The following is a 57,671-nucleotide window of genomic DNA, read 5'->3' on the forward strand; positions in this document are numbered from 1 at the left end:
AACTCGAGGATATGTTTGGACTGAGTCGTGAATGGGTTGGCTTAGAAAATTTTGTAGTACTTTTTGCCGATTCAATTTATCGAGAAGCAATCTACACAACACTCTATTTTTCCTTTTGGGTCACCTTATTGGGTTTAACGATCTCACTCTTTTTAGCCTTTTTTATGCAAAAAATAGCACGTGGTATTACCTTTTATCGTACAGCACTTATTTTGCCATATGCAGTTTCTCCCATTGTTGTCGGCGTACTTTGGACATTTATGTTTGCGCCATCTTTTGGGTTAATTAGCTTTATTATGGGGAAAATTGGTATCGAATGGAATCATCAGATGAATGCCGATCAAGCGATGTGGCTGGTGATTATTGCATCAATCTGGAAGCAGATCTCCTATAACTTCCTATTTTTCTATGCCGGTTTACAGGCGATTCCTAAATCGCTCTCTGAGGCTGCGGCAATCGATGGTGCAGGGCCATGGCGACGATTTTTCACAATTGAATTCCCACTTTTATGGCCAACAACCTTTTTCCTCTGTGTTGTCAATATCGTCTATGTCTTTTTCGACACCTTCGCCATTATTGATGGTTTAACACAAGGTGGTCCGGGGAATGCAACTTCAACGCTTGTATATCGTATCTATTTTGATGGCTTTATGAGTATGAATTACGGAAGTTCAGCCGCACAATCTATTGTTTTAATGGGGTTTGTATTGCTCTTAACGATTATTCAATTCCGTTATATTGATAAAAAGGGAGTCTAAATATGATTGAAAATCGTATTGGCTTACGAATATTGGCTCATTTTATGATTATCATAGCGGTCATAGCAGTCTGTTTTCCCATCTATCTTGCGTTTATTGCCTCAACGCAAACGGCGGAAGAAGTGGTTGACGTGCCAATTTCGTTGCTCCCAGGGAATCAACTTTGGGAAAATTATAAAATCGCACTCTTCGGAACGGAAAATAGCCATTCAGCTCCGGCAGGACGAATGCTCTGGGTCTCTTTAGTGATGACGCTGATTATCGCTATTGGCAAAATTGCTATCTCTATTACCTCTGCTTTTGCGATTGTCTACTTCCGTTTCCCATGCCGCATGCTGCTGTTTTGGATTATCTTTATTACCTTAATGTTACCGGTAGAAGTGCGAATTATTCCCACCTTCGATGTGGTTGCAAATTTACATATGCTCAATAGTTATGCTGGTTTAACAATTCCATTGATCGCATCTGCAACTGCAACGTTTCTTTTTCGACAATTTTATAGCACTGTTCCTGATGAACTTTTAGAAGCGGCTAGAACTGATGGTGCTGGCGCAATGCATTTTTTTAAAGATATTTTATTACCGCTTTCAGTTCCGACGATTGCGGCACTTTTTGTGATTCAATTCATCTATGGCTGGAATCAATATCTTTGGCCACTTTTGATGGCGACTCGTGAAGAGATGTTCCCTATTTCAGTTGGGTTACGTCAAATTATGGGCGCTGGCGATGCGATGGTGGATTGGAACATTGTCATGGCAACGGCCGTTCTGATGTTGATTCCACCGATGATCGTTATTCTCGTGATGCAAAAATGGCTTGTAAAAGGGCTTATCGATAGCGAGAAGTAGATTAATTTGAAGATTTAAATGCAGCAAAAATTTGTTAAAAGTATAGAAAGAATATAAAGGATTGATGATAGTGGCTAAAGTTCAATTAAAAGGAATCACTAAACATTACGGTACAAAACGTAAGCCCGGAGCACTTATTTTAAAAGGGATTGATATTGATATCCTTGATGGCGAATTTATCGTGGTAGTTGGTCCTTCTGGTTGTGGTAAATCGACACTTCTTCGGGTGATTGCCGGTTTAGAGGAATCATCAAGCGGAGTGATTAGAATCGGGGATCGCGATGTTACTGCACTCGAACCATCTCAACGCGATATTGCGATGGTCTTTCAAAATTATGCGCTCTATCCTCACATGACGGTGCGCGAAAATATGGCGTATGGTGTCAAACTCGCGAAAATGCCCAAAGAGGAGATTGATCGTCGAATTCAAGATACTGCCAAAATGCTTGACATTGAGATGCATTTAGACAAAAAACCGAGTGCGCTTTCCGGTGGTCAACGCCAGCGTGTGGCAATGGGACGTGCTATTGTGCGTAAACCAAAACTTTTCCTCTTTGATGAACCGCTCTCCAATTTAGATGCCAAATTACGTACTTCAACGCGATTAGAAATTCGTCGGCGTCATAATGAGATTGGCATTACGTCTCTTTATGTGACGCATGATCAGACAGAAGCAATGACGCTTGCAGATCGAATGATTATCTTAAATGGGGGTGTCATTGAACAGTTCGGCACTCCAGAAGAGATTTTTCATAAACCAGCGTCAACTTTTGTGGCAAATTTTATGGGTTCACCGGCGATGAATCTTCTTGCCGTAAGGCTCGATGAGAATAGTGTTTATTTTAAGGGACAAAAACTCAATGGAGTAATGCCGCCTTCGAAATTGCTTACAAATCATCAAAAAGAGTGGATATTAGGAATTCGCCCCGAGCATATTGTCCTGAATAAAACGGATTCATCACCAGAATCCTCAATCGGAGTCACCCTTTCATTGGCGGAGAATTTAGGTTTAGAAACATTATTGTATAGTGATCTCATGGGGCAGATGATCACTGCGAAAACTTCTCATGCCATTGAAAATATTCAGCAGTTCACATTAGGGGGAGATCTCTCCTTACAATTTCCAAATCAACACTGTTTTTGGTTTGATCCTGCGACGACCAAACGTGTCGAAACAGATTAATATTCATACTTCATCGATATTAATGAAAAAAGCGTTATTCTTAATAGATCGTTGATCACTTGTAAATGGATAATCAATATTACTTTAGAATTTTTCAAAGGATGTGGATCATGATTCAACCGAATAAAAAACTCACCCAGATTTATCCTGCTTTAATTGCGCATCGTGGTGCAGGGAAGGAAGCACCTGAAAACACACTTGCTGCATTTCGTTATGGTGGTGATCAGGGTTTTACAATGTTTGAGTGTGATGTAAAACTTTCACAGGATAAAGAGCTTTTTCTATTGCATGATTCTACATTAATGCGAACAACAAATGGTAAAGGCGATTCTAAAGACCGATCTTGGGCAGAACTCTCTTTACTCGATGCCGGCAGTTGGCATTCAGCGAAATATACCGGCGAGCCGTTAGCGCGCTTTGAGAGTTTAGTGGATTTTATTCTTGATAATGATTATCGCCTTGATGTGGAAATTAAGCCAAATCCCGGTGAAGCCTTTGAAACAGGAAAAGCAGTTGCTCAGTTTTTATTAAAAAAGAGTTATCAACGACTAGAGAAACGTATTGAGGAGTTGCTCCATGACCCAATCGATACTTTTTTTGAACAACTCTATGATGCTTTACTCCCAATGCCGACAGCTAATAGTATTAAGAAGCAGTTCATGTTGAGTTCTTTTGAAGTTGATGCGCTTAAAAGTGCCAAAGAGATTGCTCCACAATTTCCACGGGCGTTACTTCTAGATGATTGGTCAAAAGGAGAGAATGCGATTCTTGAGATTTTAAATGAACTGGAATGTGAAGGTATTATTACAAATTATAAGATTCTCTCACCGGCATTTATTGAACAGTGTCATTACGATGGGCGGTTTGTCATGGTCTATACTGCAAATGATCCTATGGAAATAGAACGGCTCTTTAAGATTGGTGTGGATACAGTCATAACCGATAATATGAGTTTAGATATCGAAACTTATCAAATAATTCGAAAGAATGTGGATATATAACACGTAATCTTTTTTAAAATAAATTATTGTTAGACAGATTCTTGTTTCTCCTTTTGAATTATAAAGGGAGAATTTATTTTTGACGTGAATTTATTCCCATAACCGCTTTATACCTCACTATCCTTAAAAAAAGGAGGTATTTGTGGAGTTTACTATTGAGGAAGTCAAAAGAGAGGATCTTCAAAAATCCACTCATGGAAATTATCAAAAGAATGAACAACGTTTTTCCCACAAAATAAAAGAACGGTTGTTATTTAATTTTGAGATGTTTATCCAGAAAAATTGGTCTTTTTGGAAGCATTTATCACTCAAAAATGAAATAATGATTATTACGCTGTTTTTTCTTTTTATATTATTTCTATCTGTCGGCTTGAGTCAGTGGAATATTGAGCGTTTTAAACAGCAAAATATTGAAATAGAGGGGAAATACTTATCTCTGCATAGCGAACTGCAAGAAAAACTTTTGCAATTTCGTGATAAGGAGGAGATAGTACAAACAGCTCTTACGCTAAATTCCTTTGATTCGATTTCATCTCTTCTATTTCTTTTTAAGATAATTGCAGATGAATGGGATGGCGGACAGTTCCATCGATTGGAAAAAAGTGATTCAAGTATCTCTTTTTTACTCTCTGGGGTAGCTAATGATTATGAGTCGATTTTTAAATTAGAAAAAATCATTAATAATCAGTTTTGGGTGTCGGAAGTGAATATTGATAATAGCTATGGCCAGTTGTTTTTTAATTTTAAATTATCGCCTCCCAATTTCTTATAAAATACTCATGAAGTTAGTCTTACAAGAGCTGATACAATTTTTAAAACGCGACTTAAGTGACTATTCGTTAACTGATTTTAGTAAGCTCTCTAAAGCGGCGAGGTTATTGCTATTATTGTGGATAGGAATTCTGTTTTTTGTAGTTTTTCGAGTGGCTTGGTACTCTTTTTATGAAAAAAAGACTCTTGATTTACTTGAAAAAGAGCAGACGAGTATTACCCAAAAATTATTAAAACAGTCTGAAATTTATCAATCACTTAATTCGTTATTTTCTTTAGAACGTTATCATCAACTGGAAAAATTAGCACCACTGATATCTGCTAAATCTTCTGAAAATCCTTATCAGGTAATGAGTGATATTGTTGAACAAGTTGGATTGTTACTTATCTCGGTTCAACCATTTGAAAGATCTGTGCAATTGATAGAACAGGATGATTTTAAAAATTATTTCAATTCAAGCTCAATGATGACACTCTTTCAAGGGATTGGGGCGGATGATTTTTTAAATAAAATTGAGCAACGATCAGTCCTTCAGCGCACAGAGTTCGATCTATTATTGTGTGGCACTTACCCGAAAATCCTTATACTTTTAGAAACGGTTTCCCAATATTTTAGTGCCGATTTGACAGAGCTCGTCATGTTGGAAGAGACCTCTCTTCAAGAGAGTGATGCACGGTGCGAGAAGGGAAGTTTTCATTTGAAAATTTTTTTATACCCTAAAAGAGATCTATTAAATGCATTAGTAGAGCTTTTTCAAACATCATATTCAGAATTAACACTCATTACACGATTAGAGAATTTATATTATTTTATTCGATCGGCTTATTATCCTCATCTTAAAAAAATGATTAATCAGGCTAACTCTCATTCTTCTAGATTAACGGCATCTGAGACGACTTTAAAGCATCTTTTTGTAAAAATGTCGACATTTAATAATCGGGCTTCTTTCCGAAAAAATGGGGCTGAGAACTTGATTGATGCTAGAGCAACTAATATCCGTGGGAAACTTATGGATGCTCATCAAAATTCTTTTTTCATTACAGAGGATGAGCTTGGTAATCTTTCTTTAAATTTAATGGAAGGTAAAGATGACTAATCAATTATTGGCACGTGTTCGAGCTAAAGCTGATAACGTTAAATTTGTTTATTGGATAGGTTTTTTTGTATTTGTAATCACTATTTTTTCGTTTACGTTTGCTTTTACCGGCGAAAGTGTTGTTAGCGATATAAATTCTGAAGAGCTTCAAGATAAAATGTCGGTAGAGATACAACAAAGTGTTATAGCTCAGCTAGAGAATGATACATATTCGATTAAGGTACAAGATATTTCACTCGTACGTCTTATTGCATTATTAGCAGAAAAAAGCGGTAAAAATATTATTCTTCAGCCAGGGCTTGATCAACAAATTTCTATTGTTCTGAATCAGCTCTCTTTAGAAGAAATTTTAGATACTTTATTGCTCTATGGGGATCTTTATCGCACTGAAGTGAATGGTGTGAACTATATAACCGATGCTAAAACACATTATCGTCTCACAAAAGGAGATATTAAAACTGAAGTGATAACCCTTAATTTTGCAGATGCTGAAGAGATTCTTTCAGCATTAGAAAGTCATTTATTTGATGGTGGTGTTGAGCGTAATAATGTACGTTCCTTAAGTATTGATACGCGTTTAAATCAAATTATTGTGACAGAACAACAAACTGAGATTGATAAGATCCGGCAAGTGATTGCTAAACTCGATCATCCAGCAAAACAGGTTGAAATTTCAGCGTATATTGTTGCAGCTTTTGATGATTTTGCGAAGGAGCTAGGGATTAATTGGGGAGTAGATTATGCGAAAGGCGTTTATAATATTGGGGGTACTATTCCTGATGGTGATGGTACTGGTAACTTTAGTAAAAAGGTTGGAAACCTTACCTCGTTAGGCGCTGTAAAGCCAAATTTTTCTTTAGGCTATATGGTATTAGGTAGAGGAATACATTTAGGTTTAGAGTTATCTGCGATGCAATCTGAAGGTCGTGGAGAAATTATTTCGAACCCCGTTGTATTAACAACAAGCCGAAAAGCAGCATATATCAAACAGGGAACGGAAGTAGCATATTCAACAAGTTCTAATGACGGCACTAATACGCAATTTAAAGAAGCAGTTATGGAATTAAATGTTAAGCCTCACATTACTCCAACCGATCATATTATGATTGACATCTTTATTTCTAAAGATGAAATAGGTGGTTATAGTCAAAAAGGTGAGCCTGTTATTGCCAAAAAAGAGTTGAGAACTCAGGCAAATGTCAAACATGGTGAAACCATTATTATAGGCGGAATTTATGAATATGAAAACTCGACTACTATGGAAGAAGTACCATTTTTGAGCCGATTACCGTTACTAGGTGCACTTTTTAAAAAAGAGAGTAATCGCAGGCGTAAAGCAGAATTATTAATTTTTATAACACCTAAAATAGTTGATACACTGCTGTAATTATTCTTAAAAATAATCGTTTGAAAGAATATAATTTAAGCGATTGTTTTTTAATATTTAAGGGCGTAGCGATTATAATATTGCTAGAGATGGGTTATGGTGCGAAAAAATATTTATTTAGTGGGACCTATGGGGGCGGGGAAATCAACAATTGGGAAATTGTTAGCAAAAGAACTTGAGTATGAGTTTAAGGATAGTGATTATCACGTTGAGCAGATAACAGGAGTGACGATTCCCTATATTTTTGAGGTAGAAGGGGAGGAAGGCTTTAGAAAACGTGAACAAAATGCCATTGAGCATCTTTGTGCTCAAGAGTCGATTGTTCTAGCAACAGGTGGCGGAGTAATTATGCGTAATGAGAATCGACAACAGCTTAAAAATAATAGCCTTGTGTTCTATTTGAATGTCTCTCCTGCGATGCAATATGAGCGAATTCGGTTTGATAATCAGCGGCCTTTGTTACAAAATGAGAATCCTCAGAAAGTTCTTGAAGATCTTTATACGCTTCGAGATCCTCTTTATCGTGAGGTTGCAGATTACATAATTTATTCAGATAATATCCCGCCTAAAACAGTGGTAAGTGGTATTATAGAGAGCATTATTGAAGAAAAAATGCCCTATCCTGAATGGCTAATAGGAAACAAAAAATAGATGAAGACTTTAACGGTTGATTTAGCAGATCGCTCATACAATATTGATATCGCTCCAAATCTGTTGGCTGCTTTTTCATTTAAAGAGCGATTTCCTTATGAACAGCGCCTAGTACTGACTAATAATACAATTTATGCTTTACATTCTGATAGGATTCTCTCATTGGTAGATGGTAATCGTGAACAAGTTGTGATTATTGAAGATGGAGAGTCTTATAAAAATCTCGAGTCTTTTTCGGAAGTGCATACGCGTTTATTGGAGCTAGAATTTAATCGTAAAAGTCTCTTGATTGCTTTTGGTGGGGGGGTTATTGGAGATTTAGGTGGCTTTGTGGCAAGCACCTATCAGCGAGGGATTGATTTTATTCAGATTCCAACGACGCTTTTAGCACAGGTTGATAGTTCAGTGGGAGGAAAAACAGCTGTTAATCATCCACTGGGCAAGAATATGATTGGAACGTTTTATCAGCCAAAACAAGTTTTAATTGATCTCTCATTATTGAAAACTTTACCGCAACGGGAGTATGTTAGCGGACTTGCTGAAGTTTTAAAATATGGGTTTATTCAAGATGATCAGTTTTTAGAATGGATGCGTGAGCATTATCAACAGATTTTAGCGAAAGACTCAGATATTATTGCTGAAATGATTTATCGTTCTTGTGAATATAAAAAAGCGATTGTTAATCAGGATGAGCGTGAATCAGGAATTCGTGCAACGCTTAATCTGGGTCACACATTTGGTCATGCAATCGAAAAATTAATGAAGTATCGTGGAATATTACATGGTGAAGCCGTAGCTATCGGAATTAATATGGCGGGTTATCTTTCATGTCGGATGGGGTTTATTAATAAAAAAGATCAGCTCTATATCACTTCATTGTTACATCTATTTAATTTGCCATGCGAGTCACCTGTTACATTCTCAGCTCAACAGTTTTTTAATGTCATGCGTTTGGATAAGAAGAATGTTTCTCACAAAATTCGCTTTGTGCTTTTAGAAACGATAGGCAAAGCAATCATGATAGATGATATTCCGGAAGAGTTTATTGTTGAAGCAATAGAGTTTGGGATGCCGTAGATGCAAAGTAAAGATCTTTTATATGCTTTGCCATGGCTAGAATTAGGGCCAACTGAAGAAGTTATGCGAAGAATAGAACAGCATATCTATTCAGAAAGAGGAGACTTCTACTCAATTTTTGGTCCTTCTGGATGTGGTAAAACACGATTTATGATTGAGCTTAGTAAGCGAATTGATCAATACGATCACATCGTTGCGCGTCCTATTAGAGCGGGGAAAGAGGCAATTTATACACAAATTGCAACAATTTTAGATTGTGAAGCGGATGAGTTTGAAATTACTGAACGTCTAAAACAAGTTCCTCCAACAGGCCTAAAGATGGTATTGTTAATTGACGACGCTGATCGTCTCACTAACGAAGAGCTTGTTTTCTTGCATCGAATAAAAGAACGTATTAATAAATTATCTCAGTATAAAAGTATTGTCTTAATTCTTTTGATGGATCTTAATAATCAAGATATTTTTTCCAAAGAGATTTTGTTACATTCTAATAGCTATACGTTACCTCCAATAAATTTAACGCAAGTACGTGAACTTCTAAATCATCTTTATCGTTTTTATGGGAAAAATCATAATTTTAGTGCGACAGAGTTAAAGAAGTTGCATGCATTTTCGTATGGATATCCGGGGCGTGTAGTTAGACTCGTTGAACTTGATTTGGCACCTCGAAGAAAGAAAATAGGAACTAAGTTTTTTTTTACAGGACTATTTTTTTTAATTCTTATCGTAATTTTACTGGGTTCTTTGATATTCCGTGATCAATTACAAGAACAATGGCAGCTTATTTCTACCAATCATGTGGAGCAAGACGAGCAAAATAGAGCAATACCAAAGTCACTGATTTCGGCACGCTATTATGATGTTGTTATCGACTTCATTGAGAAAGAAGCTCAAAAACGGGATTTTTTACCGCAAGGAATCATTATTATTCAAGGATCATCGAGTTAAATAATAGTGAAGAATTATGCCAAAGATTAAATTAGGATCTTGAGGATCTTTATTTAAGCATCGGCAAAAATAGAGGATATTACATATGGTGTTATTGCGTTTACAAGATATTTCGCTCTCTTACGGGGCGAGACCGTTACTTAAAGATGTCAATTTTGCAATTTCAAAAGGTGAGCGAGTTTGTCTTGTTGGACGAAATGGAGAGGGAAAATCTTCGCTGTTACGAGTTGTCGCAAAAGAGGTAAATCCCGATGATGGCGAAATTATCCATAATAGTGATTTAAAAATTGCTAAGTTAGACCAAGAGATTCCAGAGAAGCTGGATGAAACAGTTTATGAAGTTGTGACAAGTGGCTTAAGTGCCGTTGGTGAAAAATTGCAACAATATCACCAATTAATTGATGCCGGAGAGTCGGTTGATCTAGAAAAGCTTGGTCGATTACAACAGGAGCTTGATCGGCTAAATGCTTGGACGATTGATCAAAAAGTTTCGGAAGTTTTAACCCGTCTAGAACTTGATGGCACAATAGTGATGTCTAATCTTTCAGGCGGATGGATTCGACGAGTATTATTAGCAAAAGTACTTGTTAGTGATCCTGACTTGATTTTGCTTGATGAACCTACAAATCATCTTGATATTGAGATGATTGAATGGCTTGAAAGAACTTTAATTGAACTTTACCAAGGTGCGTTACTTTTTGTCTCTCATGACCGACATTTTCTCGATAAAATAGCGACTAAAATTATTGAGCTCGATCGCGGGCATCTTACAGAGTATCCCGGCTCATATAGTGACTATCAGAAGTTTAAGGCAATTGAACTTCATAATGAAGCTCAAGAGAATGCGTTGTTTGATAAACGGCTGGCGGAAGAAGAAGTCTGGATTCGTCAGGGAATTAAAGCACGCCGCACGCGTAATGAAGGGCGTGTACGTGCGCTAAAAGCAATGCGTGAAGAGCGAAGCACAAGAATTGATCGACAGGGAAAGGCGACTTTGCATCATGAAGAGGCTAAAAAATCGGGAAAACGGGTTATTTTAGCAGAGCAGGTTTATTTAACGTTGGGTGATAAGCTTCTCATTCAAGACTTTAATTTCACATTAATGCGTGGTGATAAAGTTGGAATTATTGGGCCTAATGGAGCCGGTAAATCGACGTTAGTAAAAGTGCTATTAGGTGATATTATCCCAGATAGCGGTGTTGTAGAGTTAGGAACACAACTTGAAATTGCTTATTTTGATCAACTGCGTAGTAAACTAGATTTAGAAGCAACAGTTATCGATAACGTTGGGGAAGGCAGTGATTTTATTGATATTCAAGGAAAAAAACGCCATGTAATTAGTTGGTTACAAGATTTTATGTTTACCCCTGAACGATCAAGAAGTCCAGTGAAGTCCCTTTCTGGTGGAGAGCGTAATCGTCTCTTATTGGCAAAACTTTTTGCAAAGCCATTCAATTTTTTAGTTATGGATGAGCCGACAAATGATCTTGATGTTGAAACGCTTGAACTATTAGAGGATCTCATAGGCAATTATGAGGGAACTTTATTGTTAATCTCACATGATCGTGCTTTTCTTGATAGCGTGGTCACTTCTGTTTTAGTGTTTGAAGAAGAAGGTCGGATTGAAGAATATATTGGTGGTTATTCTGACTGGCAGAATAAGGTTAAAGAGTTAGGTAAAATTCCGAAGAAAAATTTTAAAAAAGTTAAGCAATCAACGCAGATAGCGTCAACACAAAAAAACCTGGCACATTCAAATACCCAAACAAATGGTAATGCATCTAAACGAAAATTAAGTTATAAAGAGACCCGTGAGCTAGAAGAATTACCAGGTGAGATTGCACAGATAGAATCGGCTATTGAAGATTTAGAGACTCTAGTGCAATCTTCCTCTTTTTATCAGGAGGATCATCAGTTTCAGTCGGAAAAATTAACAGAATTAGCCGATAAAAATCAGTTATTAGAGAAAAAATATGAAAGATGGCTTGATCTTGAAAATAATTCATAGAAATTTATCGAAAAAAAGGTATGATTGAGCTCTGTTCTTCTAGGAGAAAGATAATGAAAAAAATTAAAAGTTTCATATTATTAGGTTTATTTGTAGCGATTACCGGTTGCTCTATGCATCGGGTAGATGTTTATCAAGGGAATTTTATTGAAAAGCAACGGCTTGAAAATTTGTCCCCGGGTATGAGTAAATCCGATGTCCAGCTTTTACTTGGAACTCCGTTAGTGCGAGATGTATATGATACTCGGGTTTGGTATTATGTCTTTTATCACTCAACATCTGAAGGGAAGACTAAAGAGCTTCAACGTTTACGTCTACATTTTGATGAAAATGGTCGTTATCAATATTATGATGGAGATATTACGCCCGAGATTCCCGTGGAAGATATCTCTGTGACAGAAGTCATTTAAATATCTAAATAAATGATATAAATGACGTTATTGTATTACAATAACTCTTTGATATTTTAGTGACTTAACAATGAATAATTTAAAAATTCTATTAGCTTCTAAATCTCCTAGAAGAAAGGAGCTGTTAGAGCAATTAGGTTTGAATTATAAAACGCTTGCAATAGAGGTAGATGAAACGGTTCATCTACCTATTTTGCCTGAAAACTATGTTAAAAACATGGCTGAAGCGAAAGTATTGCAAGCATTATCGCAAGGCAATATAGATTTAGCCGTTGGACAAATTTTATTGTCTGCAGACACTGCATTAAGTTATAACGGTAAAATTTTAGGAAAACCTCGTGATAAATCAGATTTTAATGAGATGATGCGATGTTTATCTAATCACACTCATACGGTTTTTTCTGCTATTACGTTGGCAGGAACCTTTGAAGGTAAGATAAAATTTGTATCGAAGCTTAATGAAAGCCGAGTCTCGTTTTCGGTATTGCCACAAAATTTTATTGACCAATATTGGGAGAGTGGAGAACCTTGCGATAAAGCTGGTGGTTATGCGATACAAGGAAAGATGGCGGGATATATTAGATATATTGAAGGAAGCTATTCTGGTGTGATGGGGCTACCATTATTTGAACTGCGCGAAGCGTTAGAAGAATTTGGCCATTACCTTAAAGGTTAAAGAATTATTAATTGAGTTAATAGAGTTATGAATGAAAAAGATCATGAAAACCCAGTAGATTCTACTAGAAATAGTACGGTTGAAGATGGTGAGAATGAAGGGATTACATCAGATAATCAATTGACGCAAAAAGACGCGAGAACACTGTATAGTGATGTTATGGTCGATCCTTCTGAGCTAGAAAAACATGATGACTTTCAATTTACTATCGAAGATATTGAGATAGTAGAAGAGACAAAAGACGCCCCCTTTACTGTTCTGAGCAGTAATCAAGCAGTTGATCTTGAAGCATCTGTTGCAGATATTCCTGAAATTGTACCAGAGCCCAAGTTATATGAGGAGGTACGCCAAGAGCCGAAGTTAAGCACTGTTAGTATTGATGAATTTCGAGCAGTTGATAAAAATAATGTAGAAATGCAACAGAAAGAATCTTTTACGAGAGAAGAGCAGGCGTCTGAAACAGCGCTTCCAACAAAGAAGAAAGGGAGTAAATTAGGTATGGGGTGGTTCCAAGGATTTAATTTATTTGTATTAGGTATTCTCTTTATTGGCTTAGCGATTTTTGCCTATTTTATGTTTGGAGATGAATCGTTATATTCGGGGAAGGTTCCAAAGTATGTTGTTATTCATAATGACGAATCAGGTTCGATGGCTGCTTTAAATCCTGTGATTCCTGAAGAAGAACGCAAGTCGTATATTTATGTACCAAAAGCTCCAAGAATTGTTGAAACGGAAACTGTTGCTGAGCAGACAAAGCCAGTTTTAGACCATACGGATAAAACAACTCAGGTAACCACTATTCAGATGGATTCTAATAATGATGATGCTACTATTACCGAAGAGGTTGTAGCAAGTGAAAATTCAGTATCAGATGCGGGATTGACGCTATTATCTTTAGATCATAATGCAGAGGGGCTCTCACAAGAAGATCTTGCATTGGTTGACGGATATCTATTACAAGGAGATACTGCATTTATACAAGGTAATTATGTTGGAGTCAATCAAGATGATGCTTACTATTACTATACTGAAGTTTTGGGAATGGATCCAGTTAACAGCAGAGCTCAACAGGGTTTGAAAGCGATTGCAGATGTTTATTATACAAGTGCTAGGGATGCTTACAATTATGGTAATTACGATATAGCTCAGCAATATTTAGCGATAGGACTGGTTGTTTCGCCAGATCATCGCCCATTGCTACAACTCCAGCAACAGTTAGAGCAAAACTTTAATGCAGATGTGCTCAATTCATATCCTGATACGAATAATGGTGTAATTGGAGAATTTAATTTTAATTAGTGTTCCATAAAAAAGAAATAAAGTGATGTAACTGTAAAAGAGGAGCTTTTATTGCTCCTCTTTTATCATCACCAGATGTATTTTATCAGATATTAACGATACTCAATCTGATAGACAACAGTTGTTAAAAACTTCAACAATCTACATTGGGATCAATGAATATTGAGATTAAGCGATATCAATAATACTCCATTGTATAGATGACGACACTTGAAAATGGGCCCGATTTAATCGGAGCATTATCAGGTCTTTTTTCTATCAAAGCATCAAACTTCATCTTTAATAACGTGTCTGATCTACCAATAATACCCTCCCCAGTAGCCTGACCAAATTTCACTAAATTACCCTTTTCATCTTTTAGTTTTAATATCAGCCCATTTTGTAAATCTATATTTTGGTCGTTATAAAGCGTCCCTGAGTTAAAGATAATTTTGGGGGAAATGTTTGAGTTACATTTTGTTGATGTTTTTTCTACTGTTATAGTGAAATTATCTTTGAGTTGTTTACCAGACTCCATCTCTTTCTTACTTACACTACCAAAATCAATCGAAGGTTTATCAACAGATGTTTTAAATGCACCAACTAAACATGTATTTTCTTTAATACTTTCAAGATCTATAATTAAAATTAAGTGGGTACAGTTACCAATCTCTGTTTCACTACAGATATTATAGATAAGTCCCCCTGTTTCATAAAACCGTGATGTGACAATTGGAGAGTAAAGCATTAGTGAAGGAAGGGTATAGCGAACTTTATATCGAGTGCCCGCAGGATAAGGATAATTGTTAACAGCAGTTGTCGCTCTTGTAAATAAATTCGAGGTTGAATTTATCACTGAACCTTTCGATGGAAGAATAGCTAGATAACCCACACCTTCATATCTTGTAGGTTTAAGATCTTCCAACATTTTTTGAGTATTTATTGTTGAGGCATTTATGGTTCTTAAATCATTGATAATCACTTTAGATGGGGTGCTACAGTAAATATCGACCTCAATTCTATAACTTATAGGTGGTGCATTTTGTTTAAATGTAAAAACTGCATCTAAATTATTTGAGGTCGGGGAGATGACAATACCATTTTGCACAATATGTTCAACAGTACATCGAGCATAAGCAGGAAGCGCACATAAGAAGAGTAATAGTGAGAATATCAACATTTTCATAAAAGTTGATATTTTTTGCGTAAAATAATTCATAGAATATACCTAAATGGATAATAGAGAATATTGATTTTTTTAAAGTGGACGATGATTGGTTTTAACTTAAAGAGTAGTTATCATATTAAATATTTGGTAGTAACATCGTTAAGTCAGAATCAATCAGAATCAATTGGAAACAATATTGTTTCATCGCTTTAGCATCCATTAGTTAATAATAAGTTGACAGCTGTTTTTACACTGATAACTCTGAGATTCCGTTCCCCCAAAGTCATTAATAAAGTAGACGGTTGGCGTATTTCCTAAAGAGAGATGAACGACGCTACTTCCAAAAGGTTTTAAGATAATATCTTTTTCAATCACCTTTCCTTTTGGACCATTACTAAAGCCTAAAATGACCATATGATATTCTGTTGGGTTTTGGAGTGTATAGCTATTACCCGACTTTGAAATTTGTAACTCTTTTAACCAACCATTCTCTTTATACTGCTTTAAGCCTTTTGGGCGATAGAAGAGCTTCACCTTCGATTGAATCACAATATTGACCTGATTCTCTGCATCTGTTTTGGGAGGAACACCTAACACATTAAAAAAGAGCATCGATTCGCGATCGGTCGGAAGATTATTCTGCCCTGCTAAAGAGATCTTTACCTGCTTCTCTTGTCCGGGATTGATTCTCTGCAAAATAGGTAGCGCCACCAATGGTGATTCGATCTTATTGCCTTGATCATCTTCGATCCAAGATTGTGCTAAGTAGGGCTCATTTTTATTGGTGTTTGAGACCACAATCGATTGTGAGTTTGATTGAGCACGGTCAAAGATGATCCGAGTTCTATCGAGCGTGAGCTGCGCATAAGAGCTGTTGAGGAGTGATAAGCTAAGTGTTGCGATCGCAATGAGTAGTTTTTTCATAATAGATGACTCCTAGTGACAAATAATTGTGGTGAATTCTTCAGTATCGGTAGATTGAATGGGGAGGCGACAAGATTGATCATCACCCCATTTCACAATAAACGTTGCCTTTTTATTAAGACCTGTGAGATACGTTCGACCTTGATCGGCGACCATCCCCACTTCAGTATCAAGCCCATTTTCTCGATAAACGATGGCACCAAATGGAGGGTGTGATCCATCGGGCAGTGTAATGGTAACTAGCGCCTTCTGACCACTGACTGCATTAGCAGATCGATAGGCGATCGCACCTTTCGTCGGGGCTATTTCCATCACATTATCTTGAATCTCTACATTCTCAGGGAGATTATCATTATCGATCAGATAGGTTGATTTGTAGTAGTTAGGAATATTACTCACGCCTGCAAGCCCAAAGAAGTTAGATTCACTACTTGAACCTTGTATTTTGACACCCGAAACCCCCGTATCAATAATAAGGCGTGATCCTTCCTCATAGACATAAGGATGAGTTGCCACCCCGTGTTGCGTTAAGGTAAGTGAACCACTAAAGCCCGCAGTAACACTCTGCTGATCAGATGAGTAGCTCGCCGAGCTATTAAAGTTACCAAAGCTTAAGTTGGTGTTGTAAGACGCACTCAATGCGTAGTCGATCGATCCACTGAGATCACGTTGATGATTCATTGAAGCGCCTAAAGAGTAGTTTCCGCCCATTCCTTCACTATAAAAGGTGGCTTGTTGGGAGACATTTTTTCGCCCTCGTTCATAACGTGCATTATAAGAGAGACGCGATGTTCGATCTTCTAATGGAATGGAGAGATAGAGCCCTACTAAATCATCTTTGTTACCATAGCTACTTTTATTGTGGGAGAGATTGAGCGATACCGAGGTATTACGGAAAAAACCACTTTCAATCGTCTTATAGAGAGAGACGTTGTAGTAGGAGTTGCTTCCTTGATTCCAATAGGTCGATTTTGAAGCGGTTGCTGCAATATTGATATTCCATTGAGGAAGATATTGGGAAATACTGAGGGAAAACCGGTTCTTTTCTAAATAGAGGCGATCAAACTGATGCGTTTTCATATCAATATAGTTATTGAGTGTTGTGTAATCTCGGCTTGAGAAGCGGTAACCTGCGATATTAAGCGAGGTATTTTGCCCAAAGCGTTTTGCATAATTGAAGCGATAGCTTTGGCCCGTCAGGCGTTTTCCTGGATGAGCTCTATTCTCCGACTTTGTCATATCAAATGAGAGGGCACCAATAACCCCTAAATTGAGCCCGAGCCCGGCACTATAAGCTAAATACTCATTATTGGTCGTGTAATTAATTCCCCCAATTAAGGAGATTATATCGGTTAAACCGTAAGAGCCATCCACTGAGGCAAATTTAACATCGACTTTTTTATTGACGTGTTGTGGTGCTAATTGACCGGCGTTGATATTGTAGCGAAGTGCCCCTTTTCGAGTTAAATAGGGAACATGGGCAATATCCACTTGGAACTCATTGATCGATCCATCGCTCTCTTCAACCGTAACATCTACCGCTCCACTTAAGTAAGAGGGGAGATTGGCAATGGCAAAAGGTCCTGGTGGTACTTGAACCTGCTTGATGATATTGCCATATTGTCTGACCGTGACAACTGCATTAGACGTTGCGGTACCAGTGATTTGGGGCGCATAGCCTTGTAAATAGTTAGGCATCATGCTCTCTTCGGTATAGAGCGAAGCCCCTTTAAAGCGAACGGAGCTAAAGAGGTTTGAACGGGAATAGAGCTCTCCTGCATAGAGATGGGCGTTTAAGCTCCCAATATCGGTAAAGGCATAAGTTTGGGTGCGCTCAAATTTTTTCCCCACATTGTTAGGGTTATATTGATAATTGCTGCGAAAGCGGAATCGTCCAATATTGGCGCCTATTACGCCATAACTTGTGAAGTTGTTATATGTAGAATATTGCCCATAACTTTTGTAACGATTAAATGTCTTAAGCAGGTTATAGTCTAAAAAGAGCCCGCTAATTCCATGATCACGCTGATTAGGTGGAATCCAATAAGGGTCGAAGTCCACCAAATAAGCATGGGGCATACGGATGTTGATTTTTTGCTGCTGATCATCAAACTCTGCACTAATCGTTTTATCATACTCTAGTAAGCCGTAGCAGTTGCCGGCATCGGTAGTGTTGATGATCGATTTTTTGGCACCAGAACGAAGCGTTTTGCTAATAGGTAGTGAGGTCAATAACTCATCGGTAAAACAGATATGACTTTCACCACTATTACTGTAGAGATAGACCGGATGATTATAGAAGATATTTTGCTCATTGATCTCAATATCGGCAAGGTATTTTCCCGTAAATTGATCGTTACTGCCAGAAAAGGCAGAGAGATCGACATTTTCAAATCCTAAAGCCTCTAAAACCTTGTTATTAAATTCAAACCCATAGCTAAAAGGGGAAAGGAGGCTACCTATCATTATTAGATATTTCCCTTTTTTTATAGCTTTTTTCATCAAAAATTCCGCTTAGTAGTTTTTAATTATCGATACATCAGAAGAAGGTATCTCAACAAAAGAGATACCTTCCTTATAAAAAGCTAAGTAACAGATTGATATCTGCTATTGAGGTTATTTATAGCTAGCAACAAAAGAGATTGTTGTTTCAACAGTACCTGCTGTTACAGCAGCATCACCCGCCATACGACCACGAACACTATAAGTTGCAGTGCCGTTTACATCGTCAATGTTTGCTTCGATCGGATCAGGCGTTCCTGTTGGTGGAATTTGTGCAAGACCTTTGCTTCCACCGACTTCAACTTCGATGCCTACACCTTGTGCATTACCATTATTTGCCCAAAGATTAGTACCAAAAGTCGCTTTTTTACCTGGTTTGATAGTAATTGTGACCGCTTTTAATTTATCTTTATCATCAACATCTAAATTACAATCTACAAATTTAATTTCACCCGTACCCCAAGCACCAAACTTCTGTTTTTGTAGAGTACCTTTCGCAATAGACCCTAAATCAATTGTTGCGGAATTCCCAGCAACAATCGTACAACCTTTTTCTGTCACGGTACCTGTGAATTTAATTTGACCATCTGAACCCGCTGTTGCTTTTGGAAGATCTTGAGCAAATGCTGTTGTAGAGAGAGAGAGTGCTGCAACTAATGCTAACGATAATTTTTTCATCTTTTCATAACCTTTGTTTGTTAAATGCAAAATAGTTTTTATATAGAACTAAAAAACTCTATATATAGTAAACAAAAAGATAATTATTGTAAATATAGGTAAAATTATTATTTAATTATTTTTGCTAATAAATAGTAATAGTGGCGATGTTTACTAACAACGAACAATCGTTCTTTTAGAGAACGTGAGTGAATTGCAGATAAAATAAGAAGAGGATTTTAAAATGGAAAAAAGTTTAAATTACAAATACCTATATTTTGTGTTCTCTATCTATACTAAAAAAACACGTTAGTTAACTCAGAGGTCATTAAAAGCAGATTCTATGTCACAATATTTATAGGGATTATTTGCTAATTGAATAATTTTTTAGCATTTGCAAGATGAGTATAAGGAGTTTTTATAAAAACACCTTTGATAATAAATTACATTTTATAGTGTTATTTTTCTAAATAAGTATTAGCATATGAACTTGCAAGCGATTTTTTTTTGACAAATAAAAAAGAGATACAGAAGTATCTCTTTTCGAAAACATTAATAACTGATGTAAATTTATATCAGTTATTTTTTTGGTCTTTTGATTACATTTGGTGGGCCTTGCTGGTCTCGAACCAGCGACCGCTCGATTATGAGTCGAGAGCTCTAACCAACTGAGCTAAAGGCCCTAAAAGATGGTAGGCATAATTGGATTCGAACCAACGACCCCCACCATGTCAAGGTGGTGCTCTAACCAACTGAGCTATATGCCTATTAAGTACAAGACGGTATATTGCCTGATCTAGTTCTCTTTGACAAGTGTTTTTTTATAAAATGCTAATAATTAGTCATTTAAAATATAGAGACGAAATTTACCTGTTTTCTTATTGAAGGAGTGAAACAATAATTCTTAGAAACTGCTAAAATAGGGAGAAATTCATCTATATAAACTTTGTAATAAAGATTAAGTACTATGGCAGAAAAGAAAAAAGGTTGGTTTAGTAAATTATTTGGTGGAAAAAAACAGGAAGAAGAAATCACTCAAGATATTGAGCAGATACCATCTTCTATTGATAAAATTCCAGAAGAACAGGAAGTGGTAGCTGACAAAAGCTTAACCTCCGATTCTGTTGAGATTACTAGATTTGAGAAACTTGATGAAAATAGTACAGCTCCTTTCACAGAATTATCGCCCTCTATTAATGCAATAGAAGCAACTAAAAGCGAAGCTCTTGAGGTTGCCGAACATATCATTGATGATGTCAAGATGGTTTTTGATGAGCAAATTTCACATCACCAAGAGCTTTCTAAGGATGATTCCGGGAATAGTGATATCAATAGTCTATTGAATGAAACCGATAATATTCAGCCAGAAAGTTCGATCATTACTGAAATCACGGAGAATGCCATCGAAGCGGTAAATAATTCCGAATCTTCTTTTTCAGGTCTTAAAGATAATGATGAAACTAGTACTGATTCATTTAATGAGGAATTACTCACTAGTAAGGATAATAATTCAGATAGTCCACTTTTATCTGAAAATAAACCTGAAGTCTCTGAGGCATTCATTGATGAAATAACGACACAAGAAGCGCCTGTTAAAAAGCAAGGTTTTTTTGCACGTCTTAGTAGCAAATTAAGTAAAACGCGAAATGGTTTAACAGAAGGATTAGCTGATCTTTTCCTAGGAAAAAAAGAGATTAATGAAGAAATCCTTGAAGAGTTGGAAACGAGGCTATTACTGGCTGATGTAGGAATCAAGGTGACCGATCATATGTTGACATCTATTAGAGACTCAGTCTCTCGAAAATCACTCTCTAATGTGGATGAATTATTTGCCGCGCTTAAAGCTCAAATGAAAGACATTTTAATACCGGTTGAAGCACCTTTAGTGATTGATAATGTTACACATAAACCCTATGTGATTTTGATGATTGGAGTGAATGGTGTTGGTAAAACAACAACTATTGGTAAACTTGCTAAAAAATTTCAAGCCGAGGGGAAATCAGTAATGCTTGCTGCTGGGGATACATTTAGAGCAGCGGCTGTTGAACAATTAGAGATTTGGGGAGAGCGTAATAATATTTCTGTTGTTTCACAAAAAGAGGGGGCTGATCCGGCGTCTGTAATATTTGATGCAATGGAGTCTGCTAAGGCTCGTAAAATAGATGTTTTAATTGCTGATACAGCTGGCCGTTTACATACTGACTCTGGACTTATGCAAGAATTAGGTAAAATTAATCGAGTTATGAAGCGACATGATGAGAGTGCTCCTCATGAAGTAATGCTTGTTGTTGATGCTTCGACCGGGCAAAATGCACTAAATCAGGCTCGTCAATTTAATCAAACAGTGCCGCTTTCAGGTATTACGTTTACGAAACTCGATGGGACTGCAAAAGGTGGAATTATTTTTGCAATTGCAGAGGAGCTCAAAATTCCTATTCGGTTTATAGGTGTAGGAGAGTCAATTGACGATCTTAGACCATTTAAGAGCGGTGAGTTTGTTGATGCATTAATCTCGCAGGATAAAGACAGCTAATGAAATATATTGGATATTTATTAAAAGTTTAAAGGAATAATTCCCGATTATACTTTCGATCATAGAGCTTCTGTATTTGTAGGAGACAGCAGACATTCATCAATATTAATGCGTAATGCAGAATTTTTCTGTGTATGAAATACATAGTAGCAACAAACTATCAGAATTGTGTATCTATTATTTCATTGTAAAAAAATCCCGTATCGTGTACGGGATTTTTTAATTTTTATTTAATAAGATCTAGGGTATATTATTTGTTTAATAAATTACCAACGCTTTTTTTAGTCTCATCAACTGTTTTATTCATTGCCTCTTCAGCCGCTTTCTTCATTTCTTCAGCAATTTCCGCTGCTGCTTCTTGAGCTGCTTTCTTAGCTTCTTCGATTTTATCGACATTATCGCCAGCTTTTTTAGCAGCTTCTTCTGCTGCTTTTTCAGCTGAATCAACAGATTTTTCTACACTTTTTGCTGCTGCTTCTTTTGCATCTGCTACATCTTTAGCTGTTTTTTCAGCTGTTTTTTCGGTTTCTTTCACAACATCTTCAGCCTTTTTAGCGGCTGCTTCAGTTAATTTATTTGCTTCTTCAGCTTTTTCTTTTGCTGCATCTTCAGCTTTTTTAGCGGCTTCATCAGCTGCTTTCTTCGCAGCTTCTGCTTTTGCTTTAGCCTCTTCTTCGGCTTTTTTAGTTGCTTCTTGAGCTGCTTTTTTCTCAGCTTCTATTTTAGCTTTTGCTTCTTCAGCTGCTTTCTTCGCTGCTTCTTGAGCTGCTTTTTCCTGTTCTTTTGCAGCTTTTACCGCAGCATCTTCTGCTTTTTTAGCGGCATTTTCAGCAGCTTTTGCTGTTTGCTCAGTTTGTTTTACTGCAGCTTTTGCTGCTGGATCTTTTGCTTCATCAGAACATGCTACTAATCCTGCGAATGCGATAGAGCTGATTAAAAGCAATTTTGTGATGTTTTTCATATAAAAAAGTCCTTATAAGTTTAAGATGATTCTATAACGTATTACGTTTTTTGTATCGTTATATTTAGATTGATAAGCGATTTTAAAAAAATATCTTATTCAACAGATAATTATACGCTATTTAGATTATAAAAAAAATAGTAGGATATATCTTCCCAACTTTTAAAAATGTTAACTAGAGATTAGTTTCATTTAGTAAAGTGATTAAATCAAGATTACTTAATAAATTATCTTCCTGAATCGCGACAAGTTTTAAAATATTGTAGAGGCTTTCGACAATTTGAGTCGAATAATAGAGATCATTAAGAAGAGAGCTTGTAATAAACCCACTAATATTTTCTTCACGTAATTGTTGATATATCTTAGATTTTATTTGGTTTTCAAATATTCGTGAGGAATTAATGCATTCATTAAAAGGCTGTATTACTTGCTCAAATTCATTATTAGTAATTTGTTGTTGAATTTTGAAAGCTGTTTGGAGGTTTTCAATAATGTAGTTGCGTAATTCAATATAGAATGGGTAGGCTTCGGACGTGGGTCTGTTGAGATAATATTGCAAATTTTTTTGTAGATGATGACTATTTTTTACCGCAGAAACGAGTTTGAAGGCGATAAGTTGAGAGGTTGTCAATATTGATTGATATTCCTTATCTTGTTCTTTATATTCGATCTTGCTTATAAATGTAAGTAACTCACTATATAACCCTTTGATATAGCGTCGGTATAAAATGTCGGCATCGACAGGCGTATTGTCATGATATTGGACAATCATATTTTTGTTCAGATGACTTTCGTTTAAAATCTCAGACTTCAGTGATAAGGTATGACAAATGACTTCAAGACTTATTTTTGAAAGATGATTGAGTTCTTGCAGTACTGCTTGAGTGGCTGTTTGAATTGAAGAGAGAGCGTTATCAATAAGGTATCGTGATTGTTCTTTCTCTTCGATTATTTCTAGGTTAGTGGTAATGCTATTGTGTATATCTTTAACAATGCTTTGAGGTTCGGGGTGTTCAGGAATTAATCGTTCAAGTAGTTTTGCTAAATGACTTTTAAGTGGCCAGAAAAAAATAAGTCCAACTAGATTAAAGAGAGAGTAAAATATAGCCACTTCTATTAGTCCTGATAGATTGAGAAAAAGAGCAATTTTATTTGTCAGGATGATTAGCGCTTTGAAAAGTAGTAAGACAATTACTGCAGTTCCGGTATTATAGATTACATGTGAAGCGGCAACTCTCATTCCTGCTCGATTCCCTCCTAGAAAGCCTAAGATCCCTGTTGCTAATGCACTGCCAACAATAGCGCCAATCGTCAGAGCATAGGCTTGAATATGATTGATCTGCGAGAGAGAAAGCATTGTTAAAATCAGCATAATAGTAGCATGGCTTGATTGGAGAATAATCGTTAAAATGATACCTATGCCTAGTAACAAAAATGTGCCATACCATCCAGTGAGCTGGTATTTTAGGATATCAAAATTAGTGGTAAACTCTGCAAAACCGTCTTTAATGAGGTCAATTGCAAGTAATATAAATGCGATACCAATAAGAACTCTACCGGCAGATTTACTACGCTTTCCAGTAAAAGAGGCTAGTATACCAATCACAATCATCGGGTAAGCAAACGGCCCCAGACTAACATTTTGACCTGCTAGGGCAAGTAGCCACATTCCGCCACTTGATCCAACATTAGCCCCAATAATAATGCCAATTCCAGCCGCTAATGTAATAAGATTTGTACTGATAAAAGCAATGATTAATAATGAAACAACGGTTGTTGATTGTAATATTAATGTGGAAGTGGTGCCAAATAAGAGACTTTTTAGGTTTGTCTCTGTACTTTTTGCAAGGATTCGTTCAAGCTTTCCCCCAGCAAGTTCTTTTAATCCTTCCTGCATCGATTGCATGCCAAAAAGAAAGAAAGCTAAACCAGCACAAAGTTCCATCCAACTCGTGTTAAGATAGAAGGAATAGAGAAGTGCGATTATTATAAAAATAATAAAGCTATTTCGAAAAAAATTTTTACTCACGACAATTCCTTAATGTGCTTTAATCATTTTATAAATCATTAGATAATATTTATTATTGGAATAATTATCCAATATGATAGCGGAAATAGGGAAGAGGAGTGGATTATTATTCAATATTTTCTGGGTTAGACGTTGTTTAAAAACGTCTATTAATTTATTACTATGAATAATCGAAAATTATTAACAGCTGAAGGATACCAACATCTTCAAAATGAGTTGCAGTATCTTTTGAGAACAGAGCGCCCTGAAATTACGAAAATCGTATCATGGGCGGCAAGTTTGGGGGATCGGTCTGAGAATGCTGATTACACCTATAATAAAAGGAAGTTACGAGAAATTGATCGCCGGATTCGTTTTTTGACAAAGCTTTTCGATGTTGCTCAAAAGGTAGAATATAATCCGCAACAGGAAGGAAAAGCCTTTTTTGGGGCTTGGATAACATTAGAAGATGAAGACGGAAAAGAATTAACAGTTAGAATTGTAGGTGATGAGGAGATCTATCAACATAAACAATATATTTCACTTAATTCACCAATGGCGCGCGCCTGCCTAGGAAAAATAGAAGATGATGAAATCTTTATTAGAACGCCAGAAGCTCAAAAAACATGGTGGATCAAAGCGATTGAATATCGTGAGCTGTCACAAGAGGAATTGATGTGATTGCGAGGTTATGTGGATGTATAGTTAAAACTTAATGAATTCGGATTATCATGATAAAAGGAATATAGAGTTGCATTGCTATATTCCTTCTGCTTTTACTGCTTCAAATATGAACCCGACGGACTTATTTTTTGCGATTTTTCGGTTTGTTGCGGTTGATTCGATTGTTCTTGCGATTTGCATTATTTGAAGACTGATTCCCTGATATTCCTTGGGTAATATTTTGAATAAAATTTCCAGAAGTTGATTGGCCTAGTCCTCCTGGTGTATTAAACATGTCACGCCCTCTACGGCGATTTTCGCGAGCGATATTGGCTTCAAAAGAGCCCGTTTCAAAAGGTAAACGGTTACGATTAACAATTTCATCTTGATTTGTACTGAAAAAATCGCTTTGATTATCCATTGGTTGGTGATTATCAGATTGATTGTTAGAGCGATCATTTCGACGATTATTATTGCGTGGTTTGGTAGCTTTTTTCTTCGTTTGATGCTTATTATGTTCTCTTTGTTCCTCTTTTTCACTATTGTTTGTTTGAGTCACATCTGAGGCGGTATTCTCTTTTACTGCAGAATTGCGAACTTCTTGAGGTTTATTAGGAGATTTACTACGTTTGTCCCTATTGTCGTAATGACTCTTCGGAGAAGTAGTGGTTTCTTTCTCTGAAAGGGTGTTATTTTTGGATTTGCGTTTGGGTAACTCAATATCAATGGTGACTATTGGTTGTTGCAAGGTCGGATATTCTTCCATCATTGCTTGTATCCAAACTTTATCATTTTCTGTCATAATCGTGACAAGATGCTTTGGTGCTAATTTATCTTTAGCAAACCGATATCGATTAGCATATTCCGCATAAACAGTTGGGAGATCCAAAAAGAGGATTGAATCACATTTTTCAATCTGATCTGCATAGTCTTCAATTACATGATGCATTAGAATAAATGCAGAAAATTGTCCTTTGTTGTAACGATCAAAAAGGCTTAGTGCGGTCTCTTTATCAACTTTTTCGTGTACGATTCGGCTACGAATACGTGCACGATAGAGATATTTCTCTAGCAATCTTGCGGACTGGCGATTATGCGCAATGATTAATGTATGCTCTAAATGATGCTCTCGAATATAATCCCTAATGAATTGCCGCTGGGTATTTTTAGGAATTTGAGCAATGAAAACAGTTGGAAGATTTTTCTTTTTGGTTGACTCTTGTTTTATGGGAGTTTCATTGAATGTCTGTTTTGTCGTAGAAGTTACTTCAGTATTAGAATCTGTATACTGATTCTCAGCAATGCCAGCACTGTTTTTTTCTTTAGATTCAGTTATTTTTTTACTATTTAATGAAATTTTCGATTTTGTTGGTGTGCTTTTGTCTACTGCAGCAAGTGCTTGGTCGATTTCAACTGTGATTTGATGAAAATTAGTTGAAAGTAGTAATGAAGGATTATCAAGTTCTAATAAAGGATTGTTAATTTCTTCAATAAAGAGTAGGTCATATAAAAATGTCGGAGTAATATTCTCATCGATCAATATAAGATCAAAATCAAGGAGCGGTAGAGAATTGCTGCGAATTGATTCAAGAGAGAAAAGCGGGTGTGGAATAATTGTTACTGATGCACTATTAAAATCAATCGCTGATTGCCCTTTTTCTGTAAGTATTAAGTTTGTTTTAATACTGGGTTCAATCTGATTGAACACCATTTCAGTCATAATGGCATCACTAATATGATTGGTAAGAATTAAAATACGATTTAATTTTTTGGTATCAATAAATAAAGCGACTTTAGCTAACAGGTGAAGCGCATTCGGTGAGTCAATAAGTTTTAAGTTATGCTTTAGACGCAAAAGTGCTTTCGTTGCTAAGGAATATTCATTCCAGCGCGCGATGATCGTCTCATTTGTTGAATTCATATAAGTTTTATATCTATTATTGTTTTATGGGTATTAAAAAATTGATCTTTAATGTTGTTACTTGTTTTATAACGGATTATGTTGGTTGTATTTGAATACAGCAGACCAGTCACTAGACTAAATATAGTTTTCTAGCAAGATTTGTGCATCATATTTAATATCGTTAGTTATATATAGTATTTCAGCTTTACTACCTGTAAGAAGGTTCTAAAAAAATGGCGCCGATTTCCATAAATTAGGGTGCTTGATAAAATTTCCCGCTACTTCAAACCCCGATAACGCTTTATAATTTACCATGATAAGCGTAAAATGCAAAGCTCACAATACTATTTTATGCTAAAGTAAATAAACTTGTCTAAAATTTATGAGAAAGGATTGCTAACATTATGAAGCGTATCTATTTTTGGCTAAAAGCTGCGATATGGGTAATTATTTTTGCCGTTGTGTTTATCGTATTCTTTGTCAATCGTGATAGTACAGTCTCTTTTAATTTTCTTTTTGGAGAGACAACAGTTAATACCTCTATTTTTATCTGTATTATTTTCATAATAGGCTCAATCTTTACACTTGGAGTTTTAACGCTGTTAAATATCCCTAAAATTTTTTCAAATGTTGTTCTGAAAAATAATATTAAACGTTTAGAGAAAGAAAATTCTGAATTAAAACGTAAAACGCATGTCCTTTAAAACACGGTTATCGTAATTTTTTATAATGACCAGTATATATTATGATTTTCGCCATGAGCTTATTGGGATAAGAAACTGTAATGTTTGAATATATTTGGCTTCTTCTTCCTTTGGGGCTTTTAATTGGTTGGTGGGCCGCAAAAAGAGATAACGTTAAAAAGCAGAAGATGCTCCGTTATCTTAATCTTCGTTATTTTATCGAAGAGAGTAAAGAGGTTGATGAGTCATTATTAACGCTACCGCCAGATTATGATATTGATAACCTCAACTTTAGTTTGATGCTTGGTGATGTTTTTCGTAAACGTGGCGAAATTGATAAGGCGATTAATCTCCATGAGTATCTGTTAAAAGAAGCCCCTACTCGAGAATTAACCGAAAAGGTGTATCTCTCTCTTGCAGATGATTATCTTTCAGCAGGAATTTTAGATCGTGGCGAGAGCACCTTGCGTCAACTTTTAGAATCGGATACATATCGTGATCTTGCGCTTTTAAAGCTTGCAAAGGTTTACAAACAACAACGTGAATGGTTGCAGAGTATAACTATGCTTGAGCAATTAAGTGAAGCGCCTTCTACTCATTATGCTGAAATTGCCCATCTTTATTGTGAGTTAGCAGAAGAAGAACTATATACAGAATCTCCTAATTTAGAGCGATTGATTTTATGGCTTGATAAAGCTTATAAAAGTGATCCAAATTGTGTTAGAGCGAGTCTGATTCGAGCTTATTCGCTCTACTATTATCAGCAATATGAAAAAGCTTTAGAGTACTTGCTAATGGTAGAAAAGCAAGACCTCCAGATAGTTCCTATAATTATTCCGATGGTGTATGAAATTTCTATTTTATTAGGAAGAGAGGTTTTCTTTCGAAATTGGTTAATGGGAATGCTCACAAAAAATGAGCATATTATTTTAAAAGTGTGGAGAGCTCATCAATATATTTTTGAAGAGGGTTTTCATGCCGGAATTGAATATTTGCAAAAGGAACTTGATCAAGAGAGTAATCTTTATGGACTGATGGTATTAAATCAGCTGCAACGTTTTGAGGGTAGTTTTCCAGAAGCCGCCTTAATAGAGAAAACGTTTCGAGATATGCTTGATTATTATGCTCAGTTTCAATGTGATTCTTGTGGTTATACAACGAAAACATTGCAATGGTCTTGTCCAAGTTGTTTTGAATGGAATTGTTCGATTCCTGTAAAGGATATAGTCGCACTTAAAGCCCATCATTAGAACGATTTAATCCAAAGTTTTTGTAAAGTAGAAATATCACTGCACTTCAATTTTTTTGACTGTGTATAATAGAGCGGATCAATTTAGTGTAAATGATAACCTATTTTATTTTCACTATCTTGAAGCGCCAACTTTTCAAATCTATTATGAGACAAACATCGTCATGAAAGACCAACTCCTTTATCATTTAGAAGATAAGCCTCCGTTTTCAATCTCTTTATTACTCGCAGCTCAACATCTTTTAGCAGCACTCGGTGGAATTATCGCCGTCCCATTAGTAATTGGGAGTGCATTAAATCTCTCAAGTTCAGAGAAAATTGCCTTAGTGAATGCCGCGCTATTAGTTTCCGGTGCAGTCACTTTTGTGCAGTCCAGAGGAATTGGCCCGATCGGACTCCGTCTTCCCGCTGTTATGGGGACAAGCTTTACTTTTGTTGCTTCAGCAATCGCTATTGGGACAAGTGAGTATGGTGTTTCGGGGATTTTGGGGTCATCGTTAGTAGCTTCCTTAGTAATGATCTTAGGAAGTTTTTTTATGCCACAAATTCGCAAGCTTTTTCCGCCAGTTGTTACTGGTACAGTCGTTGCAATGATCGGTCTAAGTCTATTGCCGGTTGGGCTTGATTGGTTTGCTGGTGGTCAGGTTGGGGGCGCTCAATATGCATCAGCAGGGAATCTGTTTGTTGCTTTTTTTGTGCTTTTTGTAGTGATCGGTTTAACTCAATGGGGTAAAGGGATACTCGCATCGGCATCAATTGTAATCGGGATGGTCGTTGGTTATGTGGGGGTCATTATTCTTGAAAAAGGTTTGGGTTATTCCCTTGGTTTAACAGATTTTTCAGGCATTAAAGAGGCTGAAATTTTTGCATTTCCTACACTCTTTAATTATGGATTTTCATTCCCTATTTCTGGGATTATTGGCATGAGTATTGCTTATCTTGTAACAATTGTTGAGTCGAGTGGAAATTTTTTAGCACTTGGCGAAGCTACTCAGACAAAAGTGACCGGTAAGCGTATGAAAGGGGGGATTTTGTGTGAGGGGTTAGGATCAGCTTTTGCAGCGCTAATGTCGACAACACCGTTTTCAACCTTCGCGCAAAATATCGGTATTATCTCGCTAACAGGTGTTGCTAGCAGCTTCGTCGTAGCGATGGCTGGTGTATTATTAGTACTTGCTGGAATATTTCCTATCTTCGGTGCATTAGTAGTTTCAATTCCATTGCCAGTATTAGGTGGTGCGGGTTTAATGATGTTTGCAATGATTATTACTGCTGGAATTCAAGTGCTAGGTCGAGTAGAGATCAATAAACGTAATGGGCTAGTAATTTCCGTTTCATTAGGACTCGGCTTAATGGTGACTATGCGCCCTGAAGTACTTAATGATTTGCCAGATTTTTTCCAAGTGATTTTTAAGTCTGGAATTACAGTGGGATCACTATCTGCTTTAATTTTAAACTTAATATTACCAGGTCGCGAGATTGTTAAAGATGAAGAGAATGATTAGATATTAGTTCTTTGTGTATAGATTCTGTTCAGAAGATGGGTGTTTTTTGATTGCTCATCTTTTTTATTTATTTAAACAAAAACAATCTTTTCAAAGCGATGATTCTCATTAGAGTGATTTTCATCATATTTTAATAGTCAATAAATAGAATTTGTGTGAAAAATATTATAATAATTTTGTTTAAATTTCAGTTTGATATCTGATATATCTAATGAGTAGGTTTAATAGACAATGATAATAATGATTGAACTCTATCAATAGATAATAAAAATAAAATACTAAAGGAGTTGATATGGCAACGGATACTATGCGGTCGAGCTTGTTTGTGCGCTTTTTAAATCGAATTGAGCATTGGGGTAATAAACTGCCCGATCCTGTGATGATTTTTATAGCGCTTTGTATTATTACGGTTGTGGCTTCTGCAATCTTAAGTGGATTAAATGTAACAGCTTATAATCCCGTCACAAAAGAATCTGTGCATGTAATTAATCTTTTAACAATCGATGGCATAACACGAATATTAACCCAAGCGACTTCAAACTTTACTAGTTTTCCAGCGCTTGGTGTGGTTTTAGTAGTGATGTTTGGAATAGGTGTGTCAGAGCATAGTGGTTACTTTAAAGCATTAATGATCTCTACTGTTGAAAAAGCACCATCTAAGTTAATTATGCCGGTAATTATTCTTGTGGCGATGCTCGGTACCGTTGCCGGCGATGCATCTCAAATTGTTGTACCACCACTGGCAGCGATGATTTTTTTGCGATTAGGCTATCACCCAATTGCGGGGCTGGTAATGGCATATGCTGCGGCATTAGGTGCTTTTGCGGCTAATGCAATATTGGGAATGGCGGATGCCTTAGCGCTTTCATTTACTGAAGCAGGTCTTAAAACGATCAATATCGATGTCCCAGTAAACATTGCAATGAACTGGTATTTCATGACCGTATCAATGTTTTTATTACTCTTTGTAATTCTGTTTGTAACACATAAGGTTATTATTCCAAGACTCGGTCCTTATCAGCCTTTTGGGGAACAAGAACCTATTGTAGATTTAACGTCATTAGAATTAAAGGGACTTAAATGGGCTAATATATCTATTGTATTAGTTTTTTTGACCATTGCGATTCTCTCAATTCCTCCCTCAAGTTTTTTGCGTAATCCAGAAACGGGAAGTCTGATTGATGGGCCGCTGATACAAGGTGTTGCCATTGTGATTGCAGTTATATTTTTTATTCCAGGTTTAGTCTATGCAGCAATTACTAAGCAAGCAAAGTCATCGAAAGATATTGTTGAGATGATTAACAAATCGATGGCGGGAATGGGACCATTTATTGTGATTGTCTTTTTCTCAGCTCAAATGATTGCACTTTTTGCATGGAGTAATTTGGGGTTGATTATTGCGATAAAAGGCGCTTCTTTACTTGAAAATCAAAGTGGTGTGGTATTGATTGTTGGCTTCATCTTTATCACAAGTATTATTAATATTTTCATCGGTAGTGCATCTGCAAAGTGGGCGCTATTAGCACCTATTTTTGTGCCTATGTTCTTATTTTTAGGTTATCACCCAGCATTTACTCAAATTCTTTATAGAATTGGAGATTCTATTACTAACCCCGTTACACCGATGATGGCCTATCTACCACTTTTGCTTACATTTGCGAAAAAGTATGATAAAGATATGGGGCTAGGCACGCTCTTATCCAATCTTTTTCCCTATACATTAGCACTAGGTATTGTGTGGACAGTTTTTGTTCTTTTATGGTATTGGACAGGCTTGCCAGTTGGACCTGGAGGGCCGATTTTTCTTGAGCAAAAATATTTCTAAATGGTTATTCTAAATTATGTATTCAATAAAAAGCGCAAAGTGATCAAAATTTCTTAGCCTTGTGATTAACGATAAAAGGAGCAATATGGAACTCGTAACACAAAAAGACTTAGCACCGTACGAAGCACAGATGTTAGAGTATCGTCGCCATCTTCATGCGCATCCCGAACTTTCATTTCAAGAATTTGAAACAGCGAAATATATTGTTGAAAAAATGGCAATGCTTTCACATGCTGAGATTATTCGTCCGGTAGGTACGAGTGTTTTAGTAAAATTTAAAACAGGTAAACCCGGTCCGAAAATCGGTTTGCGAGCAGATATGGATGCGTTGGCGATTTTAGAAGAACGTACGGAGCTATCATTTCAGTCGAAAAATCGAGGTGTAATGCATGCATGTGGTCATGATATTCACACATCAATGTTAATGACAGCATGCCATTATTTTAATGATCATTTTGACCAACTAACTGGTGAAGTGTGGGCCATCTTCCAACACGCTGAAGAGCTTCTTCCTGGAGGCGCTCAAGAGATGGTGAAGACGGGATTATTTAATGAACTAGATTTTATTTATGGACAACATATCTGGTCGGGGTTGCCGGTTGGGACTGTTGATATTAAAGAAGGACCGGCTAGTTCAAACTCCGATACATATGTGATTAAAATTCAAGGAAAGGGTGGCCACGCATCCCAACCAGAAGCAACGATTGATCCGATTATTATTGGTTCGATGATTATTCAAAAATTCCAAACTATTGTTTCGCGGATGAAATCGCCTCATGCACCGGGTGTGATTAGTAATACAGTTTTCCAGGCAGGGCGATCTGAAGCTTTGAATGTGATTCCTGATAGTTGTTTACTTGGAGGTTCTGTACGTTCTACAAGTGATGAAACTCGTTCGTTATTTATTGAAAATATTAGAAAACTAGCTGAATCGACTTGTGCTGAATATGGCGCTACTTGTGAGGTTGATTACACTGTTGGTTATGGTATTACCGATAATAATCCTGAAAAAACAGCATTTGTTCGTGATATTGCGGAGAATATGGAAGAGACAACGGTCATTACTGAAAAATGTATGCTAGGTGGCGAGGATTTTAGTGCTTTTTCAAAAATTGTTCCTTCAACATTTGTTTTTGTTGGTGGTGGGAATGAAGCGCTAGATTTTAATTTCCCCCATCATCATCCGAAATTTGGTATTGATGAACGTGGATTACGCTACGGATTACAGCTCTTAGTTAATGTAGTTGAGCAATACCCAACGTATTTTAAATAATCGTATAGTTAAATTTTGTTTACTCGCTAGAGTAGAAAATTATAGCTAAAAAGAGAGCGATTATCGAAAGTTCCTTAATCGCTCTTTCAGTAATTCTATTATTAGTTAACTCGATTGTTCACTAGTATCGAGGATATCATCATCTAGATGATGTGCCTCTTGATGAATTTTATCGCGTAATGCTTGTCGATGTAGATGCCGATTATGAAGGTTATTCGCAACAATCATGCTACAAACAATAAATACGCCGAGTAACTCAAAGAAATAGACGTTATGTCCTTGAACAACCCGAATAATGATGGTAGTGACCGGGGCAAAGTTGATAAATAGTACAGCATTGATCGGCGAGAGTATCTGTACGCCTTTATTCCAGCCAAGCAGAGCAAAAAGTCCTGGGAAAAGTATCATAAAAAGTAGATGGTATTTGACCGAACTAATCTCTGAAATTGAAGGAACGGTAATTTTGCCCATAAGTGTTCCAATAGCCACCACGATGATAGTTGTACCCATACCATATAGAATACTTAACGTTGAGTAACGTAAGACGGACCATTCTGGGACGCGTGATCCACCAATGGTATATAGTGCCCAGCCTAAGGCTGCAAGAAAAAGAATAATAAAAGGAATTAATCGTCCACCTGAAAATATGGTGGCAAAGTTTCCATTTGTGACAACGAGTATAACGCCAAAAAAGGCAACAATAATAGTCATAAGAGTGAAATTGCTGGGACGTGCTCGATAATAAGCCCACATAACCATTGCTGAGATGACTGGCACGGAAGCTTCCATAATAGATGCAATTAAAACACCAGGATCACCTAATTGATCTTGCCCAATGAACATTAAAAGATTATAAACAGTGAAGCCCATTGTACCGAAAAACCAAATCATCAAGGTGTGACCTTCGGTTCTAAAGGCGGAAGCGCCTTCTTTAATAAGTAATAGTAAAGCGAGGATAACAGCCACAGGTAAATAACGCAGTAATGTAAAGTAGTAGGGATTCATTACTTTAAAGATCTCAGCTGCAACCGGGAACATCGCACCCCATGAGGCACTCGCAACAATTAGTAAGAATGCACCTAGATAGATATTTTTTCGACTACTCATTAAATTATATTCCCCTCTTTTTATTATCGTTGTATTCGCCTTGACTCTATATCCCTCTTGCATAAAGAACTTCTCTTCCCAAACTAATGAATTTATTCATCTATTACGCCTATTTTGTATGCTCACAAAAAAGGTGAATGAAATACTGTATTTCATCCTATGTTCAAAAAATTTGGGAAAACTTACTATTTGTAGATGATTCTAGCGAATATTTGAGATACTTTAATCTGCCTTAAACATCTTGTAAAATGATTTATTTTACTGATATCGATCATTTTTAGTGATGTTTGTAGTATATTGATATCAAAATATAATTATTTAGGAATCAGCAAATGAATGGTCGTGATTTAAGGATTTTCACAAAAGTCGCTGAACTTGGTTCTATCAGTCATGCAGCAAAAGCTCTGAACTATGTGCAGTCAAATGTTAGTTCTCGAATTCAAAAATTGGAAGAGGATCTGAATGTATCGCTTTTTTTTCGAAGTAAGCAGGGAATGCAATTAACACCTGAAGGGAAAGTGTTAATTGATATTGCTTATAAAATTATTGAACTATCTGATCAAATGATGCAGATAGCGAATGCAAATGGCAAGCCAGTTGGAAAATTAGAAATTGCATCAGTTGAAACGGTTATTAAGCTTCCGCTTATTTTGTCAAAATTTAATAAACAATATGCCTATGTAGATTTACGATTAGCGACCGGCGTCACAACAGAGTTACGGGATAAAGTTCTTAATTATCAGCTCGATGGAGCATTTGTAACAAAAAGTCGTCTAACAAGTCATCCGGAATTACAAGAGCTCGATGTTTTTGAGGAAAAACTTGTATTAATTGCTGATCACAAGGTGAATGATTTAAGCACTCTGTTAGAGATGCCACTTCTAAGTTTTAGCGATGGTTGTGGTTATCGGGCAAAATTTAATGAATGGCTGAAAGCATCAAATTATCAAGTGACGAAACATATGGAATTAGGAACTTTAGAGACAACTTTAGGAAGTGTGATTTCGGGTTTGGGTATTGCGTTTGTACCTTATTCTGCGGTGCAGCACTATGAAAAAAATGGTCTGATTCATTGTCATGAATTGCCAGCAAAATTTAGTGAAATTACTACAACTTTTATTTACCGTGCAAATGAGGAGGTGAGCCCTGTATTGCAAGCATTTGTAGAAACGATTTTAGCCGCAAAAGATGATGCAATTTCGCCTTTCTACCGATTTTAAAAATGATTGACTTAAAGGATTCAAATGGATCAGCAATTTATCTATATCTGTTTAATTCTATTAGCAGTTAGCGGACTTGGCTTACTCTTACGCATTGTTCGTGGGGTAGTTCGTATAATTTTTAAACTTATTATTCGATTGATACTCATTTTACTTGTAATTTTTATTACATTTCAGTTTATTGATGAAAAAAATAACGTGCTTTCTGAGATAAAAGAAAATCTTAATATTCCCAAGCATTAACAGTTGAAAATATCCCTTAAATATAATCATGTTTACATAAATCATTTTGTTATTTACAATTATTTAAAAAATAAATAGAGATGGAGTGAAAACAGATTAATGGCGATTCAACGGACAGTTCTTTCTTATAAGGTATTGAGTACTTTATTAATTCTATTTATGAGTATTTTTTTACTTTCATCAATAGGGAAAGCTCAGCAAGGTAAGAAAAGTGTTGAAGAGACTACTTTATCACTAAATCAGATACGTAGTAATCTCGATGATGTAAATGCTAAGCGGACTAAAGTGATTGAAGAGTTAAAATTCGATCATGATCCTGAACATCGTGAAAGTTTAGAACTAGCTTTAACGCAACTTGATCAGCAGAAACGAAATTTTGAAAAAATGTTCGAAAAAACAGCGTTAGGTGGGCTTGAAGTTGAGCTATATGATGTATCTGATAATGAAGAGGAAGAGATTCTTCATTATGATTGGCAAAAAGAGTTGATCAAGATTGTTCAACCTGTTTTTAGTTCACTACAAAATTTAACAGAGTCACAACGTAAACGTGATTTTATACGGACGACTCGTTCGGAACTGCAACAAAACCTTCTTTCGATTGATGAAGCGCTGTTACATTTAGATGAAATTAATGAAGCGGAGCTTTCTACATCTTCTATTAATCAATTAAATAAGATTAAAAATAGCTGGGGGATTAAGCGCGCATATTACGCGAACCAACTCGAGTTAATCAATCTGCAATATAAAGAAATAGAGAAGGAAGGAAGTTTTTTTCAGAGACTTACGCATGGTACTTGGGATTTTATCAGTCATGAAGGGAAAACCCTTTTTATTAGTTTAGGTCTTTTTTTTGGGTTACTGTATTTATTTTCATGGATTTTACGCAAGATTGTGCAAAGACATGAGCGAAAACTACAAGCTGGTGGGCATATCCATAGTACACGATTGGCATGGCGCTTAATGTTGCTTCTGTATGAATTATTCTCCTTTATTATTGCTTTTACTGCATTATTGGTGGTATTGCATTCTTCTGGTGATATGGTGCTTTTTGGCTTTGCAATTTTAATTATCCTAGCAATGCTTATCAGCTTTCGTAATTCGATTCCTGCTTACTTTAAACGCTTAAGAACTTTTTTAAATATGGGGTTAGCACGGGAAGGTGAACGCGTTATATATGATGGTATTCCATGGGAAATAGAACATATTAATCTCTATTCGGTATTTTTAATTAATCCATTACTTGACAATGGACGTATTCGTTTGAATATCGATTGTTTAGAAAATATGATTTCACGTGATGTTGATAATGATGAAGCTTTGTATCCAACAGAAACGGGTGATACGGTTATTATTGATGGAATTTATGCGACCATAACGCGGCAAACACCGGAGACAGTGTTTTTAGATAACTATGGTGCTGTAATCGAATATGGTACAGCGGAATTTGCGGGAAAACATTTTAAAAATATCTCGAATGGCTATACGCAGAGTACGCAATTTACATTATCCCATGATCATAAAACAGATGATATTGAGCGCATTATAGCTCATTTAAAAGACGCAATTTCGGAAGAGGTTGCGAAAAATAGAGAGCTAGAGCCCTTGGTAGAAGCGATAAATGCTAATTATCGAGAAGTGAATCTCTACGGTGATCTAGTCTTTGGGATGAGTATTCGAGTCGGTAAAAATGCTGAGTCATTTTATAATAGCCTCCCCCGTTTATTGCAAAAATCAGCTTTAATAGCCACTAATAAATATGGGTGGGATATTCCAAGGAAGATATTGGCAACGCTAAACTAGAAAATTGATTTTAACAGAGAATATATTCTTAAAGCCCTATTATGAGGGCTTTATATTTTGAGGATATTGATTTTCTAGATGTATAGGATGATTTTTAGGCAATGATGTCCTGATTTTGTTCTTGAAATAAGGAAATTAATCACTATCTTTCAAAAAGAAAATTTGATTTATAAGAGGCCATAGCAACATGCAAATAGTTATTTTATAGATGTTGTGAAGTGTCTTAATAATTGATACATGTAGCAAGGAGTTAATCATTATGTCTAATAAGAGACAAGCAGAAACAATGCAGTTTCAAACGGAAGTGAATCAACTTTTAAATTTAATGATTCATTCACTCTACTCAAATCGTGAGATTTTCTTACGTGAATTAATCTCAAACGCATCTGATGCGCTTGATAAACGTCGCTTTGAAGGCCTAACAGATACCTCGCTTATTGAGGGGCAAGGTAACCCTGCAATTCACATTGCTTTCGATAAAGATGCCAAGACTTTGACGATTGAAGATAACGGTATCGGAATGACTCGTGAAGATGTTATCGAAAATATTGGAACAATTGCAAAGTCAGGAACAAAAGCTTTTTTAGAAAGACTCGAAGAAGACCAAAAAAATGCATCTCAATTGATTGGCCAATTTGGTGTTGGATTTTATTCCGCTTTCATTGTGGCAAAAGAGATCGAACTTATCACCCGTAAGGCTGGCACAAAAGAAGATAACGCAACACATTGGCGTTCAGAAGGGCAAGGAGAGTTTACGCTTGTTGATACCACCAAAAAAACTGCCGGTACAACAGTCATTCTCCATATGCGTGATGAAGATGTCGATCTTCTAAATGAGTGGTCAATTCGTGATATCGTCAAGAAATATTCTGATCATATTGCATATCCAATTATGCTCACTGTTGATCGCCCTGTTCCGGCAAAAGAGGGTGAAGATGATTCAGAATCTAAAATAGAACATGTAGTAGAGCAAATTAATAGCGCAGAATCGCTGTGGCAACGTGAACGCTCAGAAATTAAAGATGAAGAATACATCGATTTTTATAAAGAATTAACACATGATTTTGAAGCACCGCTTGCTTGGAGTCATAATCGTGTAGAAGGGAATACGTCCTATACATCACTTCTTTATGTTCCGGCAGTGGCTCCCAGAGGATTATGGGATCAAGAAGTAAAATATGGTATTGATCTTTATGTACAGCGTGTCTTTATCATGGAGGGTTCGGATAAATTAATTCCTCGATATTTACGTTTTATTCAAGGCGTTGTCGATACACAAGATCTGCCGCTTAATATTTCTCGTGAAATTTTACAAAACTCAAAAACAATCGATACCATTCGGCAAGGTTTAACACGGCGCTCGTTAACAATGCTCGATTCTTTAAGTCAAGATGCAGAAAAATATAGTATTTTCTGGAAACAATTTGGGCGCGTCTTGAAAGAAGGGCTTGGTGAAGATTTTTCAAATCGTGAAAAAGTAGCAGGACTTCTTCGTTTTGCTTCAACAGTGACAGATGAAGAGATTGTATCACTGAAAGAATACAAAGAGCGTATGCAAGAAGGACAAGATAAAATTTACTACATCACGGCAGATTCTTTGAACACCGCAAAGAATAGTCCGCATTTGGAAATCTTCAAGGCAAAAGGAATCGAAGTCCTTCTGATGACGGACGTGATTGATGATTGGATGACCGGCTTCCTTAATGAATTTGACGGTACGGAAATGGTCAACGTCGCTAAAGGGGATGTAAAACTCGATTCTGACACAAAAGAAGAGGAGAAAGCAGACGAAAAAGTCTCCGATAGTGATCAATCTTTAATTGATACAGTGCAAAATGTATTAGGTGATCGCGTTGAGAGTGTGAAAATTTCTAAACGTCTCACAAATTCAGCATCGGTATTAGTCCGCAATGAACATGCGCTAAGTGGTCACTTTGAAAAAATGTTGCGAGAAGCAGGGCATGATGTACCAACGATGAAGCCATGGCTAGAGATTAATCCTCAGCATCCTCTTCTACAAGAGCTGGCATCTTGCAAAGATGATTCAGCAAAAGAAGATATTGCAATGTTGGTGTATGAAGAAGCATTGTTATTAGAAGGTGCTCAGCTTGATAACCCTTCAGAATTTGTGGCACGCCTTAATCGATTGATGCATAAGAGTTAATAGAGGTTGATGAAATCAATTTTCGCAGTTATACAAAAGACCACCTTTATAGGTGGTCTTTTTATGAGTATGTCACTGAAATTTATCTATAAGCACCGGTGAAGGTAATCTTTTATTATTTAAAATTAAAGAAAATTTTAGGTTCTTCATGATTACGTTTGAAAATAATAATCATCGCCCCAATTTTCTGAATTAATGTTGCATTAAGTGCCGTGACAAGCTCGTTTGTGATAGACTCTCTTTCATCACGATCACGTCCAGCAAGCTTGATTTTAATAAGCTCATGATGCGATAGTGCTTTTTTCGTTTCTTCGATAAAGCTTTCAGTAAGTCCTTTATCCCCTAAAATTAAGACAGGGTCTAAATGATGAGCTTTTGCTTTCAGAAATTTTATATGGTCATTTGTGAGTTTAATTTGTGTCATGAATAGTGAAAATAGTTCTCAGAATAAAAACGTTAGCGTATCACATAACGAACAACTCCGTCATCTTTTTAAAAGTCTGAAAGCCCTTGCATTTGGAATGTTTTTTGCCGGTCTTGTTTTGTTGCTTATCGTTGATTATATGCATCTCTCACCGGGAGCAGAATTTGCTGTATTACTTTTTTTTGGTGTAGCAGGGGGGCTTTATCTTATAGGCAGGGGACGATCAATCCTTCTTCAATACCATATGATTAATGCTAAAATAGAACAGGCTAAGAGAGCGAAAGAACCACCTTTAGAACAAGAAGAGCCTGATAAAATGTTGATTACCGAGCCATTAGAGAGGCAGTCAAAAGATGATCTATAATTGAAACGATAAAAAGAATTCATTTCAACATCAGTCCTTAATTAATAAGGACTGATGTATAATAATACTCTAATTAAAAACAATACAGAAAATAGACTATGGCAAAAAAACGTAGCGCAAGTAGTACACGCTGGTTAAAAGAGCATATGGATGATGAATTTGTGATTCGTTCTAAAAAAGAGGGCTGGCGTTCTCGAGCAATATATAAAATTGAAGAGATTGATGAAAAAGATAAGCTCTTTAAACCAGGAATGACAGTTGTGGATTTAGGTGCCGCTCCTGGAAGTTGGTCACAATATGCAATGCATCGAGTGGGTCATAATGGTAAGGTGATCGGACTAGATCTGCTACCGATAGACCCTCTTGCCGGCGTTGAATTTATTCAAGGAGATTTCCGTGATGATGAAGTTCTTGAATCGTTATTAAAAGCATTAGATGGTCGTTTAGTTGATGTGGTTTTATCAGACATGGCTCCCAATATGAGTGGTATTAAAGGGGTTGATCAGCCAAAAACGATGTATTTATTAGAGTTAGCGCTGGATTTTATTCAGAGTAATTTAAAACCAGGTGGTGACTACCTTTTGAAAATATTCCAAGGGCAAGGATTTCAGGAGTATTATAAGGCTCTTCAACAAAATTTTACTAAAGTGGTAACACGCAAGCCGAAAGCTTCTAGAGCGAGAAGTGCAGAGATATATCTTTTGGCAAAGGGCTTTAAAGGCACTACACAATAGCTATATATCTGTAAATGTGGTATTGCTAGATGAAAAAAGAATAAAAATTTGTGGATCAATTCTTGAAAAATAGAAAAAAAACCACAGATTATGATCTATAAGCCTTAAAGCATGTTAGACTTCTATATGGCTTTTAGGTAAATAAATGCGTAAGTAAGAATGATTAAAATAAGCAGTTATCACTACTCTTTTGAGTAGCATAAATGCCAAAATTACTTATATTTTACAATTGATTTAAACTATAAAATCGAGGTTAATCTTTTGAAGTACAAAGGAAGAGATATAGCTTTATGGCTTGGGATAGGGATTTTTGTCTTTATGCTATTCCAAGGTTTTGGCGGAAGCGGGGGAAGAGAGATCCCCTATTCAGAATTCTTGAAACAAGTTGAAAGTGGACAAATTCGCGAAGTTCAAATGAGTGGTACAAATAGTGCCAACATTGAAGGTGTGACTACTGATAATGTTCGTTTTTCAACGTATAATCCTGAAACAAATAATGGCCCACTTGTACAAAGTCTAGTGGATCATAATGTTCGTTTCACAGGGAAATCCTTACGTACTCAAGGATTATTCCTTTCGGTATTTTTAAATCTTTTACCAATCCTTCTTCTTTTAGGATTCTTCCTTTTCATGATGCGTCAATCAGGTGGCGGTGGAAAAGGTGGTCCAATGAGTTTTGGTAAATCTAAAGCAAAAATGCTGACTCAAGATCAAATTAAAACAACATTTGCAGACGTTGCAGGGGCAGAGGAAGCAAAACAGGAAGTTGGAGAGATTGTTGACTTCTTACGTAATCCAGGGCGCTTTCAAAAACTTGGCGGTAAAATTCCACGTGGGATCTTGATGGTTGGTTCTCCAGGAACGGGTAAAACATTACTGGCAAAAGCAATTGCCGGTGAAGCAAAAGTACCATTTTTCACAATTTCAGGTTCTGACTTTATGGAAATGTTTGTTGGGGTTGGTGCATCACGTGTTCGTGATATGTTTGAGCAAGCCAAGAAACATGCGCCATGTATTATCTTTATCGATGAGATTGATGCAGTTGGTCGTCACCGTGGTTCAGGAATGGGTGGTGGTCACGATGAGCGTGAACAGACATTAAACCAATTATTGGTTGAGATGGATGGTTTTAGTGATAATCAAGGGATTATTATTATTGCAGCAACAAACCGACCAGATGTATTGGACCCAGCACTTCTTCGTCCTGGTCGTTTTGACAGACAAGTAGTTGTTCCTTTGCCAGATGTTAAAGGTCGTATCGAGATCCTAAAAGTACATCTTCGTAAGGTCCCAACAAATGCGGATGTTGATATTGAACAAATTGCACGTGGTACGCCTGGATTTTCTGGTGCGGATTTGGCAAATCTTGTTAATGAAGCAGCACTTTTTGCAGCACGTAAAAATCAGAATGAAGTCTATCTTTATGATCTTGAAGAAGCCAAAGATAAGATCATGATGGGGGCTGCTCGTAATTCAATGCAGATGACAGATGATGATAAAAAATTAACCGCGTATCATGAAGCAGGGCATGCAATTATTGGTTATCGTTTGAAATCAGATCCGGTTTATAAAGTGACAATTATTCCACGCGGACGTGCTTTGGGGGTAACAATGACGCTTCCTGAACGTGATCATGTGAGTGTCCCTCGTAAATGGCTCGAAAATAAGATGGCGATGATATTCGGTGGTCGGATTGCTGAAGAGTTGATTTTTGGTTACGACTCAGTGACTACGGGCGCAGCAAGTGATATTCAACACGCGACATCAATGGCGAAAAAAATGGTTACTGAATGGGGCTTATCTGAAAAAATGGGCTTTAGAACTTACGCAGATAGCAACAACTCCTATTTAGGTGGTCAAAGTGGCAATCCCGCCGGAGTTTCTGATGAGACTGCTCATCAGATCGATTTAGAGATTCGTGCAATTATCGATCGTAACTATGCGCGCGCTGAAAAAGTTTTAAATGATGATATTGATAAACTTCATAAAATGGCAGAAGTTCTCCTCGATATTGAAACAATCGATGCAGACCAAGTGGAAGATATTATGGAAGGTCGTCCAATTCGCGGCTTAGATAAAAAACATGATGATGATCCTGCATCACTTGATATGAGTAATCCACCTAAAGTTGATATTGTCTCTTAATTATCGTTAAGATTTCATATAGATCAAAAGCTATCTTCACTATGAAGGTAGCTTTTCTTTTTGGTAGAATACTCGCTCTCCTAGGGTGATTCAATCTAGGCTAGGATATTGCAAATAGAGGAACAACAGTGGAATTAACAAAAGAGCAACAACAAGCACTCACTAAACTTGAAAAGAATCTTCGGCATCAGGTTGGCCGAGCGATCATGGACTATAAGATGATTGAAGAGGGTGATCGTATTATGGTCTGTCTTTCCGGTGGAAAAGATTCCTATACACTCTTGTCAATTTTACAAATTCTTCAAAAGCATGCCCCGATCTCTTTTGAGATTATGGCTGTGAATTTAGATCAAAAGCAACCTGGTTTTCCAGAGCATATTCTTCCTGGATATCTAACAGACCTTGGCGTTGATTTCCATATTATCGAACAAGATACTTATTCTATCGTGACGGAGAAAATTCCTGCTGGAAAAACGATGTGTAGTCTCTGCTCACGGCTTCGTAGAGGATCGCTCTATACATATGCCAAGGAGAATGGATTTAATAAAATTGCGCTTGGACATCATCAAGATGACATAGTAGAAACATTGATGATGAACCTCTTTTTTGGTGGCACAATGAAAGCTATGCCACCTAAATTACAAAGTGATAACGGTGATAATATTGTCATTCGTCCTTTAAGTTATTGCCGTGAAGCGGATATTGCAATGTATGCCAAACTGATGAATTTCCCAATTATTCCATGTAATCTTTGTGGTTCACAAGATGGTTTGCAGCGGCAAGAGATTAAGATGTTATTGCAGAGCTGGGAGGCGAAATTTCCTGGTCGTATTGATAGCATCTTTAGAGCGACAAAAAATATTCGGCTTTCACAGCTCTGTGATACTGATCTTTTCGACTTCGATAATTTCACAACAAATAGTGATTATGTGAAATCCTCATAAAACATCAGCGAATCATGAAGTTGTAAAAATATAAAAGCGATCTTTTATAAAAAAACGATCGCTTTTTTTATGAGTATTACTTTGAGTCTATTTTTAAAATCGACCACTAAATAATTAGATAGTAAAAAAGTGGTACGGTAATAAATGAAAGTGGAATACCGATTGCGGTCATGATCGATGCAAGCTCCCCATCAAGCCCTTTTTCGAGTGCAATAATGACTGCAATAACCATCGGCGCCATCCCTGCTTGCATTAGAATAATCTGATTAATATAAACGTTTGGTGATGCATAGATAAAGAGGAGGGTAAGGAGTACGGCAAATGGTAAAATAATGAGTTTGATAAAGAGACCAAGAGAGAGATATCCCACTAATTTTTTATTTTTAGGAAGTGTTAAACTCGCTCCAACGGAGATCATCGTTAGCGGAGTGATCAGTGCTCCTAAGGATTCTAGTGTATAGGCTACAAATATGGGATAAGTAAAGGGTTTGAGGGCAAAGGCTAAAATGAGCGCTACGATTGGGGGATATTTGATTAATACTCGAAGATTTTTAGTGATTGATACCCTTTCACCACTGTAAAAGTCGGCGATAAATGCACCAAGGGTAAAGAGTAAAATAAAGTTGGATTGGTCAATCCATAGTGCAATACCAAGATATTTCTCGGTACCCATCATCGCTGAAATCAGAGGAATTCCTACAAAGGATGTATTTGCTGTGCCTGCAAGTAATATTAATGTGCCCATTGTGACGCGAGACATCGGCACAACCACACGGATGAGGTAGATAAGAATAATCGTCAGACCAAAGAGTAGCCACGGCGAGAGAAGCGGGAAAATTGCCTCAAGAGAAAAAGCTTGGGAGTGAACCTTGTCAAGTATTAGCGCCGGCAGGGCTATGGTAATCGCAACGCGGTTTAGAGAGTAAATAAATTCGGTTTTGCATGTGATAGCGTGAGTAACTGCTTTACCAGCAATTAGACAGGCAATAATGAGAATGATGCCATTCATCGTAAGGTGCCTTGTGAAAAAATGAAATCTAGAAAATAACCGGTTTTATTTTACCATCTTTGAATTCATTGAGAATAGCCTTATATCCTTTTTTGAGATAACCATATTGATTACTCTGTATAATATTTTCAGGGATCGAAGTCCCCATTGCGAAGGCTTCATCAAGAGGAATATCGAGTAATTGAATTGAATTAAATACTGAAGTTGCCATGTCAATATGTGCGCCAGCAAGGGTGCCATCAGCATTGATTAATTTTCCATCACGCAGAAATATTGCTTGATCATCTAAAATAAACATCGAGTCTTTTGCACCAACAGAACTCATAGCATCGCTCACTAAAAAAAGCTTTCCTTTTGGTTTACTCTGATATGCAAGCTTTACCATTAGTGGATCAACATGAAGCGTATCATGAATAATAGATGCATACGTTTCTTTAGATTGAATGGCAAAACCAGTAGTTTTAGGATTGCGTGATTCCATGGCTGGCATCGCATTATACAAGTGGGTAAAGCCACATAGCCCTGCATCAACAGCTTCCATCAGCAGTGTTGGAGAGGCCTCGGTATGTCCGGCAAAAACAATAACGCCTGATTTGACTAATTTTTCTATCAAGGTTAAGGAAACCATTTCAGGAGCAAGTGTCACTAGACGTATAAATTCTTTTGAATAACAAATTTGATCAATAATTTCATCGGACAGAACGCGAAGATTTGGGAGGTGATGGATCCCTTTACGAAGAGGGTTAATCATCGGCCCTTCAATATGGATTCCTAATAGTCCAGAGAGTTTTTGATCTATTGCCCTTTGGACTGCCGAAAGGGCTTGCTTAATCGTGAAATCATTAGCACTGATAAGCGTTGGTAATAGTGCAGCGGTACCTCGTTTTTGATGTGCTTTTAAAATGGTAATTAAGCCATCAATTGTTGGATTATCATTAAACAAAATTCCACCACCACCATTGACTTGGAGGTCAATAAATCCCGGAAGAAGTACGCCCTGAAATAGGTGTTGTACAAAATCATTAGGAATTTGAGATTGTTCCACAATCTCTATAACTTCATGATTCTGATCAATCAAAAGGGCGCTATTGTGATGAAAAACCGCCCCATCGTAAATCGAAGGGGCGATAACTGCATTGAGTTGAGCATCCATAAAATTTATATTGGTTAATAAGGTGAGTGGATTAGAGCGTTTCAGTCACTTTTTTTAAATTTGGTGGAACGTCAGGATTGAGTCCACGATGAGTCGATAATTTTTCAATAACACGATAGTAGCCACTAATTTGCACTAATGGTTGGAGGAGAGGATGAATTTCAGGAATTACTAATGTAAACTCATCCGATCCTTTATGATCAATTGCAAATACTTGGGCACCATATCCTTCGAGTTTTTTATTAATTTCTAAGCACGATTCACGAGATGCATCAGATCCTACAAAACTAATGACGGGATATTGCGGTGTTATGAGTGATACTGAACCATGAAAAATTTCAGAAGCCGAAATTCCTTCAGCGTGGATTTGGCAAGTCTCTTTTAATTTCAATGCAGCTTCCACCGCTGCGCTCAGACCAACACCACGACCAATGACAAAAAGGTCTTTAGCGTGTGAAAGATGTTCAATAAAGGATGGCCATTCACTGTTAACGACTTGGTCAAGTACGAAGGGTAAGTTTTGTAATGCATCAGCAAGTTGACTATTTTCACTCCAGGCAGCAAAAATCGATGCGTAGATTGAGAGGCTGCCGACAAAGCTTTTAGTTGCGGCAACACTTTTTTCTTCCCCCGCTTTAATACCAAAAAGAAAATCACACTCAACGGCAAGTGGTGATTTTTCATCATTAATAATACCAATGACTTTTGTCCCTTGCTGACGCATCATTTTTGCAAAGCTAATAAGATCAGGACTTTTGCCTGATTGGGATGTCACGATGAGAATAGCATTATCGGTGATCAGTGGTTGCTCATAAATTGATGCTAAAGAGGGGGCTGCCACGGATACGGGTATTCCTAAGCCTGTCTCAAAAAGATACTTTCCATAAATGGAAGCATTATATGAACTCCCTCGTCCAAGAGTAATGATCTGTGTAGGCTTTGCTTTTTTTAGATATTCGGCAAGCTCGATTAGTGTCGCTGCATTGGATTGTAATTGTTGCTCAATGACATTCGGGATATCTAAAATTTCTTTAGCCATAAAGGTCGACATGATTATTTCCTTCTGTTTGTGTCATCCATCAATTGGAGTTAACTGTTTGTTGATTTTAAGTTGCTGAGAACCAATATAATCTTTGACAAACTGGTAAGCAATACGTCCGCTACGTGAACCGCGTATTTGTGAAAATTGGAGTGCTAAACGCGCAATTTCGTCATTATAAACTAGATCTGGATTAAATTCTTTGAGCCAGCTTCGAACAACGGACAAATATTGTTCTTGTGAATAAGGATAAAAATGTAGCCATAATCCAAATCGCTCTGAAAGTGAGATCTTTTCTTCAACTGCCTCTAAAGGATGAATTTCTTGAGTCTCATATTGTCCTTTATTATCCTGCATTCGTTCCGAAAGTAAATGTCGACGATTAGAGGTAGCATAGAGAAGTACATTTTTTGCCGGTGCCGAGAGTGAGCCATCGAGCACTGCTTTTAAAGGTTTATAAGTTGCATCACTTTCTTCAAAGGAGAGATCATCGCAGAAAATAATAAAATGAAAGGGTTGCGCTTCAAGAATGGTCAAAAGTTCTGGTAGGTCGCCAAGATCTTGACTCTCGATTTCAATCATTTTCAGACCGTTGTGCTTATAACCTTCAAGTACAGCTTTTACAATCGATGATTTTCCAGTCCCACGAGCTCCGGTAAGTAGAATATTATTAGCGGGGAAATCTGCCAAAAATTGTTCTGTATTACGTTTTACTTGTTGTAATTGAGAATCCATCCCAGTAAGTTGTGAAAAATGAATTGTGGCGGGATAGGGAATAGGTTCTACGCAACCATAAATCGAATAATTTCTTTTTCGCCAACGAAAAGCTGAATGAGTTGAAAAATCGATAGGTGTATTTTTAGAGGGGGGAAGTAATGGATCGAGCCGATCGAGCGCTTGAGAAATTTTTTCAAGGTAAGGAATAAGTTTATCCATTGTGAAACCGCTCCTTTCATTATTGAGTAGTGCAATCGGGTGTTTGGAAACTTTGAGGAATGAATCTATGAAATCAGACGATTAGATTTTTAAGTTTTAAAAATATTCCCGTAAAATAATCATACTTTACGGGAATACATTTTTAAATTTATTCAATATTTATGGCTAAAGGTTAGTAGCTATTTTGATTTAAACTGACCATAGGCCATGATTTTTTCATAGCGTTTTTCGAGGAGCTCATCGACGCTAAGCGCTGAAAGCTCATCAAGAGCATCATTGATCTCCTGTTTTATACAATCACTCATCGCTTTATAGTCACGGTGTGCGCCGCCTTTTGGTTCTTCAATAATTGCATCAATGAGTTTTGCATTCATATTTTTCTCGGCAGTGACTCCCATTGCTTCAGCGGCTTCTTTATTTTTTTCAGCACTTTTCCAAAGGATTGAAGCGCAACCTTCGGGAGAAATCACTGAATAGATAGAATATTGCAACATCATCACACGATCACCCACAGCAATTGCAAGAGCCCCACCAGAGCCACCTTCACCAGTGACAGTGCAAATAACTGGAACACGTAATTTGCTCATTTCTAATAAGTTACGAGCAATCGCTTCACTTTGGCCACGCTCTTCAGCACCGATGCCAGGGTATGCGCCTGGTGTATCAATGAACGTCACAACGGGGACATTAAAACGTTCTGCAAGTTTCATTAAACGAAGCGCTTTACGATAACCTTCTGGACGAGGCATACCAAAGTTACGTTTTATTTTCTCTTTTGTATCACGGCCTTTTTGATGACCAATGACCATTACTGAGCGTCCATCGATTCTTGCTAAGCCACCAACAATAGCAGCATCATCAGCATAAGCACGATCTCCATGGAGCTCTTGGAAATCATCACAGATCAGATTGATGTAATCTAATGTATATGGACGAAGTGGGTGACGAGCAAGTTGTGTCACTTCCCAAGATGATAATTTTGAGAATATTTGTTCAAGCTTTGCATTTTTCTTCTTTTGCAAAGCTTCAATTTTATCAGTGACATCAATATCGGCATCTTGTGCCCAGTTTTGCAACTCATTAATTTTCGTTTGAAGTTCATAAATGGGAGCTTCAAAATCGAGGTAATTCGTATTCAAATCAATACTCCTAAGAAATTTGATATGTTGTATAAAATACCATATCTAAAAGCAATAGTAAGCTAAAGAATTATACTTGAGCTGGAATCTTTTCGCGATGTTCTTTTAACTTAGAAGAAATTTGGAAAGCCAATTCAAGGCTCTGTTGCGCATTTAATCTTGGATCACAATGTGTGTGGTAACGGCTTGATAGATCATTTGAGGTAATATTTTGGCCACCACCTAAACATTCAGTAACATCTGTTCCAGTCATTTCAAAATGGACACCTCCGGCATGTGTTCCTTCTGCATTATGAGCATCAAAGAAACCAATCACTTCTGCGAGTACTCGATCAAAAGGTCGAGTTTTATAGCTATTTTCGGTTATGGTATTTCCATGCATAGGATCACAGCTCCACACAACATTGCGTCCTTCGCGTTTAACCGCGCGAAGTAATCGAGGTAGGTGCTCAAGGATATTATCAGCTCCCATTCGTGTAATAAGCGTAAGTCGACCGGGCTCATTGTTTGGATTGAGGGCATCAATAAGACGAATCAATTCATCTTCTTCCATTTTTTGGCTAACTTTAACGCCAATTGGATTTGCAATCCCCTTAGCAAAATGAACATGTGCACCATCGAGTTGACGAGTTCTTTCACCAATCCAAACCATATGCGCTGATGTATCGTACCAATCACCAGTTGTTGAGTCAGTACGTGTCATCGCTTCTTCATAACCCAAGAGTAGCATTTCATGAGATGTAAAATATTCAGTTTCACGAATAATGGCATTGTTAGGATCAACACCGCACGCTTGCATAAATTTAAGAGCATCTTGAATACGCGTTGCTAAATCGATGTAACGTTCTGCTTGTGGCGAATTATCAACAAAGCTCATTGTCCAGCGCTGTACACGGTGAAGGTCGGCATAACCACCTTTGGCAAATGCACGAAGGAGATTTAAGGTAAGACCGGATTGTGCATATGCTCTCCAAAGACGTTCTGGATCGGGTTCTCTTGCTTCTGAAGTAAACTCGATCCCGTTGACGACATCGCCTCGGTAACTAGGTAGAGTTACACCTTCAATTGTTTCTGTATCTGATGAACGAGGTTTCGCAAATTGTCCAGCAATACGGCCAACTTTAATGACTGGGCTACTTGCAGCAAATGTTAATGTAACTGCCATTTGAAGAAGAACGCGGAACGTATCGCGAATATTATCCGAGCTAAAATCTGCAAAGCTTTCAGCACAATCCCCGCCTTGTAATAAGAATGCTTTTCCATAAACCGCTTCTGCTAATTGTGCCTTTAAAGATCGTGCTTCACCAGCGAAAACAAGCGGTGGTGCTTTGCGGAGGCGGTCTTCAACAGATTTTAATGCCGCTTGATCTTTATATGTCGGTATTTGTACCGCAGGAAAGTTTCTCCAACTAGAAGGGGTCCATATATTACTCATAATGATTTCCTATTTTATTTATTGCGTATTTACTTCGAGATTTGTGAATTTTATTTCGAAAAAAATGCCTTAAGAGAAAACGCTTAAGGCATCCAGATATATTTTTAAAGTATTATGTAATGCGATTACCTAAATGATTTAGGCACTTTAAAATTAGTTTTTTGATTGATCTACAAGGCTATTTTCTGTGATCCATGGCATCATAGCACGGAGTTTAGCGCCTGTTTGTTCAATTGGATGTTCAGCCGTTAAGCGACGTAAAGCAGTCATTGAAGGATAGTTGGTCATCCCTTCTTGAATAAACATTTTTGCATATTCACCCGATTGAATACGGTAGAGAGCATAACGCATTGCATCTTTAGTATCTTCAGTAATCACTTCAGGACCGGTTACATACTCACCGTATTCAGCATTATTAGAGATCGAATAGTTCATGTTGGCAATCCCGCCTTCATACATTAAGTCTACAATGAGTTTTAGTTCATGTAAGCACTCAAAGTATGCCATTTCTGGTGCATAACCTGCTTCTGTAAGAACCTCAAATCCTGCTTTAACAAGCTCAACCGCACCACCACAAAGAACGGCTTGTTCACCAAAGAGATCTGTTTCAGTCTCTTCTCTAAATGTTGTTTCAATAACACCTGCTTTACCACCACCATTTGCTGATGCATAAGAGAGAGCAATATCACGCGCTTTACCTGATGGATTTTGATATACCGCGATGAGTGTTGGAACGCCACCACCTTTCACAAATTCAGAGCGTACTGTGTGGCCTGGCCCTTTGGGTGCAATCATGACAACATCAAGATCTGCACGAGGCACGATCTGGTTATAGTGAATGTTAAAACCGTGTGCAAAAGCAAGTGTTGCGCCTTTTTTAAGATTTGGCTCGATATCGTTACGATAGACTGTTGGTTGGTTTTCATCTGGGAGCAGAATCATTACAAAATCTGCATTTTTAGTTGCCTCAGCAATTTCTTGAACATTATGACCTGCATTTACCGCTTTATTCCAAGATGCTCCACCTTTACGAAGACCGACAATGACATTTACGCCAGAATCTTTAAGGTTTTGTGCATGAGCATGACCTTGTGAACCATAACCAATAATTGCAACTGTTGTGCCTTTGATTAAGGAGATATCAGTATCTTTATCATAATAAACATTCATTTTTGTGATCCTTTATAGTTTTTTATGTGTAGTGTCTCCTCAATTTGAATTAGAGAGGCGACACTTATATTTATTTTAGTGAATAATGTATCCAATTATGGAAACATCTTTAGAGTACTAAACCTTTCGCCCCGCGAACGAGCCCTAAGGCGCCAGAGCGAACGATTTCGATAATACCAAGTTCACTTACTGCAACGATAAATGCATCAAGTTTCTCTTGGGTTCCGGTCATCTCGATTGTGTATGAGAGTGGGGTAACGTCAATGACGCGACCTCTGAACATCTCATTGATCCGGAACAGTTCTGAACGATTTTGTCCTTCAGCTTGTACTTTAATCAACATCATTTCACGTTCTACATGAGCACTATCGCAAAGATTTGTGAGTTTGACAACATCAATTAACTTGTTGAGTTGCTTTATGATTTGCTCAACCATATGATTGTTTGCGATAGTGACGAGTGTTAAGCGAGAAAGTGATGAATCGTCAGTCGGAGCAACACAAAGGCTTTCTATGTTATACCCGCGAGCTGAGAATAAATTAACCACTTTCGATAGTGCACCAGCCTCATTTTCCATCAAAATAGAGATGATGTGGCGCGAAGTTTCTGTGTTAAATGGCATTTTTCTCCTCCCTTAAACCTGACTTAAACCGTCTTTAACGGTGTTTTCCATTTTGTCACGACCTGCAAGAATCATCTCATGATGACCTTTACCTGCTGGAATCATTGGGTAGACATTTTCGCTTGGGTCAGTGATGAAATCGAGAAAGATCGTTTTATCCTTCTGCTTGAACGCTTCTCTCAAAGCGGGTTCAACATCACTTGGTTTACGAACTTGAATACCGCTATGGCCATATGCTTCTGCCAATTTCACAAAATCTGGAAGAGAATCAAAATAACTCATACAGTAACGTTTTTGGAAGAAAAACTCTTGCCATTGGCGCACCATGCCGAGATAACCATTATTCAAGGTAATGATTTTTACGGGTGCTGCATATTGAAGCATTGTTGAGAGTTCTTGAAGCATCATTTGGATACTACCATCACCGGTAATACATGCCACATCACGATCGGGACGTGCAATTTTTGCACCCATTGCCGCCGGCAAACCAAATCCCATAGTGCCAAGTCCGCCGGAGTTTAACCATTGCCGAGGCTCATCGAATTGATAATATTGCGCAGCCCACATTTGATGCTGCCCGACATCCGCAGTAACGATGGCTTTTCCTTCGGTCACTTCATAGAGTTTTTCTATCACAAATTGTGGCTTAATGATGATATCGCTATTTTCATAAGCAAGTGATTTCATTTCACGCCACTCGTCAATCTGTTTCCACCATACTTGTAGAGCATCTTGATCAAGTTTTTCTTGACGTTCTGCATGGATAGCATTGAGTTCTTCAAGAACAGGCTTAATTTGCCCAACAATCGGTAAATCGACAGCAACATTTTTAGCAATGGATGCGGGATCAACATCAACATGAATCACTTTGGCATTAGGACAAAAATGTTCTAATACACCTGTAATACGGTCATCAAAACGTGCACCAAGTGCCACTAAAACATCGCAATTATGCATCGCCATATTCGATTCGTACGTACCATGCATTCCGAGCATACCAAGGAATTGTTTATCAGTACCTTCATAAGCACCTAAGCCCATAAGTGTGCTGGTAATTGGTAAATTTAATGCTTTTACAAATTGACGTAACTCTTCGTGCGCTTCCCCAATAATAACGCCACCGCCTGTATAAACCATTGGACGTTTTGCCTTGACAATTAAGTCATAGGCCCGCGCTATCTGTTTGGTATGACCTTTTACAATTGGGTTGTAAGAGCGCATAGTGATCTCATCAGGATATTCAAATATTGCTTCTTGAACAGTAATATCTTTTGGTAGATCAATAACGACCGGGCCAGGACGGCCAGTAGTAGCAATATAAAAGGCTTTTTTTATTGTTAATGCAAGATCTTTTGCATCCTTTATTAAGAAGTTATGTTTGACACACGGAAGGGTAATTCCCACTGTATCGACTTCTTGGAAAGCATCATTTCCAATAAGGCTTGTGGCCACTTGTCCTGAGAGGACAATCATTGGAATGGAATCCATATAAGCAGTTGCAATACCCGTAACAGCATTCGTAAGCCCAGGACCAGAAGTAACGAGAACAACGCCTGGTTTTCCTGTTGTTCTTGCGTAACCATCAGCCGCATGAGTTGCTGCTTGTTCGTGGCGGACAAGAACATGCTCAATTGTATCTTGTTTATAAATTTCATCATATAAAGGTAATACAGCACCTCCGGGGTAGCCGAAGATGCACTCCACATTTTCCTTGATTAAGGAGTGGATGATGATTTCTGCACCGCTTAATTTCACAGGATCTCCTCTTTTTTCAAAATCATTTAATAAGATTGAGGTATTTGATGTGCGTAAACAATATCCAATTTAGTATGATTGTAGGATGAATATTGGTCTTATTTTTTGATAAGACATCTAATCTTTTCGTTATTCTCAGCATAAAAGAACAGTTCTCGATTAAGAACTGCTCATTTATTATTGAAAGAATTCTATTTCACTGTCGCTTTTGGCTGGGGGTTTTCTAGAACATTTCGATCGGAATAAATTTCGCGCTCTTGATACCTTTGTTTAACATAGCACTATTAATGAGATTTTCTACATTTTCTTCTGCTATTTTCGTAGAAATTATGATAATTCTTTGATTTTCATTGTAAAGTTTAATTTTTGATACATCGATTTTCTCTTTTTCAATAAGTGATTTTATATCGCTTAAGAGTAGCTTAGAATCGGTATTATCGGTGTATTCAAAAGAAACTAAATAATTTGCCTTAAGTTGTGATTTATTGATAAAAGGCAAATTTACTAGTGCATTTTGCCTAAAGGCTAATGCAGGAGAGCTATATATCGGTAATTGATTATTTATTATCTCGATAAGGTCAGCGATAACTGCTGATGCTGTCGCTTCACTCCCAGCACCACGCCCACTCATAAATTGTTCGCCAACCGCATTGCCTTGGATAAAGATTCCATTAAGAACGCCATTCACATTAGCAAAAGCATGTGTGAGTGGAACATAGGTTGGGCTAACAGTTAAAGAGAGACCATCAATCGTTTTTTCTGCAACGCCTAAATGTTTGATGATATAACCTTCTGCTTTGCCAATAGCAATATCAACAGCATTAATTTTACTAATACCTTGCGTTTTAACCTGTGAAAAATGAAGGGGAGTACCAAAAGCGGTGGCCGCTAATATTGAGAGTTTATGCGCGGCATCAATACCTTCGATATCGAAGGTCGGGTCTGCTTCAGCATACCCGAGAGCCTGCGCTTCCTTTAAACAATCAGTAAAATTACTGCCTTTTACGCTCATTTCCGTAAGAATATAGTTTGTTGTGCCATTAATAATGCCCATCACTTTATCAATCGTGTTAGCGGCAAGACCTTCGCGGAGTGTTTTTAAGATTGGAATACCGCCGGCAACGGCTGCTTCAAATCGTAAGAAAACATTATTCTCATCGGCTATCGTCAAGAGCTCATTGCCATGTTTAGCAATTAGTTCTTTATTAGCTGTAATGACAGATTTACCATTTCTAAGAGCCGTTTTAATATAGGTTAAAGCGGGTTCAATACCACCGATAAGCTCAATGACAACAGTAATTTCCTCATTGCTAATAACTTCATCAATATTTGTGGTAAGAGGTAATTGGTGAGGATTATCTCGATCAAGTGAGCGCACAAATACTTTTTCAATAATAGGGGTGCGGCTTATTCGACGTGATAATTCATAGTGGTTTTTTGCTAATACTTCTACAACTCCCGAGGCAACTGTGCCAAGACCGATTACTCCTAACTTAAGAGGCTCCATGATAGTTTATTATTCTCCAATGATTAATGAATTAAGGATGATTTGAGCAATATTTACAGCTCAATGACATCATTAAGGATTGAAAAAGGTACTTTTATTATGAACGTTAAACCTTGTGGTACGCTTTCAAATTCAGTGTACCTGATTTTTAAAAAAGTGGAAAATCTGTATAAATCTTGTGCGATTTTTACAAATATATCCACTTATTTAAATTAAATCCATTGCCTAAGTATTTAACAGCAAGCGATGATAAAATATTGAAGCTAGAGCTTCAATGCCTTATATGCTTCCACACAAGCTGAAGCGCCGAGGAAAATTTCAAAGGGTGTTGCTTTGTCATTCATATATGCGCCATTAGTAATGAGGTGATATTTTTTATCGACATGTGCTTGATTGATAGTGGTTTCATAATGAGCAATATCCCACGTTTCAAGTGCCGTAAGAAAATTGCCAGCATTTGCCTTTTCTCCAAAGGTTATTGATCCATCTTTAATCTCTAATTCCTTAAGCGCGATTGCCAAAGCCATGGGAGCCGCACATATCGCGATTATTGGAAGCTTTGCATTAATCGCCGCATGAAGTGTGGTAGCGATATCGTCAATTAATACAGCTTTATCACCATCTTGTATAAATGTAGTGAAGTTTTTAATTACGCCAAAACCACCGGCCATCGCAATACCATCAAATTTTTGGATATCGAGTTCAGTGATTGGGGATATATTGCCGCGAGCTATTCTTGCCGCTTCAATGAAAATATTACGATTAGGTTCATCATGTTCTTTTGTCAAATGATTAACCGTATCAAATTGCATTC

49 protein-coding genes and 2 tRNA genes (2 of these 51 cut by a window edge) are annotated in these 57,671 nt (G+C 37.1%); 29 read left to right on the forward strand and 22 right to left on the reverse strand.

From position 1 onward, the window contains the following. The 14 genes from ugpA to ACPF7B_RS01550 form a co-directional block, all read left to right on the forward strand. Positions 1-758, forward strand: the 3' portion of a protein-coding gene (ugpA, locus tag ACPF7B_RS01485) for a sn-glycerol-3-phosphate ABC transporter permease UgpA (protein ID WP_490505869.1). 121 nt of this gene lie to the left of the window's left edge; 758 of the gene's 879 nt are visible here — the last part of the coding sequence; the start codon falls outside the window, past its left edge; the stop codon is at positions 756-758. 2 nt (positions 759-760) lie between these two features. Next, positions 761-1,606 (forward strand): sn-glycerol-3-phosphate ABC transporter permease UgpE, encoded by an 846-nt coding sequence (gene ugpE / locus ACPF7B_RS01490; protein ID WP_490505870.1) that lies wholly within the window; start codon positions 761-763, stop codon positions 1,604-1,606. A 70-nt stretch (positions 1,607-1,676) separates the two neighbouring features. Further along, positions 1,677-2,789, forward strand: a complete 1,113-nt coding sequence (locus ACPF7B_RS01495) for an ABC transporter ATP-binding protein (protein ID WP_490505871.1) — start codon at positions 1,677-1,679, stop codon at positions 2,787-2,789. A gap of 110 nt (positions 2,790-2,899) precedes the next feature. Then, a complete protein-coding gene (locus ACPF7B_RS01500; protein WP_490505872.1) occupies positions 2,900-3,790 on the forward strand; it encodes a glycerophosphodiester phosphodiesterase family protein in 891 nt (296 codons plus the stop codon). Between the two features lie 142 nt (positions 3,791-3,932). After that, the gene (locus tag ACPF7B_RS01505) at positions 3,933-4,562 is read left to right on the forward strand and encodes a hypothetical protein (RefSeq protein ID WP_490505873.1); all 630 of its coding nucleotides are present in this window, start codon (positions 3,933-3,935) and stop codon (positions 4,560-4,562) included. Positions 4,563-4,569: 7 nt separating this feature from the next. Next, positions 4,570-5,658: a hypothetical protein gene (locus ACPF7B_RS01510; RefSeq protein ID WP_490505874.1), complete on the forward strand. Its 1,089-nt coding sequence runs from the start codon at positions 4,570-4,572 to the stop codon at positions 5,656-5,658. Next, complete coding sequence (gene pilQ, locus ACPF7B_RS01515; RefSeq protein ID WP_490505875.1) at positions 5,651-7,045, forward strand: type IV pilus secretin PilQ; 1,395 nt, start codon at positions 5,651-5,653, stop codon at positions 7,043-7,045. Before ACPF7B_RS01510 ends, pilQ begins: the two co-directional genes overlap by 8 nt. 96 nt (positions 7,046-7,141) lie before the next feature. After that, positions 7,142-7,696, forward strand: coding sequence for a shikimate kinase (locus ACPF7B_RS01520; RefSeq protein ID WP_490505876.1), 555 nt, complete (start codon positions 7,142-7,144; stop codon positions 7,694-7,696). Beyond that, the gene (aroB, locus tag ACPF7B_RS01525; RefSeq protein WP_490505877.1) at positions 7,697-8,773 is read left to right on the forward strand and encodes a 3-dehydroquinate synthase; all 1,077 of its coding nucleotides are present in this window, start codon (positions 7,697-7,699) and stop codon (positions 8,771-8,773) included. Then, positions 8,774-9,721, forward strand: a complete 948-nt coding sequence (locus ACPF7B_RS01530; protein ID WP_490505878.1) for an AAA family ATPase — start codon at positions 8,774-8,776, stop codon at positions 9,719-9,721. Between the two features lie 85 nt (positions 9,722-9,806). Next, a complete protein-coding gene (locus tag ACPF7B_RS01535; RefSeq protein WP_490505879.1) occupies positions 9,807-11,729 on the forward strand; it encodes an ATP-binding cassette domain-containing protein in 1,923 nt (640 codons plus the stop codon). 53 nt (positions 11,730-11,782) lie between these two features. Further along, positions 11,783-12,139, forward strand: a complete 357-nt coding sequence (locus tag ACPF7B_RS01540; protein WP_490505880.1) for an outer membrane protein assembly factor BamE — start codon at positions 11,783-11,785, stop codon at positions 12,137-12,139. Between the two features lie 70 nt (positions 12,140-12,209). Beyond that, positions 12,210-12,815, forward strand: a complete 606-nt coding sequence (locus ACPF7B_RS01545) for a Maf family protein (RefSeq protein ID WP_490505881.1) — start codon at positions 12,210-12,212, stop codon at positions 12,813-12,815. 27 nt (positions 12,816-12,842) lie between these two features. Beyond that, positions 12,843-14,114 (forward strand): hypothetical protein, encoded by a 1,272-nt coding sequence (locus tag ACPF7B_RS01550; RefSeq protein WP_490505882.1) that lies wholly within the window; start codon positions 12,843-12,845, stop codon positions 14,112-14,114. Positions 14,115-14,292: 178 nt separating this feature from the next. Here the strand turns inward: ACPF7B_RS01550 and ACPF7B_RS01555 are convergent, their stop codons facing one another. The 6 genes from ACPF7B_RS01555 to ACPF7B_RS01580 all read right to left on the reverse strand — a co-directional run bounded on the left by ACPF7B_RS01555 (position 14,293) and on the right by ACPF7B_RS01580 (position 20,111). Then, entirely contained in the window at positions 14,293-15,312 is a 1,020-nt protein-coding gene (locus tag ACPF7B_RS01555) for a fimbrial protein (RefSeq protein ID WP_490505883.1), read from the reverse strand. Between the two features lie 168 nt (positions 15,313-15,480). Continuing rightward, entirely contained in the window at positions 15,481-16,185 is a 705-nt protein-coding gene (locus ACPF7B_RS01560; protein ID WP_490505884.1) for a fimbrial biogenesis chaperone, read from the reverse strand. Positions 16,186-16,197: 12 nt separating this feature from the next. After that, positions 16,198-18,687 (reverse strand): fimbria/pilus outer membrane usher protein, encoded by a 2,490-nt coding sequence (locus ACPF7B_RS01565; RefSeq protein ID WP_490505885.1) that lies wholly within the window; start codon positions 18,685-18,687, stop codon positions 16,198-16,200. Between the two features lie 114 nt (positions 18,688-18,801). Next, complete coding sequence (locus ACPF7B_RS01570; protein ID WP_490505886.1) at positions 18,802-19,365, reverse strand: fimbrial protein; 564 nt, start codon at positions 19,363-19,365, stop codon at positions 18,802-18,804. Between the two features lie 585 nt (positions 19,366-19,950). Further along, positions 19,951-20,027, reverse strand: a tRNA-Ile gene (locus tag ACPF7B_RS01575). A 7-nt stretch (positions 20,028-20,034) separates the two neighbouring features. Further along, a tRNA-Val gene (locus ACPF7B_RS01580) sits at positions 20,035-20,111 on the reverse strand. 200 nt (positions 20,112-20,311) lie between these two features. On the opposite strand from ACPF7B_RS01580, the gene ftsY reads away from it, so the two are divergent. Beyond that, a complete protein-coding gene (gene ftsY / locus ACPF7B_RS01585; RefSeq protein ID WP_490505887.1) occupies positions 20,312-21,877 on the forward strand; it encodes a signal recognition particle-docking protein FtsY in 1,566 nt (521 codons plus the stop codon). A gap of 250 nt (positions 21,878-22,127) precedes the next feature. Here ftsY and ACPF7B_RS01590 read toward each other — a convergent pair whose 3' ends face one another. Both ACPF7B_RS01590 and ACPF7B_RS01595 read right to left on the reverse strand, forming a co-directional pair. Then, complete coding sequence (locus ACPF7B_RS01590; protein ID WP_490505888.1) at positions 22,128-22,838, reverse strand: hypothetical protein; 711 nt, start codon at positions 22,836-22,838, stop codon at positions 22,128-22,130. 175 nt (positions 22,839-23,013) lie between these two features. After that, positions 23,014-24,867: a Na/Pi cotransporter family protein gene (locus ACPF7B_RS01595; RefSeq protein WP_490505889.1), complete on the reverse strand. Its 1,854-nt coding sequence runs from the start codon at positions 24,865-24,867 to the stop codon at positions 23,014-23,016. Positions 24,868-25,029: 162 nt separating this feature from the next. Between ACPF7B_RS01595 and greB the strand changes: the two genes are divergently transcribed. After that, entirely contained in the window at positions 25,030-25,527 is a 498-nt protein-coding gene (gene greB, locus ACPF7B_RS01600; protein WP_490505890.1) for a transcription elongation factor GreB, read from the forward strand. 124 nt (positions 25,528-25,651) lie between these two features. On the opposite strand, the gene ACPF7B_RS01605 is transcribed toward greB, so the two are convergent. Next, positions 25,652-27,430: a hypothetical protein gene (locus ACPF7B_RS01605; RefSeq protein WP_490505891.1), complete on the reverse strand. Its 1,779-nt coding sequence runs from the start codon at positions 27,428-27,430 to the stop codon at positions 25,652-25,654. A 386-nt stretch (positions 27,431-27,816) separates the two neighbouring features. Here ACPF7B_RS01605 and ACPF7B_RS01610 point away from each other — a divergent pair, with 386 nt between their 5' ends. From ACPF7B_RS01610 to ACPF7B_RS01630, 5 genes are all read left to right on the forward strand, one after another. Continuing rightward, positions 27,817-28,116 (forward strand): lipopolysaccharide assembly protein LapA domain-containing protein, encoded by a 300-nt coding sequence (locus tag ACPF7B_RS01610; protein WP_490505892.1) that lies wholly within the window; start codon positions 27,817-27,819, stop codon positions 28,114-28,116. An 80-nt stretch (positions 28,117-28,196) separates the two neighbouring features. Then, the gene (locus ACPF7B_RS01615; RefSeq protein ID WP_490505893.1) at positions 28,197-29,345 is read left to right on the forward strand and encodes a hypothetical protein; all 1,149 of its coding nucleotides are present in this window, start codon (positions 28,197-28,199) and stop codon (positions 29,343-29,345) included. A 163-nt stretch (positions 29,346-29,508) separates the two neighbouring features. Then, positions 29,509-30,849, forward strand: a complete 1,341-nt coding sequence (locus tag ACPF7B_RS01620) for a nucleobase:cation symporter-2 family protein (RefSeq protein WP_490505894.1) — start codon at positions 29,509-29,511, stop codon at positions 30,847-30,849. A gap of 292 nt (positions 30,850-31,141) precedes the next feature. Next, positions 31,142-32,674, forward strand: coding sequence for an AbgT family transporter (locus ACPF7B_RS01625; protein ID WP_490505895.1), 1,533 nt, complete (start codon positions 31,142-31,144; stop codon positions 32,672-32,674). An 85-nt stretch (positions 32,675-32,759) separates the two neighbouring features. Next, complete coding sequence (locus ACPF7B_RS01630; RefSeq protein WP_490505896.1) at positions 32,760-33,947, forward strand: M20 metallopeptidase family protein; 1,188 nt, start codon at positions 32,760-32,762, stop codon at positions 33,945-33,947. 105 nt (positions 33,948-34,052) lie between these two features. On the opposite strand, the gene ACPF7B_RS01635 is transcribed toward ACPF7B_RS01630, so the two are convergent. Further along, positions 34,053-35,054: a DMT family transporter gene (locus ACPF7B_RS01635; protein WP_490505897.1), complete on the reverse strand. Its 1,002-nt coding sequence runs from the start codon at positions 35,052-35,054 to the stop codon at positions 34,053-34,055. A 332-nt stretch (positions 35,055-35,386) separates the two neighbouring features. Here ACPF7B_RS01635 and ACPF7B_RS01640 point away from each other — a divergent pair, with 332 nt between their 5' ends. The 4 genes from ACPF7B_RS01640 (at position 35,387) to htpG (ending at position 40,481) form a co-directional block, all read left to right on the forward strand. After that, positions 35,387-36,274, forward strand: a complete 888-nt coding sequence (locus tag ACPF7B_RS01640) for a LysR family transcriptional regulator (protein WP_490505898.1) — start codon at positions 35,387-35,389, stop codon at positions 36,272-36,274. A gap of 24 nt (positions 36,275-36,298) precedes the next feature. Beyond that, positions 36,299-36,517: a hypothetical protein gene (locus ACPF7B_RS01645; protein ID WP_490505899.1), complete on the forward strand. Its 219-nt coding sequence runs from the start codon at positions 36,299-36,301 to the stop codon at positions 36,515-36,517. Positions 36,518-36,616: 99 nt separating this feature from the next. After that, positions 36,617-38,317, forward strand: a complete 1,701-nt coding sequence (locus ACPF7B_RS01650; RefSeq protein WP_490505900.1) for a hypothetical protein — start codon at positions 36,617-36,619, stop codon at positions 38,315-38,317. A gap of 259 nt (positions 38,318-38,576) precedes the next feature. Further along, positions 38,577-40,481, forward strand: coding sequence for a molecular chaperone HtpG (gene htpG, locus ACPF7B_RS01655; RefSeq protein WP_490505901.1), 1,905 nt, complete (start codon positions 38,577-38,579; stop codon positions 40,479-40,481). A 115-nt stretch (positions 40,482-40,596) separates the two neighbouring features. Here htpG and yhbY read toward each other — a convergent pair whose 3' ends face one another. Then, on the reverse strand, positions 40,597-40,905 hold the full coding sequence (gene yhbY / locus ACPF7B_RS01660) for a ribosome assembly RNA-binding protein YhbY (RefSeq protein WP_490505902.1): 309 nt from the start codon (positions 40,903-40,905) through the stop codon (positions 40,597-40,599). Here yhbY and ACPF7B_RS01665 point away from each other — a divergent pair. From ACPF7B_RS01665 to ttcA, 4 genes are all read left to right on the forward strand, one after another. Next, positions 40,904-41,269, forward strand: a complete 366-nt coding sequence (locus tag ACPF7B_RS01665; RefSeq protein ID WP_490505903.1) for a hypothetical protein — start codon at positions 40,904-40,906, stop codon at positions 41,267-41,269. The genes yhbY and ACPF7B_RS01665 overlap by 2 nt on opposite strands. A gap of 98 nt (positions 41,270-41,367) precedes the next feature. Beyond that, complete coding sequence (gene rlmE / locus ACPF7B_RS01670; protein ID WP_490505904.1) at positions 41,368-42,003, forward strand: 23S rRNA (uridine(2552)-2'-O)-methyltransferase RlmE; 636 nt, start codon at positions 41,368-41,370, stop codon at positions 42,001-42,003. Between the two features lie 261 nt (positions 42,004-42,264). Continuing rightward, complete coding sequence (gene ftsH, locus ACPF7B_RS01675) at positions 42,265-44,148, forward strand: ATP-dependent zinc metalloprotease FtsH (protein WP_490505905.1); 1,884 nt, start codon at positions 42,265-42,267, stop codon at positions 44,146-44,148. Between the two features lie 128 nt (positions 44,149-44,276). Then, entirely contained in the window at positions 44,277-45,092 is an 816-nt protein-coding gene (gene ttcA, locus ACPF7B_RS01680; protein ID WP_490505906.1) for a tRNA 2-thiocytidine(32) synthetase TtcA, read from the forward strand. Positions 45,093-45,198: 106 nt separating this feature from the next. Here the strand turns inward: ttcA and ACPF7B_RS01685 are convergent, their stop codons facing one another. The 11 genes from ACPF7B_RS01685 to elbB all read right to left on the reverse strand — a co-directional run. Continuing rightward, on the reverse strand, positions 45,199-46,101 hold the full coding sequence (locus ACPF7B_RS01685) for an AEC family transporter (RefSeq protein WP_490505907.1): 903 nt from the start codon (positions 46,099-46,101) through the stop codon (positions 45,199-45,201). A 28-nt stretch (positions 46,102-46,129) separates the two neighbouring features. Continuing rightward, the gene (gene nagA, locus ACPF7B_RS01690) at positions 46,130-47,254 is read right to left on the reverse strand and encodes an N-acetylglucosamine-6-phosphate deacetylase (protein ID WP_490505908.1); all 1,125 of its coding nucleotides are present in this window, start codon (positions 47,252-47,254) and stop codon (positions 46,130-46,132) included. Positions 47,255-47,285: 31 nt separating this feature from the next. Then, positions 47,286-48,305 (reverse strand): SIS domain-containing protein, encoded by a 1,020-nt coding sequence (locus ACPF7B_RS01695; protein ID WP_490505909.1) that lies wholly within the window; start codon positions 48,303-48,305, stop codon positions 47,286-47,288. 21 nt (positions 48,306-48,326) lie between these two features. After that, positions 48,327-49,229 (reverse strand): ATP-binding protein, encoded by a 903-nt coding sequence (locus ACPF7B_RS01700; protein WP_490505910.1) that lies wholly within the window; start codon positions 49,227-49,229, stop codon positions 48,327-48,329. 179 nt (positions 49,230-49,408) lie between these two features. Further along, the gene (gene accA / locus ACPF7B_RS01705) at positions 49,409-50,368 is read right to left on the reverse strand and encodes an acetyl-CoA carboxylase carboxyl transferase subunit alpha (RefSeq protein ID WP_490505911.1); all 960 of its coding nucleotides are present in this window, start codon (positions 50,366-50,368) and stop codon (positions 49,409-49,411) included. A 70-nt stretch (positions 50,369-50,438) separates the two neighbouring features. Further along, positions 50,439-51,803 (reverse strand): class II 3-deoxy-7-phosphoheptulonate synthase, encoded by a 1,365-nt coding sequence (locus ACPF7B_RS01710; RefSeq protein ID WP_490505912.1) that lies wholly within the window; start codon positions 51,801-51,803, stop codon positions 50,439-50,441. Between the two features lie 153 nt (positions 51,804-51,956). Then, positions 51,957-52,973 carry a ketol-acid reductoisomerase gene (gene ilvC / locus ACPF7B_RS01715; RefSeq protein ID WP_490505913.1) on the reverse strand — a complete coding sequence of 339 codons (1,017 nt, stop codon included), beginning with the start codon at positions 52,971-52,973 and terminating at the stop codon, positions 51,957-51,959. A gap of 109 nt (positions 52,974-53,082) precedes the next feature. Continuing rightward, positions 53,083-53,595 carry an acetolactate synthase small subunit gene (gene ilvN, locus ACPF7B_RS01720; protein WP_490505914.1) on the reverse strand — a complete coding sequence of 171 codons (513 nt, stop codon included), beginning with the start codon at positions 53,593-53,595 and terminating at the stop codon, positions 53,083-53,085. Between the two features lie 12 nt (positions 53,596-53,607). Continuing rightward, entirely contained in the window at positions 53,608-55,350 is a 1,743-nt protein-coding gene (gene ilvB, locus ACPF7B_RS01725; RefSeq protein WP_490505915.1) for a biosynthetic-type acetolactate synthase large subunit, read from the reverse strand. Between the two features lie 223 nt (positions 55,351-55,573). Continuing rightward, positions 55,574-56,857, reverse strand: coding sequence for a homoserine dehydrogenase (locus ACPF7B_RS01730; protein ID WP_490505916.1), 1,284 nt, complete (start codon positions 56,855-56,857; stop codon positions 55,574-55,576). A gap of 263 nt (positions 56,858-57,120) precedes the next feature. Next, a protein-coding gene (gene elbB, locus ACPF7B_RS01735) for an isoprenoid biosynthesis glyoxalase ElbB (RefSeq protein WP_490505917.1) crosses the window boundary here: on the reverse strand, positions 57,121-57,671 show its 3' portion. 133 nt of this gene lie beyond the right edge of the window; the window shows 551 of its 684 coding nt (coding positions 134-684); its start codon lies beyond the right edge, outside the window; the stop codon is at positions 57,121-57,123.

The sequence above is a fragment of the Ignatzschineria sp. 22MB058224 genome (assembly GCF_058188435.1).

Excerpts from the sequence above, each read along its gene's own strand:
- ACPF7B_RS01640 (WP_490505898.1), top strand. The coding sequence starts at position 35,387 with ATGAATGGTCGTGATTTAAGGATTTTCACAAAAGTCGCTGAACTTGGT.
- ACPF7B_RS01620 (WP_490505894.1), top strand. The coding sequence starts at position 29,509 with ATGAAAGACCAACTCCTTTATCATTTAGAAGATAAGCCTCCGTTTTCA.
- ACPF7B_RS01625 (WP_490505895.1), top strand. The coding sequence starts at position 31,142 with ATGGCAACGGATACTATGCGGTCGAGCTTGTTTGTGCGCTTTTTAAAT.
- aroB (WP_490505877.1), top strand. The coding sequence starts at position 7,697 with ATGAAGACTTTAACGGTTGATTTAGCAGATCGCTCATACAATATTGAT.
- ACPF7B_RS01700 (WP_490505910.1), bottom strand. The coding sequence starts at position 49,229 with ATGGATAAACTTATTCCTTACCTTGAAAAAATTTCTCAAGCGCTCGAT.
- nagA (WP_490505908.1), bottom strand. The coding sequence starts at position 47,254 with ATGGATGCTCAACTCAATGCAGTTATCGCCCCTTCGATTTACGATGGG.
- ACPF7B_RS01520 (WP_490505876.1), top strand. The coding sequence starts at position 7,142 with ATGGTGCGAAAAAATATTTATTTAGTGGGACCTATGGGGGCGGGGAAA.
- ilvN (WP_490505914.1), bottom strand. The coding sequence starts at position 53,595 with ATGCCATTTAACACAGAAACTTCGCGCCACATCATCTCTATTTTGATG.
- ACPF7B_RS01535 (WP_490505879.1), top strand. The coding sequence starts at position 9,807 with ATGGTGTTATTGCGTTTACAAGATATTTCGCTCTCTTACGGGGCGAGA.
- ugpE (WP_490505870.1), top strand. The coding sequence starts at position 761 with ATGATTGAAAATCGTATTGGCTTACGAATATTGGCTCATTTTATGATT.
- ACPF7B_RS01695 (WP_490505909.1), bottom strand. The coding sequence starts at position 48,305 with ATGTCGACCTTTATGGCTAAAGAAATTTTAGATATCCCGAATGTCATT.
- ACPF7B_RS01605 (WP_490505891.1), bottom strand. The coding sequence starts at position 27,430 with ATGAATTCAACAAATGAGACGATCATCGCGCGCTGGAATGAATATTCC.
- ACPF7B_RS01510 (WP_490505874.1), top strand. The coding sequence starts at position 4,570 with ATGAAGTTAGTCTTACAAGAGCTGATACAATTTTTAAAACGCGACTTA.
- ACPF7B_RS01560 (WP_490505884.1), bottom strand. The coding sequence starts at position 16,185 with ATGAAAAAACTACTCATTGCGATCGCAACACTTAGCTTATCACTCCTC.
- ACPF7B_RS01615 (WP_490505893.1), top strand. The coding sequence starts at position 28,197 with ATGTTTGAATATATTTGGCTTCTTCTTCCTTTGGGGCTTTTAATTGGT.
- greB (WP_490505890.1), top strand. The coding sequence starts at position 25,030 with ATGAATAATCGAAAATTATTAACAGCTGAAGGATACCAACATCTTCAA.
- pilQ (WP_490505875.1), top strand. The coding sequence starts at position 5,651 with ATGACTAATCAATTATTGGCACGTGTTCGAGCTAAAGCTGATAACGTT.
- ACPF7B_RS01730 (WP_490505916.1), bottom strand. The coding sequence starts at position 56,857 with ATGGAGCCTCTTAAGTTAGGAGTAATCGGTCTTGGCACAGTTGCCTCG.
- ACPF7B_RS01565 (WP_490505885.1), bottom strand. The coding sequence starts at position 18,687 with ATGAAAAAAGCTATAAAAAAAGGGAAATATCTAATAATGATAGGTAGC.
- ACPF7B_RS01685 (WP_490505907.1), bottom strand. The coding sequence starts at position 46,101 with ATGAATGGCATCATTCTCATTATTGCCTGTCTAATTGCTGGTAAAGCA.
- ACPF7B_RS01550 (WP_490505882.1), top strand. The coding sequence starts at position 12,843 with ATGAATGAAAAAGATCATGAAAACCCAGTAGATTCTACTAGAAATAGT.
- ACPF7B_RS01570 (WP_490505886.1), bottom strand. The coding sequence starts at position 19,365 with ATGAAAAAATTATCGTTAGCATTAGTTGCAGCACTCTCTCTCTCTACA.
- ACPF7B_RS01590 (WP_490505888.1), bottom strand. The coding sequence starts at position 22,838 with ATGAAAAACATCACAAAATTGCTTTTAATCAGCTCTATCGCATTCGCA.
- ilvC (WP_490505913.1), bottom strand. The coding sequence starts at position 52,973 with ATGAATGTTTATTATGATAAAGATACTGATATCTCCTTAATCAAAGGC.
- yhbY (WP_490505902.1), bottom strand. The coding sequence starts at position 40,905 with ATGACACAAATTAAACTCACAAATGACCATATAAAATTTCTGAAAGCA.
- ACPF7B_RS01500 (WP_490505872.1), top strand. The coding sequence starts at position 2,900 with ATGATTCAACCGAATAAAAAACTCACCCAGATTTATCCTGCTTTAATT.
- ACPF7B_RS01530 (WP_490505878.1), top strand. The coding sequence starts at position 8,774 with ATGCAAAGTAAAGATCTTTTATATGCTTTGCCATGGCTAGAATTAGGG.
- ACPF7B_RS01540 (WP_490505880.1), top strand. The coding sequence starts at position 11,783 with ATGAAAAAAATTAAAAGTTTCATATTATTAGGTTTATTTGTAGCGATT.
- ACPF7B_RS01650 (WP_490505900.1), top strand. The coding sequence starts at position 36,617 with ATGGCGATTCAACGGACAGTTCTTTCTTATAAGGTATTGAGTACTTTA.
- ACPF7B_RS01645 (WP_490505899.1), top strand. The coding sequence starts at position 36,299 with ATGGATCAGCAATTTATCTATATCTGTTTAATTCTATTAGCAGTTAGC.
- ACPF7B_RS01545 (WP_490505881.1), top strand. The coding sequence starts at position 12,210 with ATGAATAATTTAAAAATTCTATTAGCTTCTAAATCTCCTAGAAGAAAG.
- ACPF7B_RS01610 (WP_490505892.1), top strand. The coding sequence starts at position 27,817 with ATGAAGCGTATCTATTTTTGGCTAAAAGCTGCGATATGGGTAATTATT.
- htpG (WP_490505901.1), top strand. The coding sequence starts at position 38,577 with ATGTCTAATAAGAGACAAGCAGAAACAATGCAGTTTCAAACGGAAGTG.
- ftsY (WP_490505887.1), top strand. The coding sequence starts at position 20,312 with ATGGCAGAAAAGAAAAAAGGTTGGTTTAGTAAATTATTTGGTGGAAAA.
- ACPF7B_RS01630 (WP_490505896.1), top strand. The coding sequence starts at position 32,760 with ATGGAACTCGTAACACAAAAAGACTTAGCACCGTACGAAGCACAGATG.
- rlmE (WP_490505904.1), top strand. The coding sequence starts at position 41,368 with ATGGCAAAAAAACGTAGCGCAAGTAGTACACGCTGGTTAAAAGAGCAT.
- ACPF7B_RS01635 (WP_490505897.1), bottom strand. The coding sequence starts at position 35,054 with ATGAGTAGTCGAAAAAATATCTATCTAGGTGCATTCTTACTAATTGTT.
- ACPF7B_RS01710 (WP_490505912.1), bottom strand. The coding sequence starts at position 51,803 with ATGAGTAATATATGGACCCCTTCTAGTTGGAGAAACTTTCCTGCGGTA.
- ACPF7B_RS01555 (WP_490505883.1), bottom strand. The coding sequence starts at position 15,312 with ATGAATTATTTTACGCAAAAAATATCAACTTTTATGAAAATGTTGATA.
- ACPF7B_RS01665 (WP_490505903.1), top strand. The coding sequence starts at position 40,904 with ATGAATAGTGAAAATAGTTCTCAGAATAAAAACGTTAGCGTATCACAT.